At 45.3% G+C, this 57055-nt stretch carries 56 protein-coding genes, 6 tRNA genes and 1 other RNA gene (1 of these 63 cut by a window edge); 44 read left to right on the top strand and 19 right to left on the bottom strand.

What is annotated here, in order from left to right; translation table 11 throughout:
* Positions 1-94 precede the first annotated feature (94 nt).
* The 10 genes from dnaA to A7sIIA15_RS00050 all read left to right on the top strand — a co-directional run bounded on the left by dnaA (position 95) and on the right by A7sIIA15_RS00050 (position 10444).
* Complete coding sequence (gene dnaA, locus A7sIIA15_RS00005) at positions 95-1492, top strand: chromosomal replication initiator protein DnaA (RefSeq protein ID WP_095685241.1); 1398 nt, start codon at positions 95-97, stop codon at positions 1490-1492.
* Positions 1493-1809: 317 nt separating this feature from the next.
* The gene (gene dnaN, locus A7sIIA15_RS00010; protein ID WP_095685242.1) at positions 1810-2940 is read left to right on the top strand and encodes a DNA polymerase III subunit beta; all 1131 of its coding nucleotides are present in this window, start codon (positions 1810-1812) and stop codon (positions 2938-2940) included.
* A gap of 16 nt (positions 2941-2956) precedes the next feature.
* Positions 2957-4051 carry a DNA replication/repair protein RecF gene (gene recF / locus A7sIIA15_RS00015; protein ID WP_095685243.1) on the top strand — a complete coding sequence of 365 codons (1095 nt, stop codon included), beginning with the start codon at positions 2957-2959 and terminating at the stop codon, positions 4049-4051.
* Positions 4051-4509 (top strand): DciA family protein, encoded by a 459-nt coding sequence (locus tag A7sIIA15_RS00020; protein WP_095685244.1) that lies wholly within the window; start codon positions 4051-4053, stop codon positions 4507-4509. The genes recF and A7sIIA15_RS00020 overlap by 1 nt, the downstream gene beginning before the upstream one ends.
* Positions 4510-4689: 180 nt before the next feature.
* The gene (gene gyrB / locus A7sIIA15_RS00025; protein WP_095685245.1) at positions 4690-6645 is read left to right on the top strand and encodes a DNA topoisomerase (ATP-hydrolyzing) subunit B; all 1956 of its coding nucleotides are present in this window, start codon (positions 4690-4692) and stop codon (positions 6643-6645) included.
* A complete protein-coding gene (gene gyrA, locus A7sIIA15_RS00030) occupies positions 6645-9140 on the top strand; it encodes a DNA gyrase subunit A (protein WP_095685246.1) in 2496 nt (831 codons plus the stop codon). Before gyrB ends, gyrA begins: the two co-directional genes overlap by 1 nt.
* Positions 9141-9239: 99 nt before the next feature.
* A tRNA-Ile gene (locus A7sIIA15_RS00035) sits at positions 9240-9314 on the top strand.
* A 14-nt stretch (positions 9315-9328) separates the two neighbouring features.
* Positions 9329-9401 (top strand) — tRNA-Ala (locus A7sIIA15_RS00040).
* Positions 9402-9405: 4 nt separating this feature from the next.
* Positions 9406-9918, top strand: coding sequence for a peptidylprolyl isomerase (locus A7sIIA15_RS00045; protein WP_095685247.1), 513 nt, complete (start codon positions 9406-9408; stop codon positions 9916-9918).
* The gene (locus tag A7sIIA15_RS00050; protein ID WP_095685248.1) at positions 9911-10444 is read left to right on the top strand and encodes a rhomboid family intramembrane serine protease; all 534 of its coding nucleotides are present in this window, start codon (positions 9911-9913) and stop codon (positions 10442-10444) included. Before A7sIIA15_RS00045 ends, A7sIIA15_RS00050 begins: the two co-directional genes overlap by 8 nt.
* 63 nt (positions 10445-10507) lie before the next feature.
* Here A7sIIA15_RS00050 and A7sIIA15_RS00055 read toward each other — a convergent pair whose 3' ends face one another.
* Positions 10508-10792: a cell division protein CrgA gene (locus A7sIIA15_RS00055; protein ID WP_095685249.1), complete on the bottom strand. Its 285-nt coding sequence runs from the start codon at positions 10790-10792 to the stop codon at positions 10508-10510.
* Here A7sIIA15_RS00055 and A7sIIA15_RS00060 point away from each other — a divergent pair.
* Positions 10791-11441 (top strand): aminodeoxychorismate/anthranilate synthase component II, encoded by a 651-nt coding sequence (locus A7sIIA15_RS00060; RefSeq protein ID WP_190279141.1) that lies wholly within the window; start codon positions 10791-10793, stop codon positions 11439-11441. The two genes, A7sIIA15_RS00055 and A7sIIA15_RS00060, sit on opposite strands and share 2 nt — an antisense overlap.
* Here A7sIIA15_RS00060 and A7sIIA15_RS00065 read toward each other — a convergent pair.
* Both A7sIIA15_RS00065 and A7sIIA15_RS00070 read right to left on the bottom strand, forming a co-directional pair.
* The gene (locus A7sIIA15_RS00065) at positions 11438-12988 is read right to left on the bottom strand and encodes a protein kinase domain-containing protein (protein ID WP_095685250.1); all 1551 of its coding nucleotides are present in this window, start codon (positions 12986-12988) and stop codon (positions 11438-11440) included. The two genes, A7sIIA15_RS00060 and A7sIIA15_RS00065, sit on opposite strands and share 4 nt — an antisense overlap.
* On the bottom strand, positions 12985-13758 hold the full coding sequence (locus A7sIIA15_RS00070; protein WP_095685251.1) for a PP2C family protein-serine/threonine phosphatase: 774 nt from the start codon (positions 13756-13758) through the stop codon (positions 12985-12987). Before A7sIIA15_RS00070 ends, A7sIIA15_RS00065 begins: the two co-directional genes overlap by 4 nt.
* Before the next feature lie 33 nt (positions 13759-13791).
* Between A7sIIA15_RS00070 and A7sIIA15_RS00075 the strand changes: the two genes are divergently transcribed.
* The 11 genes from A7sIIA15_RS00075 to A7sIIA15_RS00125 all read left to right on the top strand — a co-directional run bounded on the left by A7sIIA15_RS00075 (position 13792) and on the right by A7sIIA15_RS00125 (position 22117).
* Positions 13792-14469, top strand: a complete 678-nt coding sequence (locus A7sIIA15_RS00075) for a glycerophosphodiester phosphodiesterase (RefSeq protein WP_095657806.1) — start codon at positions 13792-13794, stop codon at positions 14467-14469.
* A 3-nt stretch (positions 14470-14472) separates the two neighbouring features.
* Positions 14473-15303, top strand: coding sequence for a prephenate dehydratase (pheA, locus tag A7sIIA15_RS00080; RefSeq protein ID WP_095685252.1), 831 nt, complete (start codon positions 14473-14475; stop codon positions 15301-15303).
* Complete coding sequence (gene serS, locus A7sIIA15_RS00085) at positions 15300-16559, top strand: serine--tRNA ligase (RefSeq protein ID WP_095685253.1); 1260 nt, start codon at positions 15300-15302, stop codon at positions 16557-16559. Before pheA ends, serS begins: the two co-directional genes overlap by 4 nt.
* Complete coding sequence (locus tag A7sIIA15_RS00090; protein WP_095685254.1) at positions 16556-17368, top strand: HAD family hydrolase; 813 nt, start codon at positions 16556-16558, stop codon at positions 17366-17368. Before serS ends, A7sIIA15_RS00090 begins: the two co-directional genes overlap by 4 nt.
* A 48-nt stretch (positions 17369-17416) precedes the next feature.
* Positions 17417-17502: transfer RNA gene (locus tag A7sIIA15_RS00095), tRNA-Ser, on the top strand.
* A gap of 120 nt (positions 17503-17622) precedes the next feature.
* Complete coding sequence (locus A7sIIA15_RS00100) at positions 17623-18423, top strand: hypothetical protein (protein WP_095685255.1); 801 nt, start codon at positions 17623-17625, stop codon at positions 18421-18423.
* Between the two features lie 12 nt (positions 18424-18435).
* Positions 18436-20316, top strand: coding sequence for a fumarate reductase/succinate dehydrogenase flavoprotein subunit (locus tag A7sIIA15_RS00105; protein ID WP_095685256.1), 1881 nt, complete (start codon positions 18436-18438; stop codon positions 20314-20316).
* Positions 20316-21074: a succinate dehydrogenase/fumarate reductase iron-sulfur subunit gene (locus A7sIIA15_RS00110; protein WP_095685257.1), complete on the top strand. Its 759-nt coding sequence runs from the start codon at positions 20316-20318 to the stop codon at positions 21072-21074. The genes A7sIIA15_RS00105 and A7sIIA15_RS00110 overlap by 1 nt, the downstream gene beginning before the upstream one ends.
* Before the next feature lie 7 nt (positions 21075-21081).
* A complete protein-coding gene (locus A7sIIA15_RS00115; RefSeq protein ID WP_095657801.1) occupies positions 21082-21435 on the top strand; it encodes a phage holin family protein in 354 nt (117 codons plus the stop codon).
* Positions 21432-21785 (top strand): fluoride efflux transporter FluC, encoded by a 354-nt coding sequence (locus tag A7sIIA15_RS07195; RefSeq protein ID WP_095686411.1) that lies wholly within the window; start codon positions 21432-21434, stop codon positions 21783-21785. The genes A7sIIA15_RS00115 and A7sIIA15_RS07195 overlap by 4 nt, the downstream gene beginning before the upstream one ends.
* Positions 21782-22117 carry a fluoride efflux transporter FluC gene (locus A7sIIA15_RS00125; RefSeq protein WP_095685258.1) on the top strand — a complete coding sequence of 112 codons (336 nt, stop codon included), beginning with the start codon at positions 21782-21784 and terminating at the stop codon, positions 22115-22117. The genes A7sIIA15_RS07195 and A7sIIA15_RS00125 overlap by 4 nt, the downstream gene beginning before the upstream one ends.
* On the opposite strand, the gene A7sIIA15_RS00130 is transcribed toward A7sIIA15_RS00125, so the two are convergent.
* Positions 22109-23551 (bottom strand): aminopeptidase P family protein, encoded by a 1443-nt coding sequence (locus tag A7sIIA15_RS00130; RefSeq protein WP_095685259.1) that lies wholly within the window; start codon positions 23549-23551, stop codon positions 22109-22111. The genes A7sIIA15_RS00125 and A7sIIA15_RS00130 overlap by 9 nt on opposite strands.
* Before the next feature lie 66 nt (positions 23552-23617).
* Between A7sIIA15_RS00130 and A7sIIA15_RS00135 the strand changes: the two genes are divergently transcribed.
* The 5 genes from A7sIIA15_RS00135 (at position 23618) to pcp (ending at position 27961) form a co-directional block, all read left to right on the top strand.
* Positions 23618-23709: transfer RNA gene (locus A7sIIA15_RS00135), tRNA-Ser, on the top strand.
* Positions 23710-23733: 24 nt separating this feature from the next.
* Positions 23734-25002 (top strand): FAD-dependent oxidoreductase, encoded by a 1269-nt coding sequence (locus A7sIIA15_RS00140; protein ID WP_095685260.1) that lies wholly within the window; start codon positions 23734-23736, stop codon positions 25000-25002.
* A gap of 76 nt (positions 25003-25078) precedes the next feature.
* Positions 25079-27094: a 5'-nucleotidase C-terminal domain-containing protein gene (locus A7sIIA15_RS00145; protein ID WP_095685261.1), complete on the top strand. Its 2016-nt coding sequence runs from the start codon at positions 25079-25081 to the stop codon at positions 27092-27094.
* A gap of 129 nt (positions 27095-27223) precedes the next feature.
* Positions 27224-27296, top strand: a tRNA-Arg gene (locus tag A7sIIA15_RS00150).
* Positions 27297-27364: 68 nt separating this feature from the next.
* Positions 27365-27961 carry a pyroglutamyl-peptidase I gene (gene pcp, locus A7sIIA15_RS00155; protein ID WP_095685262.1) on the top strand — a complete coding sequence of 199 codons (597 nt, stop codon included), beginning with the start codon at positions 27365-27367 and terminating at the stop codon, positions 27959-27961.
* On the opposite strand, the gene A7sIIA15_RS00160 is transcribed toward pcp, so the two are convergent.
* The 5 genes from A7sIIA15_RS00160 to A7sIIA15_RS00180 form a co-directional block, all read right to left on the bottom strand.
* The gene (locus A7sIIA15_RS00160) at positions 27941-29179 is read right to left on the bottom strand and encodes a Glu/Leu/Phe/Val family dehydrogenase (RefSeq protein ID WP_095685263.1); all 1239 of its coding nucleotides are present in this window, start codon (positions 29177-29179) and stop codon (positions 27941-27943) included. The genes pcp and A7sIIA15_RS00160 overlap by 21 nt on opposite strands.
* A gap of 20 nt (positions 29180-29199) precedes the next feature.
* The gene (locus tag A7sIIA15_RS00165) at positions 29200-30594 is read right to left on the bottom strand and encodes an aspartate aminotransferase family protein (RefSeq protein WP_095685264.1); all 1395 of its coding nucleotides are present in this window, start codon (positions 30592-30594) and stop codon (positions 29200-29202) included.
* A 189-nt stretch (positions 30595-30783) separates the two neighbouring features.
* A complete protein-coding gene (locus A7sIIA15_RS00170; protein WP_095686412.1) occupies positions 30784-31551 on the bottom strand; it encodes an ABC transporter permease in 768 nt (255 codons plus the stop codon).
* A gap of 41 nt (positions 31552-31592) precedes the next feature.
* Positions 31593-32405 carry an ABC transporter permease gene (locus tag A7sIIA15_RS00175; protein ID WP_095685265.1) on the bottom strand — a complete coding sequence of 271 codons (813 nt, stop codon included), beginning with the start codon at positions 32403-32405 and terminating at the stop codon, positions 31593-31595.
* Positions 32402-33328, bottom strand: a complete 927-nt coding sequence (locus A7sIIA15_RS00180) for an ABC transporter ATP-binding protein (protein WP_095685266.1) — start codon at positions 33326-33328, stop codon at positions 32402-32404. The genes A7sIIA15_RS00175 and A7sIIA15_RS00180 overlap by 4 nt, the downstream gene beginning before the upstream one ends.
* A gap of 32 nt (positions 33329-33360) precedes the next feature.
* Between A7sIIA15_RS00180 and A7sIIA15_RS00185 the strand changes: the two genes are divergently transcribed.
* Genes A7sIIA15_RS00185 through A7sIIA15_RS00195 form a run of 3 tightly spaced genes read left to right on the top strand, consistent with a single transcriptional unit; the run spans position 33361 to position 36840 of the window.
* Positions 33361-34797, top strand: a complete 1437-nt coding sequence (locus A7sIIA15_RS00185) for a GuaB1 family IMP dehydrogenase-related protein (RefSeq protein WP_095686413.1) — start codon at positions 33361-33363, stop codon at positions 34795-34797.
* On the top strand, positions 34797-36209 hold the full coding sequence (locus tag A7sIIA15_RS00190) for a glycosyltransferase (protein ID WP_095685267.1): 1413 nt from the start codon (positions 34797-34799) through the stop codon (positions 36207-36209). The genes A7sIIA15_RS00185 and A7sIIA15_RS00190 overlap by 1 nt, the downstream gene beginning before the upstream one ends.
* 55 nt (positions 36210-36264) lie before the next feature.
* Positions 36265-36840: a nitroreductase family protein gene (locus A7sIIA15_RS00195; protein ID WP_095685268.1), complete on the top strand. Its 576-nt coding sequence runs from the start codon at positions 36265-36267 to the stop codon at positions 36838-36840.
* On the opposite strand, the gene A7sIIA15_RS00200 is transcribed toward A7sIIA15_RS00195, so the two are convergent.
* The gene (locus A7sIIA15_RS00200) at positions 36837-37631 is read right to left on the bottom strand and encodes a tryptophan 2,3-dioxygenase (RefSeq protein ID WP_095685269.1); all 795 of its coding nucleotides are present in this window, start codon (positions 37629-37631) and stop codon (positions 36837-36839) included. The two genes, A7sIIA15_RS00195 and A7sIIA15_RS00200, sit on opposite strands and share 4 nt — an antisense overlap.
* Positions 37628-38899 carry a kynureninase gene (locus tag A7sIIA15_RS00205; protein WP_095685270.1) on the bottom strand — a complete coding sequence of 424 codons (1272 nt, stop codon included), beginning with the start codon at positions 38897-38899 and terminating at the stop codon, positions 37628-37630. Before A7sIIA15_RS00205 ends, A7sIIA15_RS00200 begins: the two co-directional genes overlap by 4 nt.
* Positions 38900-38923: 24 nt before the next feature.
* Here A7sIIA15_RS00205 and A7sIIA15_RS00210 point away from each other — a divergent pair, with 24 nt between their 5' ends.
* The 3 genes from A7sIIA15_RS00210 to A7sIIA15_RS00220 are packed head-to-tail and all read left to right on the top strand — an operon-like array spanning position 38924 to position 42181.
* Positions 38924-40693 carry an ABC-F family ATP-binding cassette domain-containing protein gene (locus A7sIIA15_RS00210; protein ID WP_095685271.1) on the top strand — a complete coding sequence of 590 codons (1770 nt, stop codon included), beginning with the start codon at positions 38924-38926 and terminating at the stop codon, positions 40691-40693.
* A gap of 15 nt (positions 40694-40708) precedes the next feature.
* Positions 40709-41239, top strand: a complete 531-nt coding sequence (locus A7sIIA15_RS00215) for a TIGR00645 family protein (RefSeq protein WP_095685272.1) — start codon at positions 40709-40711, stop codon at positions 41237-41239.
* On the top strand, positions 41240-42181 hold the full coding sequence (locus tag A7sIIA15_RS00220; protein ID WP_095685273.1) for a DMT family transporter: 942 nt from the start codon (positions 41240-41242) through the stop codon (positions 42179-42181).
* On the opposite strand, the gene A7sIIA15_RS00225 is transcribed toward A7sIIA15_RS00220, so the two are convergent.
* Genes A7sIIA15_RS00225 through upp form a run of 3 tightly spaced genes read right to left on the bottom strand, consistent with a single transcriptional unit; the run spans position 42129 to position 44746 of the window.
* On the bottom strand, positions 42129-42734 hold the full coding sequence (locus tag A7sIIA15_RS00225; RefSeq protein ID WP_095685274.1) for a DedA family protein: 606 nt from the start codon (positions 42732-42734) through the stop codon (positions 42129-42131). The genes A7sIIA15_RS00220 and A7sIIA15_RS00225 overlap by 53 nt on opposite strands.
* On the bottom strand, positions 42731-44107 hold the full coding sequence (locus A7sIIA15_RS00230) for an NAD-dependent malic enzyme (protein ID WP_095685275.1): 1377 nt from the start codon (positions 44105-44107) through the stop codon (positions 42731-42733). The genes A7sIIA15_RS00225 and A7sIIA15_RS00230 overlap by 4 nt, the downstream gene beginning before the upstream one ends.
* Entirely contained in the window at positions 44108-44746 is a 639-nt protein-coding gene (upp, locus tag A7sIIA15_RS00235) for a uracil phosphoribosyltransferase (RefSeq protein ID WP_095685276.1), read from the bottom strand.
* A 54-nt stretch (positions 44747-44800) separates the two neighbouring features.
* On the opposite strand from upp, the gene A7sIIA15_RS00240 reads away from it, so the two are divergent.
* Both A7sIIA15_RS00240 and tadA read left to right on the top strand, forming a co-directional pair.
* Entirely contained in the window at positions 44801-45343 is a 543-nt protein-coding gene (locus A7sIIA15_RS00240) for a tRNA adenosine deaminase-associated protein (protein WP_095685277.1), read from the top strand.
* The gene (gene tadA / locus A7sIIA15_RS00245) at positions 45340-45798 is read left to right on the top strand and encodes a tRNA adenosine(34) deaminase TadA (RefSeq protein ID WP_095685278.1); all 459 of its coding nucleotides are present in this window, start codon (positions 45340-45342) and stop codon (positions 45796-45798) included. Before A7sIIA15_RS00240 ends, tadA begins: the two co-directional genes overlap by 4 nt.
* Here the strand turns inward: tadA and A7sIIA15_RS00250 are convergent.
* Entirely contained in the window at positions 45770-48106 is a 2337-nt protein-coding gene (locus tag A7sIIA15_RS00250; RefSeq protein WP_095685279.1) for an amino acid permease, read from the bottom strand. The two genes, tadA and A7sIIA15_RS00250, sit on opposite strands and share 29 nt — an antisense overlap.
* A gap of 104 nt (positions 48107-48210) precedes the next feature.
* Between A7sIIA15_RS00250 and A7sIIA15_RS00255 the strand changes: the two genes are divergently transcribed.
* Entirely contained in the window at positions 48211-49629 is a 1419-nt protein-coding gene (locus A7sIIA15_RS00255) for an NAD-dependent succinate-semialdehyde dehydrogenase (RefSeq protein ID WP_095685280.1), read from the top strand.
* A gap of 5 nt (positions 49630-49634) precedes the next feature.
* On the opposite strand, the gene A7sIIA15_RS00260 is transcribed toward A7sIIA15_RS00255, so the two are convergent.
* From A7sIIA15_RS00260 to A7sIIA15_RS00270, 3 genes are all read right to left on the bottom strand, one after another.
* Positions 49635-50135, bottom strand: coding sequence for a hypothetical protein (locus A7sIIA15_RS00260; RefSeq protein ID WP_150123715.1), 501 nt, complete (start codon positions 50133-50135; stop codon positions 49635-49637).
* A 4-nt stretch (positions 50136-50139) separates the two neighbouring features.
* Positions 50140-50637 (bottom strand): hypothetical protein, encoded by a 498-nt coding sequence (locus tag A7sIIA15_RS00265; RefSeq protein WP_095685282.1) that lies wholly within the window; start codon positions 50635-50637, stop codon positions 50140-50142.
* Positions 50638-50713: 76 nt separating this feature from the next.
* Positions 50714-50801, bottom strand: a tRNA-Ser gene (locus A7sIIA15_RS00270).
* Positions 50802-50841: 40 nt separating this feature from the next.
* Here A7sIIA15_RS00270 and ffs point away from each other — a divergent pair.
* From ffs to A7sIIA15_RS00310, 8 genes are all read left to right on the top strand, one after another.
* Positions 50842-50939, top strand: an RNA gene (gene ffs / locus A7sIIA15_RS00275) — signal recognition particle sRNA small type.
* 31 nt (positions 50940-50970) lie between these two features.
* Positions 50971-52653, top strand: coding sequence for a DNA polymerase III subunit gamma and tau (locus A7sIIA15_RS00280; RefSeq protein WP_095685283.1), 1683 nt, complete (start codon positions 50971-50973; stop codon positions 52651-52653).
* Positions 52654-52665: 12 nt separating this feature from the next.
* Positions 52666-53259, top strand: a complete 594-nt coding sequence (gene recR, locus A7sIIA15_RS00285) for a recombination mediator RecR (protein WP_095658871.1) — start codon at positions 52666-52668, stop codon at positions 53257-53259.
* Between the two features lie 90 nt (positions 53260-53349).
* Positions 53350-54621: an aspartate kinase gene (locus A7sIIA15_RS00290; protein WP_095685284.1), complete on the top strand. Its 1272-nt coding sequence runs from the start codon at positions 53350-53352 to the stop codon at positions 54619-54621.
* The gene (locus tag A7sIIA15_RS00295; protein WP_095685285.1) at positions 54618-55685 is read left to right on the top strand and encodes an aspartate-semialdehyde dehydrogenase; all 1068 of its coding nucleotides are present in this window, start codon (positions 54618-54620) and stop codon (positions 55683-55685) included. The genes A7sIIA15_RS00290 and A7sIIA15_RS00295 overlap by 4 nt, the downstream gene beginning before the upstream one ends.
* Entirely contained in the window at positions 55682-56134 is a 453-nt protein-coding gene (locus A7sIIA15_RS00300; protein WP_095685286.1) for a GatB/YqeY domain-containing protein, read from the top strand. Before A7sIIA15_RS00295 ends, A7sIIA15_RS00300 begins: the two co-directional genes overlap by 4 nt.
* Positions 56131-56289 carry a Sp36 family protein gene (locus A7sIIA15_RS00305; protein WP_017956297.1) on the top strand — a complete coding sequence of 53 codons (159 nt, stop codon included), beginning with the start codon at positions 56131-56133 and terminating at the stop codon, positions 56287-56289. Before A7sIIA15_RS00300 ends, A7sIIA15_RS00305 begins: the two co-directional genes overlap by 4 nt.
* Positions 56286-56753 (top strand): RidA family protein, encoded by a 468-nt coding sequence (locus tag A7sIIA15_RS00310; RefSeq protein ID WP_018226125.1) that lies wholly within the window; start codon positions 56286-56288, stop codon positions 56751-56753. Before A7sIIA15_RS00305 ends, A7sIIA15_RS00310 begins: the two co-directional genes overlap by 4 nt.
* Here the strand turns inward: A7sIIA15_RS00310 and A7sIIA15_RS00315 are convergent, their stop codons facing one another.
* On the bottom strand, positions 56754-57055 hold the final stretch of the coding sequence (locus A7sIIA15_RS00315) for a Crp/Fnr family transcriptional regulator (protein ID WP_029636255.1). 382 nt of this gene lie beyond the right edge of the window; the window shows 302 of its 684 coding nt (coding positions 383-684); the start codon falls outside the window, past its right edge; the stop codon is at positions 56754-56756.

Here is a 57055-nt window from a genome sequence, read left to right on the forward strand (position 1 = left end):
CAGGTTTATAGCTTTTGGGGGTTTTATAAGGGCTCAACCTGGGGTTTAGACCACAGGCTGTGGATAACCCTGTGGATATCAGAGAGGGGCCGAAATGGCCGTTAAAGAGATTGAGTTAACGACTCTCTGGGATCGCGTTATTGAAGAGGTTGCCGTTGATGCGCCTCAACATCGAGCATTTTTACAACTTACAAAGCCTTTAGGTCTACTCCACAACAACGATCAAACAACATTGCTGGTCGCAGCCCCTAATCTTTTTGCAAAAGATGTTTTAGAAAGCCGCCTGCGCACAGTTGTCTGTGATGTTTTAACTCGCGAACTCGGCGATAAGGCCAACATCGCTGTGACTGTTGATGAATCTTTGGAATCTGCCGAACCACAAACTCCTGAAGTTGATATTGAGTTCGTTGCACCCAAGGTTGGAACAGGTCGCGAAGAAGCTCCGTCGAAAATTGCAGAGGTTTCACAACTTAACTCTCGCTACATCTTCGAAACTTTCGTTATTGGTGCATCAAATCGTTTTGCTCATGCTGCAGCTGTGGCTGTTGCTGAAGCACCAGCTAAGGCATACAACCCGCTATTTATTTATGGTGAGTCAGGCCTTGGAAAAACCCACTTATTACACGCTATTGGGGCCTATGCGAAAGAGCTCTATGGCAGCGTTCGTGTTCGCTATGTTTCATCAGAAGAGTTCACTAATGACTTTATTAACTCCATCCGCGATGACAAGGCAACTGCTTTCCAGCGCCGCTACCGCGATCTAGATGTTCTACTTGTCGATGACATTCAGTTTTTAGAAAACAAAGAACGAACACAGGAAGAGTTCTTCCACACTTTCAATACTTTGTATAACGCTAACAAACAGATTGTTATCTCAAGTGATCGACCACCAAAGCAGTTAATAACTTTGGAAGATCGCCTACGTTCTCGTTTTGAGTGGGGTTTGATTACAGATATTCAACCTCCTGAATTAGAAACACGTATTGCAATTCTTCGCAAAAAAGCTGCGCAAGATAAGTTGAACGCACCTGATGATGTTTTGGAATACATAGCTAGCAAGATTTCAACAAACATCCGCGAACTTGAAGGCGCACTTATTCGCGTTACAGCTTTCGCATCTTTAAATCGCCAGAGTGTTGATCTTTCACTTGCTGAAATTGTTTTAAAGGATTTAATTCCTAATGAGAACAACCCAGAGATAACCGGCGCCACGATCATGGCTCAGACCGCTGCTTATTTCTCACTTACTATTGATGATCTTTGTGGAACATCTCGCTCTCGGGTATTAGTTAATGCCCGCCAGATTGCGATGTATCTCTGCCGCGAGTTAACCGAACTCTCGCTTCCAAAAATCGGCCAAACATTCGGCGGGCGCGACCACACCACGGTTATGCACGCCGACCGCAAAATCCGTCAACTGATGGCTGAGCGTCGTTCGATCTATAACCAGGTCAACGAACTCACCACCAGAATTAAGCAGCAAGCGAGGTAAAGGCACCAAAAGTGTGAAATGTCCGCTTTGACACTCTTTACCCCCAGTTGGGGATAAGTTGTGGACAACTGTGGAGATCTCTAGCTTTTATGTGGATAGGCCAAAGCTGTTGTTGTGAAGAGTAGGAAGGGGAAGGGTGTAACTATGTTTCTTGTGCACACCTTTTCCCGCCTTATTCACATGTTCTGGAAGTTGAAACACCGCACTGAACTGGGCTTTTCGTCTCTATCCACACGAAAGCTGCCTGGTTACTACGACTACCTTTATATATATAAATCTAGATGTGAAACGAACCTTTCACTGAATTGGGGCAGAGCATGAAGTTCATCGTCGAGCAGTCAGCGTTAGTTGATGGCGTTAATTGGGTTTCCCGCTCTCTTTCAACTAGACCGATCAAAACAGAGCTCCTTGGAATAGTTATTGATGCAACAGGCGATCAGGTTTATCTCTCAGCATCTGATTTAGAAACAGCAAGCAAGTCTCATTTTCAAGCAGAGATCAAAGATGCTGGAAAAGTTTTAGTTCCCGGAAAACTTCTAGCGGAAATTTCACGCTCTCTCCCAAATAAACCAATTACTTTTGCGTTAGATGGCACTCGTGTTTTAGTAACTAGCGGCAGCGCAAAATTTACTTTGCCCACTCTTGCAGTTGATGAGTATCCAAACCTTCCAGAGCTACCAGATACAACTGGAACGCTAGCTAGCGATGTATTTGCAACAGCGGTTTCACAAGTTGCTATTGCGGCAGGGCGTGATGATTCATTGCCGACTTTGACTGGTGTTCACGTTGAAATAAATGAGGAAACCGTCACTTTGGCAGCAACCGATAGATATCGCTTGGCTGTGCGAGAAATCCAATGGGATCCAACAACTCCTAATGTTTCAACTAGCGCGCTACTTCGCGCCCGCACTATTGCTGATGCTGCTAAGTCTTTAACTGGAACCAAAACAGTTTCAATCTCTTTTGCACCATCATCTAGCAATGACCGCTTAGCTGGATTTGCTGGTGATGGAAAGACAATGACATCACGTATGTTGGATGGAACTTTCCCACCATACCGCCACCTACTTCCACAAGAAGTAACTTCGACTGCACTCATTGAAGTCGCAACACTTCTAGATTCAGTGCGCCGCGTGGCACTCGTAACAGATAAGACGGTCCCACTGCGCCTTGATTTTAATAACAACACACTCTCCCTTGAAGCAGGAGCTGGCGAAGAAGCACAAGCGACAGAGGCAATTGAAATCTTGTTAACTGGCGAACCAATCTCAATCGCCTTCAACCCAGTTTTTCTTGCTGATGGTTTAACTGCAGTTGGAACCAAGTATGTGCAGATCTCATTTACAGGTCCTAACAAGCCAGCGATTTTGATGGGCAAGAGCGATAAAGATGGCGCACTTGTCGAGAACTATCGTTACCTGTTAATGCCAATGCGCTACGCCTCATAATTTATAGGTTTTATTAATGCGCATTAATAAGTTGGCGCTGACCAACTTTCGTTCCTATCCTTCATTGGAGTTGGAGCTTCAACCTGGAGTCACCACCTTTATTGGTGATAATGGTTCCGGCAAAACAAATATTGCAGAGTCTTTAATTTATTTAGCTTTTCTTTCATCCCACCGTGTTGCCAATAACGTCCCACTTATCTCACTGGGCGCCCAACAAGCAATCATTAGAACTGAGATTGAACGCGATGATCGAATTTTAAATATCGATCTTGAGATTAATGCCAATAAAGCTAACCGCGCGCGAATTAACGGCAACCCAACTAGAAGTCAGCGCGAGATTTTAGGCGCTTGCCAGATCGTTTACTTCTCCCCTGAAGATTTAGATCTAGTGCGCGGAGAACCCGGCGGGCGGCGCGATTTCCTTGATCGCCTGCTCATTACTCGCACCCCACGAATGGCTGGGGTTATCGCCGATTATGAGCGAGTAGTTAAACAGCGCAACGCGTTATTAAAGACTCGCTCTTCAGCCAGTGCACTGCTGCCGTGGAACGAACAGTTAATTAAGTTTGGAGCACAGCTCACTGCTGACCGAATTGCGTTAGTAGAGGCTTTAAACCCTTGGGTTGCAAAGAATTATGCAAACTTAAATGAAGTTAAACCAGCCTCTATTTCATATAAATGCAGCAGTGAGGGTGTCTCCAACAACTTTGAGAACAATGTGGAAGTTTTAACAAAAAGATTAGAAGAAGTCGCCTATCAAGAGATCGAACGCGGGGTTTCCTTAATTGGCCCACACCGCGATGATCTACATTTACAAATCGGAGATTTTCCAGCTAAAGGTTATGCCAGCCATGGTGAATCATGGTCAATGGCGATTTCACTTCGCATCGGGTCTTTTAATCTTTTAAAGAGTGAGGGCTCAGAACCAATCCTTATTTTAGATGATGTCTTTGCAGAACTTGATACATCACGTCGTAAACAATTAATGTCTGCAACCCAAATCGCTGAGCAAACAATTATTACCACGGCCGTTGAAAGTGATTTGCCTGCAGAACTGTTGACCCAAAAGTTTTATGTGACACCTGGAACTGTTAAGAAAGGAAAGAGTTAATGACAAAGCGCGACTTAGCTCTTGATCTTTTTAAGACGTTTAAAACAGGTGTGACAAGAAAACCAAACAAACCTGCACCAACAAAAACAGTTGGACAGGTGGGGGACCCAGAATTAATTGGTGAATTACTTAGTAACATGATTGAAGAACGCGAATGGAACAGTGGATTAGCAGAAGGAAACTTGTTTATTACGTGGGCAACTATTGTTGGCGCAGAAATTGCGCAGCACGCAACACCTATTTCAATTTTGGATTCAACGTTAACAATTCAAACGTCATCAACTGCGTGGGCAACACAATTAACTTTGGTTGCAGATAATTTGTTGGCAACAATTCAAAATGATCCATCAGGTGCCACGATCCAAAAGCTTCGATTTATCGGTCCCCAAGGCCCCAGCTGGAAAAAAGGGGTCCGGGTTATTCGTAACGCCCGAGGACCTCGAGATACCTACGGTTAAGCCCCAGACCCACTAGGAACCCTCACCCGCACGCTCAAAGTTCGGCTATACCCACACCTAAGGCTTATTTTGGCTATTTCAATTCCGATTTTCCCACTAGGATAAGAGCGTGCCGGAGGGATTTTCCCTCCCAGAAGCCCCCAGAGGGCAAAAGAACGATTCGACCTTGAAGGAGACCCAGTGGCTGAGAACTCCTATGACGCATCCAGCATCACGGTGCTGGAGGGTCTGGAGGCTGTTCGCAAGCGCCCAGGAATGTATATCGGTTCCACCGGTGAGCGCGGGCTGCACCACTTGGTTTATGAAGTTGTAGATAACTCTGTAGATGAAGCTCTAGCTGGCTATTGCACCGAGATCAATGTGACGTTGATGGCAGATGGCGGCGTTGAAGTAATCGATAACGGCCGCGGAATCCCGGTGGATATGCACCCGGTTGAAAAGAAACCAGCTTTGGAAGTTGTTCTCACCGTCCTGCACGCCGGTGGAAAGTTTGGCGATGGTGGGTATTCAGTTTCAGGTGGATTACACGGTGTTGGTATCTCAGTTGTTAACGCATTGAGTACAGATCTTTCTGTAACAGTGCAGCGCGATGGAAATTTTTGGTACCAAGATTACAAATTAGGTGTTCCAACTGCTCCAGTTAAAAAAGGTGAGGCTTCAACATCTTCTGGAACAACAGTGCGCTTCTGGCCATCAAAGGAAATCTTTGAAACCACAGATTTTTCTTTTGAGATTTTATCCACTCGCTTTCGAGAAATGGCGTTTTTAAATAAAGGCTTAATTCTGACCCTTACAGATGCTCGCACGGGCCACGTTGATGAAGTCGGTGAACAATTAACAGTTCGCTACCAATACCAAGGTGGTATCTCTGACTTTGTTAAGCATCTAAATTCAACCCGCGGTGAAACACATAAATCAGTTATCTCTTTTGCTTCAGAGGATAAGAAGAACAAAATCGCTCTAGAAGTATCAATGCAATGGAACGCTGGATTTAGTGAATCTGTTTACACATTTGCTAACACGATTCACACACATGAAGGTGGAGCTCACGAAGAAGGTTTCCGCACAGCGCTTACTTCAGTTGTGAACAAGTTTGGTGAAGAAGCAGGATTTATCCGCAAGAAGGAAGATCGCCTCACAGGTGATGATGTGCGCGAAGGTTTAACGGCAATTGTTTCTGTGAAATTAGCTGACCCACAATTTGAAGGCCAGACAAAAACCAAACTAGGTAACACCTCAGCAAAAACTTTCACACAAAAAGTTGTTAATGAAGAACTCACCACTTGGTTTGAACAAAACCCTGCAGAAGGCAAAGAGATTGTTCGAAAAAGCATTGATGCAGCTGCAGCACGCGTGGCAGCACGCAAAGCCCGCGACTTAAGTCGTAACCGTAAAGGCCTACTAGAAGGCCGTGGAATGCCAGGAAAGCTAGCTGATTGCCAGTGGACCGATCCTGCAAAGTGTGAGCTTTATATTGTTGAGGGAGATTCAGCCGGCGGTTCGACTAAAGGTGGCCGCGATTCACGTAATCAAGCTGTTCTTCCAATTCGCGGAAAGATTTTGAATGTTGAAAAAGCACGCATTGATCGTGTTTTGCAAAACAATGAAGTTCAAGCGTTAATCACTGCGCTGGGTACTGGCGTGCACGATGATTTCGATATTGAAAAACTTCGCTATCACAAGATTATTTTGATGGCAGATGCCGACGTTGATGGTCAACACATTCGCACATTGCTTTTAACTTTGTTGTTCCGCTTTATGCGCCCACTTATTGAAAACGGCTTTGTTTACTTTGCACAACCCCCTCTCTATAAATTGAAGTGGGGCGGAAAAGAGCCAGTTGAATATGCATTTAGTGATCGCGAACGCGACGGCATGATTGAACTTGGTTTAGCTGCAGGAAAGCGTTTGCCTAAAGATGATGGAATTCAGCGCTTTAAAGGTTTAGGTGAAATGCCAGCTAAGGAACTCTGGGACACAACAATGGATCCAGAGCACCGCGTTCTTGTGCGAGTCACATTAGATGATGCTGCAGCAGCCGATGATTTGTTCTCAGTTCTCATGGGTGAAGATGTTGAAAAACGCCGTGCATTTATTCAGCGCAACGCTAAAGACGTCAGGTTCTTGGATATCTAATGGATGAATTGAATCCAAATAATCTCGAGTCTTTCGACAAGATTGAAACCGTTGATCTTCAAGTTGAAATGGCGCGCTCATACCTTGACTACGCCATGTCAGTTATTGTCGGTCGAGCACTGCCAGATATTCGCGATGGATTAAAACCAGTTCACCGCCGTGTTCTTTATGCAATGTATGACGCGGGATATCGCCCAGATAAGGGTTACTACAAATCTTCTCGTATCGTCGGTGACGTTATGGGTAATTACCACCCACACGGTGACACTGCGATCTATGACTCTGTAGTTCGCCTTGCCCAGCACTGGTCTTTGCGTTATTTGCTCATTGATGGAAATGGAAACTTCGGTTCACCTGGAAACGATCCGGCTGCAGCGATGCGTTACACCGAAGCCCGTTTGTCATCCCTTGCAATGGAGATGATGCGCGATATCGATGAAGACACCGTTGATTTTGTTCCAAACTACGACGGACGCTCACAAGAGCCAACAGTTTTACCTTCTCGCCTGCCTAACCTTCTAGTTAATGGAAGCGCCGGTATTGCAGTTGGTATGGCTACAAATATTCCACCGCATAATCTTCGTGAAATCGGTGAAGCTGTAATTTTCGCGCTAGAAAATCCAGATATGAAGCAAGAAGAGCTTCTAGCTAAGTTCTTAACGATTGTTAAAGGTCCTGATTTTCCTACAAAAGGATTAATTGTTGGACGCGGTGGCATTGAAGATGCTTATCGAACAGGACGTGGATCAATCACTATGCGCGCAGTTGTGCAAGTAGAAGAGATTAATAAGCGCACCTGTTTGGTTATTAGCGAGCTTCCTTATCAAGTCAACCCAGATAACTTAGCTCTTAAAATCGCTGAACTTGTTAAAGATGGAAAAATTAAGGGAATTGCCGATGTGCGCGATGAAGGTAATGAGCGCTTAGGTCAGAGATTAGTAATTGTTTTACAAACAAGTGCTATTCCAAAGGTTGTTCTTAATAACCTTTATAAGCAGACACAACTACAAGACACATTTGGTGCGAACATGTTGGCCTTGGTTGATGGCGTTCCACGCACATTGCGCCTTGATGAATTCATCCGTTACTACATCGAACACCAGATTGAAGTAATTGTTCGCCGTACTAAGTTCCGCTTAGCTGAAAAAGAAAAGCGTGCACATATTTTGCAGGGCTACCTCAAAGCACTTGATGCACTTGACGCAGTGATTGCGTTGATCCGTGCATCAACAACGCCTGAAGAAGCTCGTACTGGTTTGATGAAACTTCTAGATGTTGATGAAATTCAAGCAAACGCTATTTTGGATATGCAACTACGCCGTATTGCAGCCCTTGAGCGCCAGAAGATTAATGATGAATATGATGCGCTAATGGCTGACATTGTCATCCTCAACGCTATTTTGATTAGCCCTGAAAAGCAGCGCGATATCGTTAAAACAGAGCTCACTGATTTAGTTGCAAAGTATGGCGATGATCGTCGCACACAGATTGTTGCAAGTGAAGGTGATTTCAGTGCAGAAGATTTAATCCCAGATCAAGATGTGGTTGTAACAATCACTCGTGGTGGGTATTCAAAGCGCACCATGGCAGATCTTTATCGATCACAACGCCGTGGTGGTCGTGGTGTTAAGGGTGCAGCACTCAAAGAGGATGACGTTGTTGATCATTTCTTTGTTGCATCAACACATGACTGGTTATTGTTCTTTACAAACCAAGGACGCGTCTATCGCGCCAAGGTGCACGAGCTTCCAGATGCTGGTCGTGATGCTCGCGGACAACACGTTGCCAACTTAATGGCATTTAAGCCCGAAGAGAAAATTGCAGAAGTGCTTTCCCTAAAGGATTACACAATCTCTCCATTCTTAGTTCTTGCAACTAAAAAGGGTTTGATTAAGAAAACTCCTCTCGTTGAATTTGATTCACCTCGTACTGGCGGTTTGATTGCAATCTCACTCAAGCCAGGAGATGAAGTAGTTGGCGCATCACTTGTTAATAACGGTGATGAACTCTTACTTGTTTCTACTAAGGGAATGTCACTGCGTTTCACAGCAGATGATGAATCACTGCGCCCAATGGGTCGATCAACTAGCGGTGTTATTGGAATGAAGTTCCGTGCACAGGATTCATTGCTGACAATGGCCAGAGTGAACTCAGAACTTGCAGCGAACTCATTTGTTTTCACCGCAACTGATGCTGGTTATGGCAAGAAGACTCCACTTGAGGAATATCGTTTACAAGGCCGCGGTGGAATTGGAATTAAAGCTGCCAAGATCGATGAGAGTTCTAGAGGCTCATTAGTGAGCGCACTTGTGCTGCGTGATGAGGATGAAGTCCTAGCAATTACTTCTGCTGGCACAGTTATGCGCACACCAGCAGCCGAGGTGCGCCAAACTGGGCGTGATTCAATGGGTGTGCGCCTAGTGAACCTGGATGAAGGCGTGGCATTGGTCTCGGTGACCAAGAACAGCGAAGATGAGATTTCTTCGAAAAGTTAGTATGGTTCGGCTCTGAGTTAAGCAGCTAATCCCCATTTTGGGAGTTAGGGAAGTTCAAGGTAACCTTGCGCTTCTGCAATCGAGATTCATCTTTGTTGCGGGCCTATAGCTCAGCCTGGTTAGAGCGCTTCCCTGATAAGGAAGAGGTCGATGGTTCGAGTCCATCTAGGCCCACCCCGCTCTCAAACGGGGACCTAGCTCAATTGGTAGAGCACCGCCTTTGCAAGGCGGGGGTTAGGGGTTCGATTCCCCTGGTCTCCACGTTATGACTACTACAGCGACCCTACACACATCACTCGGTGACATTGTCATCGAGCTATTTCCTAACCATGCACCAAAGACTGTTGCAAACTTTGTTGAGTTAGCAACTGGTGCAAAAGAGTGGACTGATCCAGGCACTGGAAATAAGACAACTGCCAATCTTTATGACGGAACTATTTTTCACCGTGTCATCGACGGTTTCATGATTCAAGGTGGAGATCCACTTGGTCAAGGAACTGGCGGACCGGGATATCGCTTCGCAGATGAATTCCACGGAGAGTTAGTTTTTGATCGTCCATACATTCTTGCAATGGCTAACTCAGGTCCAGGAACAAATGGTTCACAGTTCTTTATTACTGTTGCACCAACAACGTGGTTAAACCGCAAGCACTCAATCTTTGGTGAGGTAAAGGATTCTGCTAGCCAGGCTGTAGTTGATGCAATTGCAACTGCAAAGACAGGCGCGCAAGATAAGCCAGTAACACCAATAACAATCAACAGCGTTACCGTTGCTTAAGCGCTCTGCTACTTATTCTTTAATCGCAATTATTTGCGGTGCATACCTGCTGCAAATGGTTGTTCCAACAATTGAAATGCGTTTAGTTTTACCTAACATAGATTATTTACTGGCAACCAATGAGTGGTATCGATTATTTTCAGTCTCACTCGTTCATGCCGGTCTACTACACCTTGGTTTTAACATGTATGCATTAATGGTTTTAGGCAATCCAATTGAAGAAGCATTTGGTAAGAACAAGATGTTATTTATCTTTTTCTTCTCGTTGCTAATCGGCTCACTGACTTCTTCCTATTTTGCTTCCCCTACTTCTTATTCAGTGGGTGCATCAGGCGCGGTCTTTGGATTGTTCGGGGCGATTGCCTTAGTTGGAAAGCGCATCGGCACAGATACACGTTCGATCTATGTAATTATCGGAATTAACTTTGCGATTGGTTTTGTACTTGGGGGAGTTGATTGGAAAGCTCACCTAGGTGGATTAGTAGGCGGAGTTATTGCAGCCCAGTTGATCCTCAATAAACGCTAAAGAGTTATCCACAGCCTTTACCCACAATGTGGATTGAATTACAAGCGTGTAATTAAGAAGGTATTAACGCCAGCGAGTGGCTAGTGAGAAGCCCACACCGATAAAGCTAAAGCCAACAATCATGTTCCATGCACCGATGCCTGGGATTGGGTATTGGGTCTGAGTGACATAGAAGATCACAATCCAGAACAGGCCAATCAAGAAGGCAGCGACCATTGTTGGGGCTAACCACTTAGGGCTCTCTAGCGGGCCATGCGGAGTTTCAACGACAACTTCCTGGTTATGGGCGCGCGCTTCAGCGACTTTCTTACGGAGCTTTGATTTAGGCATACGCGAAAGATACACCATGAGCAAGAATGCTCCTATGGCCACCAAGATCCTCGTCGTCGATAACTACGACTCCTTTGTCTTTAACTTGGTGCAGTACCTACAGCAGCTAGGGGCAGAGTGCACCGTGGTTCGAAACGATGCCGTGCAGGCCCACGATGCGGCCAACTACGACGGCGTTCTCATCTCACCAGGACCAGGAGTTCCTGAAAAGGCTGGCGTGAGTGTTGAAATGATTAAGTTTTGCGCCGAGAAAAAGATTCCACTTTTTGGTGTGTGTTTAGGCCATCAAGCAATCGGTGTTGCATTTGGTGCAACTGTTTCGCGCGCACCAGAACTACTGCATGGGAAAACTTCTTTAGTACATCATCAACAACAAGGTGTTCTTGAAGATCTGCCATCACCATTTACGGCAACTCGTTATCACTCACTGTGTGTTGAGCGAGACACGGTTGGTGCAGATTTAGAGATAACAGGAGCAACTGAATCTGGAATTGTTATGTCCATGCGCCATCGCACATTACCAATTGAAGGTGTGCAGTTTCATCCAGAGTCAGTATTAACTGAACACGGTCATCAGATGTTAGCTAACTGGTTAACTGCATGTGGTGATAAGAATGCAAAAGCTAAAGCAGTTGGTCTTTCACCAGTAGTTGGTAGCCGTTCTTAAGGTGCTTTATTAACCGTAATGGTTACTGATTTACCAATGGTTTGTGTAGTTCCAGCATCAGGTGCTTGTCTAATAACAACACCAATAGGTTGGTTTGCATCGTATGCATCAATGGCATTGACTAAGAATCCGGCTTGAACAAGCAGAGTTCTAGCTTGAATTGCATCAACTCCGATCAACGCTGGAACAACAACCTGACCACTAGCAATTTGTAATACAACTCCACTACCTGCAGTAATAGTTGAACCAGGCTCAGGAGTAACTTTTAAAACTGTTCCAAGTGCTTCATCAGATGGAACTGCTTCTGTGCGAGAGACAAGTAAACCAACAGCACTGAGTGCTCCGCGTGCATCAATGAGAGACATACCTACTAAATCTGCAGGAACAATCGCATCTCCCGGCCCATCTGAGATTGTTAAAACAACCCCAGAGCCCTTTTGTGCACGTGTTGTTGCCAGAGGTATTTGGCTAGCAACTCGATCAATAGGAATGCGTCCATCGTGCGCACGCTGGATTGTTACAACATAATCTTTCAAAAGAGCCTGGGCATCAACTTGAGTCAACCCCACAACGTTAGGGATTTGAGGCAGATTATTAGTATCCGCAGCTGGGCGAGTTACAAATAACCCAGCGGCAATAACTGTAATTGCAAGGATTGAACTTAAAGCCCCCACTAATACTTTACGGCGTGAGATTTTAACTTTAGGAATAGTTGTAGTTAAGGCTTGCCCAGTTCCCACCTTGAATAAATCATCGAGCATCAATCCTGCTGATTGATAACGATCTTCAGGTTTCTTAGCAAGTGCCACAGAGAGAATGACATCAACACCTTCAGGTAGTTCCGGTTGGATCTTGCTAGGTGCAACAAGAACTCCCGAAACATGTTGGTAGGCGATTGAAACAGGAGTGTCACCAGTAAATGGTGGCTTGCCAGTTAATACTTCATAGAGCAAACATCCAGTTGAATAAATATCACTGCGCAAATCTGCAACCTCACCCAGAGCTTGCTCAGGGGAAAGGTATTGAGCGGTACCAACAATGTTCCACGTGCTTGTTAGTGTTGCACCAAGATCTGCAAGTGCACGAGCAATACCAAAATCCATCACCTTCACATCGCCATGATCGGTAATCATGATGTTGGCAGGCTTTATATCTCGGTGAACAATTCCGCGCTCATGAGAATATTCAAGAGCAGCCAAAATTCCTTCACCGATTTCGAGTGCGCGCTTAAGTGGAACACGCTCACCGTTATGAATCAGGTCGCGCAAAGTGTGGCCAGAGACTAACTCCATCACTATGTATGGGGCAGGTTCTTCACCTGAGTCATAGACCGCAACAATTCCAGGGTGATTTAAACCAGCAGCAGCCAGCGCTTCTTTTCTAAAGCGGGCAACAAAAGAAGGATCGCGCGCTAAATCACTTCGCAAAACTTTAATTGCAACTTGGCGAGCAAGTCGAGTGTCTTCGGCAACATAGACATCAGCCATACCGCCAGTGCCAATCATTTCGCCAAGCTTGTAGCGATCACCAAAGAGCGAGTTAATCATTGCGCCGCTCCTAAAACTTCATTGGTTGTTACTTCTTCACCGGTTATATCGGCAACAATAACAGTGACGTTATCTGGTGCACCATTTATATAAGTAGCATCAATGAGGGCTTTGAGAGCATCAGATCTATCAGATTTCTTTAATAAGGATTTAATCTCTTTCTCAGTTAAAACACTGGATAAACCATCACTACACAAGAGATATCGATCTTTCTCTTTCACTTCATAGATCTGTAAAACGGGAGTTACTGTGCCCTGACCCATGAGCGCTTGTGTTAAAACAGAGCGCTGTGGGTGATCGGCAACATCAGATTGTGAAATAGCACCTTGATCCAGAAGCTCTTGAATCACTGTGTGGTCATTGCTCAATTGTTCCAATGTATTACCGCGCAAGCGATAGCAACGAGAATCTCCCACGTGTAACAGCGCGATGTTTGAATCAACAACTAATAGCGCAGTCAAGGTTGTTCCCATCCCGCGCACTTCAATTGCCTCTTCTGCGTATTCACCAATCTGGGAATCAATTGTGAAAAGTGAGTTAAGAAGTAGATCTTCTACAGAATCAGAATCAATCTCTGAACTTGTAAGTACGGGGCTAAGTTTTTGCAGAGCTTTAATTGCAATCTTTGATGCAACTTCACCACCAGCATGTCCGCCCATTCCATCAGCAACTGCAATCAGGCGACCAGAAACAAAAGCAGAATCTTCATTTCCACTGCGCTGTAAACCGTCAGCCGAGCGCGCACTGCTCTGGAAGTAAATAGCGCTCATGGGCATAAGCCTAACCCCTGTTAATCTTTAATCATGAAAATATATGCCCACCGCGGAGCTTCTATAGATTTCCCAGAGATGACCATGGATGCATATAAAGCTGCCGTTGATCAAGGCGCTGATGGCATGGAGTGCGACGTCCGCCTGACAAAAGATAACCAGATGTTGTTATGGCATGACGCTGATATGAAGCGCACCGCTGGATATGCAGGTCGCATTGCCGAGATGACGTACCCTCAAATTAAGCAGCATTACCCACAAGCAATGTTGCTCGAAGAATTACTAGAACTTGCTCGAGATAACGATATGGAACTTGCGATTGAAACCAAACATCCAGTTCCGCAAGGAAGTTTGGTTGAAAAGAAAGTTTTAGAACTACTAGAACAAGAAGAGTTAGAAACAGATATTGTCTTAATGTCATTTTCTTGGCTAGCAATTGAAAATATTCGAAAGATCAACCCACAACAAAAGACCGTGGCCCTTTTGGAAGATAAATTCAATTTTTTGATGCAACGATTTACATCTGCACCGATTCTTGGTCCAAGCGTGGAGTATCTACGCTCAAATCCAGAGATGACCCATGCAATCAAGCCTTTATATGTCTGGACCGTTGATGATGCTGACGATATGCGCTTCTGCTTAGAAAATGGTGTTGAGGTCCTCATTACAAATAACCCGTCATATGCACGCAAGGTGCTCGGGTATCATTAGTCAGTGAGCACATACGCGTATTTAGGTCCAAAAGGAACATTCACCGAAGCTGCTCTTAAAAAGATCACTTCTTCAAATGATTCCCTCATCCCGTATGCAAATGTGACGGCAGCACTAGATGCGGTGCGAGTTGGTAAAGCGCACTTTGCGCTAGTGCCCATTGAGAACTCTGTTGAAGGTGTTGTTGCAAGAACCCTGGATGAATTAGCAACAGGAACACCACTTTCTATCGTTGGTGAAGTTACTTTGCCGGTTTCTTTTGCATTAATGTCTAAGCGCGACACAGTTGATATCCGCCGCATTGCTACACACCCACATGCAGAAGCCCAATGCCGTGCATATATTGCTAAGAATTATCCAGATGCAGAATTAATCTCAACTGCATCCACTGCAGCAGCAGCTGAAGCTATTGGCCGCGGAGAATTTGATGCAGCTATTGCAGCTCCAGTTGCAGCAGCACATTACGGACTCACGGTTATTGCAGACAACATCGGAGACATCGTTGGCGCAATCACACGATTTGTTTTGGTCTCAAAGCCAGCAACACCACCGAAGGCAACTGGCTTTGATCGCACATCGCTAGCCGTCTTTATTGGTATTGATCACGCTGGCGCCTTGCTCGATATCTTGACTGAGTTCGCTAAGCGCGACGTTAACTTAACTTTTATTCAGTCACGTCCAACAGGTCTAGAACTTGGCCATTACCATTTCATTATTGATGCCGAGGGCCACGTTAACGATGCTCCAGTAAAGGAGACAGTAGAAGCGTTGCGAGCAATCTGTGAAGATATTCGCTTCCTAGGTTCATATCCACGAGAAAAGGCCGGTAAATGATCGACGTTAAATTCATTCGCGAGAACCCAGATGCAGTTCGTGCATCACAAACGGGTCGCGGTGAAGATGCATCAATTGTTGATCAAATAATTGCATCAGATGAACTACGCCGTGTTGCAATCGAAAAGTTTGAAAAACTACGCGCAGAACAAAACGTTTTATCTAAATCAGTAGGCGCGGCTAAAGGTGATGAAAAGGCTGCTCTGCTTGAAAACGCTAAAGAGTTGGCTACTGCTGTAAAAGAGGCTGATAGCAAGCGCGCAGAGGCAGAAGAGCACACGAAGGCGTTAGTAATGCAATTATCTAACGTTCTTGATCCTGGCGCACCTATTGGCGGAGAAGCAGATTTTAAAGTTCTAGAACATGTTGGCACACCACGTAAGTTTGATTTTGAACCAAAAGATCACGTTGAGCTAGGAAAACTTCTAGGTGCAATTGACACAGAGCGTGGTGCAAAGGTTGCGGGCTCTCGTTCCTATTACTTAACTGGTTCTGGTGCACTTCTAGAGTTTGCACTCGTTAACTACGCAATCTCTATGGCAGTTAAAGCCGGATTCGTTCCTGTTATTCCACCAGTACTTGTTAATCCAGCTGCAATGGAAGGCACAGGATTTCTAGGACAAGCTGCTGAGAATGTTTACAGAATTGAAAAAGATGATGTGTATTTAGTGGGAACTTCTGAAGTTCCACTTGCTGCAATGCATATGGATGAAGTTCTTAACGGAGACAAACTTCCAATGCGCTATGCCGGCTACTCTTCCTGTTTTCGCCGTGAAGCTGGAACGTATGGAAAAGATACTCGCGGAATTATTCGCGTTCACCAGTTTGATAAAGTCGAAATGTTCTCTTTCTGCCATCCAGATCAAGCTAAGGAAGAGCATGCACGTATTTTGCAGTGGGAGAAAGACTTCCTTAATGCAATGGAGATTCCTTACCGCGTTATTGATGTGGCATCAGGAGATCTTGGTTCAAGTGCCAACCGTAAATTCGACTGCGAAGCATGGATTCCTACCCAAGATGCCTACCGCGAAGTCACCAGTACTTCTAACTGCACAGAGTTCCAGGCTCGTCGCCTGAATATCCGTTACAAAGATGCTGATGGCACAAAGGCTGTTGCAACATTGAATGGAACATTAGTTGCCATTCCACGCATGATTGTTGCGATTCTAGAGAACCATCAAAACGCAGATGGAACTGTCAATATTCCAAAGGCGCTACAACCATTTCTTGGTAAAGAACGATTTGAGTTGGTGTGAGTAAGCGCCCCAAACTTATTGCGACAGATTTAGACGGCACAATCGTTCACCACAATGGAACAATCACACAACGCACCATTGATGCTTTCACACGAGCGCGTGATCTCGGCGTTCATATTTATTTTGTAACCGGTCGCCCGCCGCGCTGGATGAATGAAATTAGAGAAACATTTAGTTTCGGCGAAGCAATTTGTGGCAATGGGGCAATGCTCTATGACTTACAAAAGCGTGAAGTGACTGAAGAGTGGATGATCTCAAAAGAAGATCAAATGGAAATTGCACGAAGAATGCGTAAGGCAATTCCGCAAATTTCTTTTGCAATTGAAACCCATGATTACTACCACCGCGAAAAAGCATATGTTCCTAGGTGGGATGTTGGTTTAGATAACGTTGGCGTGGATAAAATTGAAGATGCAACAAAAGGGCCAGTTTTTAAAATGTTAGCCCGTTGCAGTGGTGGCGAACTTACTTCGGATGAAATGCTCGAAATAGCACTTCGCGAACTAGATGGTTTAGTCACCGTGACACATTCAAATGCACGAGAGTCATTACTTGAGATTTCAGCGCTCGGAATATCAAAAGGAACAACACTTGCAAAAGTTGCTGGACGCCTTGGTATCGATGCCGCTGATTGTGTTTCATTTGGAGATAACCCAAATGACTTTCCAATGCTGGCCTGGTGTGGTCGCTCATATGCAATGGCCGATGGACACCCAGATGGAATCAAATATGCAAAAGATGTAGCTCCATCACATGACATCGATGGCGTGGCAATAGTTATTGAGAAGTTGTTAGATCTGCCCGCTTAATTTCTAGCCGATTTTCGACTCCGGCCATCTTCGGGTAATCTCTCCCACGGAGGGCTCGCATAGCGGCCGAGTGCACCGGTCTTGAAAACCGGCAAACGAAAGTTTCGTGGGTTCAAATCCCACGCCCTCCGCCATTTTTTCTTTACTTCTGTGGCTGAGTTCATAGCCATTAGGCGTGACTATTCCTAGCCGAATTTTCACTCTAAGAGGAGACTTACCCCTAGTTATTGCCAATGGTGCCGGGGGAGTTATTCATGTCAGGTGTTTTTTCACCAACGCGCGCAAAGATTAAAGAGCGCACGCTTCGCACAGACAAGTGGTGGTTACAGCCACTCGCAACCTTTGGCGTGCTTATGTCTTTTGTTGTTTATGCAACCTTCCGAGCATTTGAAGGTGCGAATTACTACAAGGATCATTTAATCTCACCATTTTATTCACCATGTTTGTCAGAGGCCTGTCTTCCTGAAGCAACAATTCTTGGCTTTACTCCAGTAAGTGCAGAAATTTTTAACTTCGCACTTTCTCCAGCTTTAATTATTTTAATCTTCCCACTTGGTTTCAGAATGACTTGTTACTACTACCGCAAGTCTTATTACCGTTCATTCTGGATGTCACCACCAGCGTGTGCAGTTGCAGAGCCTCATAAGAAGTACACAGGTGAGACTCGCTTTCCTTTAATTATTCAAAACTCGCATCGCTACTTCTTTTACGCTGGTTTGGTATTAAATGTAATTCTTACTTATGACGCAGTGATTTCATTTAAAAACCCAGAAGGAGAATGGGGCCACATGAGTGTCGGTTCACTTGTTCTTCTTGTGAGCTCAACGATGTTGTGGTTGTACTCAATGTCTTGCCACTCATGTCGTCACACCATCGGTGGACGTTTGAAGAATTTCTCAAAGCACCCAGTGCGCTACAAATTATGGAGTTGGGTTTCGGTCCTCAACCATTCACATCAACGTTTTGCATGGTTCTCACTCGCCGCCGTTGCATTTGCTGACATTTATGTCCGCCAAGTTGCAACTGGCGCCTGGACAAACTTTTACTTCTTCTAAGGGGGATCGACTATGACACTAGAGCGCCATAAGTACGATGTCCTTGTTATTGGAGCAGGTGGTGCTGGTTTGCGCGCTGCCGTTGAAGCAAGAGAGGCAGGATTGCGCGTTGCAATCATCTGTAAATCACTATTTGGTAAGGCCCACACGGTTATGGCCGAAGGTGGCGCGGCTGCATCAATGGGAAACGTCAACGATAAAGATAGTTGGATGGTCCACTTTCGCGACACCATGCGCGGTGGAAAATTCCTAAGCCATTTCCGTATGGCAGAGCTGCATGCAAAGGAAGCGCCAGATCGTATTTGGGAGCTTGAAACATGGGGCGCTCTCTTTGATCGCACTAAAGAAGGAAAGATTTCACAACGTAACTTTGGTGGACATGAATACCCACGCCTTGCTCACGTTGGTGATCGAACAGGTCTAGAACTTATTCGCACCATGCAGCAAAAGATTGTTCAACTGCAGCAAAAAGATGGTCGCGAAACTGGCGATATGGAAAGTGGAATTAAGGTTTTCGCTGAACTCACTATCACTGACATTCTAAAAGAAAACGGAAAGATCTCCGGTGCTTACGGGTACTGGCGTGAATCTGGTGAAGAAGTTTTATTTGAAGCACCTGCAGTTGTCATTGCAACAGGTGGTGTTGGAAAAACTTTCAAGATTACTTCTAATTCATGGGAAGGTACTGGCGATGGACATGCACTTGCATTAAAAGCTGGTGCAAACCTTGTTGACATGGAGTTCTTACAGTTCCACCCAACTGGAATGGTGTGGCCACCATCTGTTCGCGGAATCTTGGTTACCGAATCTGTTCGCGGTGAAGGTGGAGTTCTTACAAATAATCTTGGTGAGCGATTTATGTTCAAATACATTCCAGATGTGTTTAAAGATAAATATGCTGACAATGAAGCAGAAGCAGATCGTTGGTATGAAGATCAGGACAACAACCGCCGTCCACCAGAGCTTTTACCTCGTGATGAAGTGGCTCGCGCAATTAACACCGAAGTTAAATCAGGTCGCGGCACAGAACACGGCGGAGTTTTCCTAGATGTTTCAAAGCGCATCCCTGCAGAGACAATTAAGAAGCGTCTGCCATCAATGTGGCACCAGTTCTATGAACTAGCTGGCGTGGACATTACAAAAGAGGCGATGGAAGTTGGCCCAACATGTCACTATGTCATGGGTGGCGTTGAAGTAGAACCAGATACTGCAGCAGCAGTTGGCGTTCCAGGGCTATTTGCAGCTGGCGAAGTAGCTGGTGGAATGCACGGTTCAAATCGTTTGGGTGGAAACTCATTAACAGATCTATTGGTATTTGGTCGTCGTGCTGGAATGGGCGCTGTTGCCTATGTTAAGAGCAATGGCGCAAATCCAGTCAGTGAAGGCGCAATTACGGCCGCTGCTAAGAAAATCCAAGCACCATTTGATCGCGAAGGTGGAGAAAACTCCTACTCTTTGCACGCAGAACTACAGGAAATCACTCACAACCTTGTTGGAATTATTCGCACCAGGTCTGAGTTAGCTGAAGCAATTGAAAAGATTGCAGCGATTAGAGCACGCAGTGCAAATGTTTCTGTAAGTGGTGGACGTAAGTTCAACCCGGGATTCCACTTAGCTTTTGACTTAGACAACATGTTGTTAGTTGCTGAATCAACTGCAAAATCTGCGATTAATCGAGAAGAATCTCGCGGTGGTCACACACGTGATGACTTCCCAACTATGAATGAAAAGTGGCGTCAAAAAAATAATATTTCCTCTTTTGATGGAACAAAAGTAAATGTTCGCGAGCAGGCTCTGCCAGCGATTCCAAAGGAACTCTTTGACCTCTTCGACATTCACGAGTTGGAGAAATACATGACACCGGAAGAAATTGCGAAAGGCGGTTCCAACTAATGGCGCGCAATATCAAACTTCGCATCTGGCGTGGAGATTCAACTGACGGTGGCCTTAAAGATGTTGTCGTAGAGGCTAACGAGGGCGAAGTTGTTCTCGACGTCATTCACCGTGTTCAAGCAACACAGATGGGCGATTTGGCTGTTCGCTGGAACTGCAAAGCCGGTAAATGTGGATCTTGTTCCATGGAGATCAACGGAAAGCCCCGTCTTGCATGCATGACACAGGTTGCATCATTTGGTGAAGAAGAGACAATCACAGTCACACCACTTCGAGCATTTCCAATCATTAAAGACTTAGTAACAGATGTTTCCTTTAACTACAAAAAAGCAATGGAAGTTCCTGCTTATGAGCATCCAAAAGATTTAGCACCAGGGCAAGCTCGTATGGAACAGATCGATGTTGAGCGAAGCCAGGAGTTCCGTAAGTGCATCGAATGCTTCCTTTGCCAAGATGTATGTCATGTTGTGCGCGATCACGAAGAGAATAAGAAGTCTTTTGCCGGGCCTCGTTTCTTCATTCGCATCGCAGAACTAGATATGCACCCACTTGATATGTTGAAGAACCGTAAAAAGAGCGCTCAAGAAGAGCATGGTCTTGGAATGTGTAACATCACTAAGTGCTGTACTGAGGTATGTCCTGAACACATCAAGATCACCGATAACGCAATTATCCCGATGAAGGAGCGCGTTGTGGACATTAAATATGATCCTGCACGCTGGCTAGGTTCCAAGATTCGCAGGCGCGAGGGTCTTTAATAGAGACATGAAACTTCTTCGCAGTTGGGCCGCGCTAGCTTTATCGTTCTGGGTTGCAACAGCATTGATTCCTGGAATTGATGTTCTAGGAGGATTTACGACATATCTCTGGGTCGCACTTCTCTTTGGTTTGCTCAATGCAACACTTGGAAGTCTGCTTAAGCTTTTAACGCTACCTGCAGTGATCCTGACTCTTGGACTCTTCCTTGTCGTTGTTAATGCAGCGATATTGATGTTACTTGCTGACTGGAGTGAGAGTTTAGATGTCACAAACTTCTGGTCTGCAGTACTTGCAGCCTTAGTTATTAGCGTAGTTACACGCCTTGTTTCAGGTGTTGCTAAGAAAGCTCTGCCACACTGAAATCGCTAGCCCTAGTCTCACTAGGCGGTGTTTTAGGATCTCTAGTTCGCTACTGGCTGGGTATTGAACTAAGTGATGGGCGCAGCGCAACGCTGACTGCCAATTTAATTGGTGTTGGCCTTGCTACTTTCTTACTTGTTTACACACAACGACGCGGAAGTGAAAACTTACGACATTTCTTACTTCCAGGCTTTTGCGGTGGGCTCACAACTTTTTCAGCAGTAGCGGCCTTAACACTTGAGCCAAGCGAAGGCGGACAGCTTTTTCTCTTTCACAATGTGATTTTTTCAATGTTCATCATTCTTCTAGTTCTACCTATTGCTAGAAAAGTGATTGCGGTGCGCCCATGAGAACTCTTCTTGTCATTCTCGGCGCAGCAATCGGTGCACCTGCACGCTTTGCTATAGATCAATACTTTCGAAAGTTCACTAATAAGCCTTACGGAATCTTTGTTGTTAACGTTGTGGGCTCTTTTGTATTTGGTCTAACAATTAATAGCGCCCAAAACACTTACGCCCTCTTTGCAATTGGTTTTGCAGGTGCCTTCACAACGTGGTCAACATTTATGCTGGACTTCTTTTTAGCCTATGAACAAAAAAAATATAAGGACGCAGCGATTAACTTAGGCGCATCCATTGTCTTTGGTCTACTTGCTGCATCCCTAGGTATGTCTTTAACGTAGAGAAGCCATCCAACTTTCAATCTCATCTGGATGATGAGGAATGTTTTCAGACAAGTTAATGAAACCATCCTCTGTCACCAAAACATCATCTTCAATACGAATACCAATACCGCGGTATTCAGCTGGGAATAGCTCGTCATCGAGTTGGATATAAAGACCTGGTTCAACAGTTAAGACCATTCCTGCTTCAAGAACTCCATCGCGATATTGATCTGCGCGTGCTTGGGCGCAGTCGTGAACATCCATGCCGAGCATGTGGCTCACACCGTGAAGAGTCCAGCGCTTATGTAATCCAACAGCTGGATCCATCGCTTCTTCAAGGCTCATCTTGATAATTCCCATATCAATTAGACCTTGGGCTAAAACGCTGTGACTGGCACGGTTAATTTCAAGGAATGGAACGCCAGCTTTAATCGCTTCAATTCCAGCTTTTTGCGACTCATAGACCAACATATAAAGGGCGCGTTGAGCTGGTGAGAACTTTCCATTAATGGGCAATGTGCGAGTGATATCGGCGGTGTAGTAAGAATCAACTTCAACTCCAGCATCAAGGAGTAATAGATCACCAGGTATAACTTCACCGTCGTTGCGATTCCAGTGCAACACACAAGCATGTGAACCAGAGGCAGCAATAGTGTTATATCCCAAATCATTTCCTTCAACACGAGCGCGGCCATAGAAAGCGGCATCAATAACACGCTCACCGCGTGGTGTGGCAACTGCTGCAGGAAGAACACGGATCACATCACTAAAGCCACGATGCGTAGCATCAACAGCCTTTTGCATCTCACGAATTTCATACTCATCTTTAATAAGGCGAGCTACAGAGACAAAATTAATTAACTCTTCATCGCGTGCATGCTTTTTTACCTTTGCATCCACAATCTCGTCATAGCCATGAAGTGCAACAGCAGTTTTACCTTTTAGGAAAGCTTCGAGTTCACTTACTTCGCGCACTTCAATGCCATAACGCTGAGCAGCTTCATCAGTAGTAAAACGGCGACCAACCCAGAGCTCACCATTTTTAGCATCGCGATAGAAAGCATCGGTATCGCGGGTAGATCGTGGGTTAATAAAAAGAATAGGGGTATGACCTTCTTTCGTTGGCTCCATAACTAATACAGAACCAGGCTGTGCTTCAACACCTTGCACGCCGGTGTAGTAAGCAAAAGCGCTATGAGGGCGGAACTGGTAATCAGTGTCATTACTACGTTGTTTTAACTCACCACCTGGCAATACAACTCTTGAGCCAGAGAAAGCAGCTGAAAGATCTGCTCTGCGTGCAACACAGTAAGGAATTACTTCATCTTGAATGATTCCAGTCAAAGGCGTTGGCGCCCAACCTGTTTTCATGAACTCGCCAAACATCTCTGATGGCGCAACGTCATAAACGCGCTTGCTGCCGGTATCCAACGCTTTGTCTGAATTTTCCATATGGTGAGCGTAATGGTGAAGAGAATTGGTAGCCAACCACCCACACGCTAAACTTCCCTTGTACTCGGAGACGTCGCATAGCCCGGTCGAGTGCGCCTCACTGCTAACGAGGTAAGGGGTTAAACCCTTCAGGAGTTCAAATCTCCTCGTCTCCGCCATAAAGATAATTAAAGGAGTTGGCCGTGCCATTGTTTAAAGTAGCAATCGTTGGCGCAGGACCAGCGGGCTATTTTGCAGCGCAAGCTTTACACAATCAACAAAATGAAGATCGCACTTTTGCAATAGACATGATTGAACGCCTTCCCACACCATGGGGATTAGTTCGAAGCGGTGTTGCACCCGATCACCCAAAGATTAAGACAGTCTCTAAAGTCTTTGAAAAGATTGCAGCTGATCCCAACTTTCGCCTCTTTGCCAACATTGAAATTGGCAGCGAGATAAGCGTTGCCCAACTCAAAGAGAAATATGACGCAGTTGTTATCGCAACCGGATCACACCTAGGTAAGAGCCTTGGGATACCAGGAGAAGAATTGCCTGGTTCGCTATCGGCGGCAGATTTTGTCCCTTGGTATAACTCACATCCAGATTATGTTGACGTAAAGGTGCCACTTGATTGCGATACGGCAGTAGTAATTGGCGCGGGTAATGTTGCAATGGATGTTGCACGTATGTTGGCACTTGAACCAAGTGAGCTAGATCCAACAGATACAGCAGATCATGCAATTGATGCCTTTAAAGCCAGTGCTGTGCGCGATGTTTATATCAGCGCACGCCGTGGACCAGAGCATGCAGCTTTTACTTCCCCAGAACTTCGAGAACTGCCAAAGCTTGAACACACCAATGTTGTCATCAACAAAGCAGATATTGATGCAGCGATAGTTCGTGCAGGAGCAGAGCCTGAAAAAGAAGTGAAAAGTAACTTGGATGCAATGTTATTGATCGCAGAGTCACAAAAAAGTGAACATGAGCGCACGATGCGCTTTCTTTTCCAGCACACCCCCAAGCAGATCCTTGGCACAGATCGCGTTGAAGGCGTTGTGTATTCAACCCCGAGTGGTGATGTGACTATTAAGTGCGGATTAGTTATTACTGCTATTGGCTATCAAGCTGCCGGTATTGATGGTGTGCCATTTGAAAATGGCAAGGTTGTTAACATCGATGGTCGGGTAAATGAGAATTTGTATGTTGTTGGTTGGGCAAAACGTGGTCCATCAGGAGTCATTGGCACTAATAAATCAGATGCTGCTGCAGTTGTTGAACTGATGATCAGTGATTTGAAAACACCTAAAGCCGCTGGTGATATTTCGCAGTTATTGACTCACCAAGTAGTTGTGGATCAAAGCGCGTGGCAAAAGATTAATGAAGCCGAGGTGGCTGCAGGTGAGCCAAAGGGTAAACCTCGGGTTAAGAGTGTTAAGCGCGATGAACTTTTAAAGTTGGGCTTGTCGTAACCTTTTTCACTCTGCAGTAATCATGTCGTTACCTAAAAAACACTCAAGCTAAATTGAGTACTGCTTAGATAAGGCCATGAAACAAACCCTTATCTCAAGAAAATTCACTGGCTTTGGCGCACTCGCCACGGCCATCGCATTATTAGTCTCGTTGCTAATTCCAACTGCGCAAGCAAACACATACTCTCTTCCAAACGCACCTACCAACGTGACCTCTTATATAGGTGCACGTGGAGTTGTTGTTAAATGGACACCAGGCGCAAATGTTGCACCAGGAGTTACTGGTTACGTTGTCTCTGCAGGTGCGGGCTCATGCCCAATCTTTGTACCTGCAAGAAATAGCAGCGTTGTAACCATGCCTGTTGTCGATGGACAACCAGGAGGAACACCTGTTGTTCAGGCTGTGAACGCATATGGCTTTTCAAAGCCAGCGGCATCAAATAAGAGCTACACAGCAGCTCAACTAGCAACTGTTGCATCATCACTCAACAAAGCTGTTCAAGTTCTCCAGCTCAGCGACCTACACGGTGCAATTGAAGTGGGTGGATCATTTGGTGCAGCCCTTCTAACAAGTAACTGGAACGCAGATCGCGCTGCTAATAAGGCAACGATTGCGGTCTCATCTGGAGACAACATCGGTGCAGCACCTCCAATCTCAACTGAGTTTGAAGAGCTACCAACGATTGAATCATTAAATGCTGCAAAGCTAGATGTTTCAGTATTTGGTAACCATGAGCATGATCGCAATATCGATCACCTCAACAAGATGATTGGTGCATCAGATTTCCAGTGGGTAGTTTCTAACTACAGCGCGGGAGCATTAGATGTTCTTAAGTCAGGAGCAAAGCAGGCTAAGACCTACACAATCATTGAGCGCGGTGGCGTGAAGATTGGTGTGGTTGGCTCAAATACACCAGAGACAATTGAACAAGTCTTTCCTGGAAACCTTGATTACAAGGATGCATCAGGTGCAAAGAAGACCATTGTTATCGCTCCAGGCGTAGCAGGCATTAACTCTGCAATTGCAGAGGCAAAGGCAGCTGGCGCAGATGTTGTCATCGCAGTAATCCACCAGGGATGGTTGGAAAATGCAGATGGTGTTTCAAAGGGTCTCTTTAATGAACTTGCAGCACAAATCAAGGGTGCAGCAGCAATCTATGGTGGTCACAGCCACCAGACATACGCTTCTGTCATTCCTGGTAGCTCACGCGTTGCACCAACTGTTCTAGGACAGGTTCGCAACGCTGGTGTTGAGTACACACGTACACAGATTTGTATGAAGTCTGGAAAAGTTGTTGGTCAATCAATCCAGCACGTTCTCAAGGCTGCAGCTGCAACAATCAACACAGGTGTTGTTTCAACAGTCACCACACAAGATGCGGCAGCAGCTGCAATGGTTAAGAAGTACAAGGATCAACTATCTGCAAAGCTTGATGTAAAAATCGGTAAAGTTTCAGGAGTATTCCCTCGTGGAGGATCACCAGCTGTTGAGCGTTCAGGTGAAACTCCAATGGGTAACTACATTGCAGATTTGATGCGTGCTAAGTACAAGACAGACTTTGCAATCCAGAATGGTGGCGGTATCCGCGACACATTCCCGGCAAAGACATATGTACCGGCAGCAACAGGACTTGTTCGCACAGGTGCTGGCCCACTAGATGTAACACTCGGTGATGCGTTCACTGTGTTCCCATTTGGTAACCAGATTGCAACAACAGTTGTCACAGGTGCAAACCTTTGGAAGGCTCTAGAAAACGGTGTTGGCGGTAACTATCCAGGTGATGGTCGCTTCCCACAGATTTCTGGATTCAAGTTCTCATTTGATGCATCTAAGCCAATTGGTTCACGTATCGTCGAAGTTACAAAACTAGACGGAACTGCAATTGCTAAGGATTCAAAGGAGTACACACTTACAACTCTTGACTTCGTAATCTATGGTGGCGATGGATATGTAAATGTCTTCTCACCAGCACAGGCCAAGGTTCAAGGTGCACTGCTAGATGTATTCGTAGATGCACTTAAGGCAGATATGGCCGCAGGAAAGGTAACTCAAGTTCCTGCAGCAGATGGCCGCATCAAGAAAGTTGGCTAATAGCTAAGTAATCAGACAAAGGGCGTCGGAGCAATCTGGCGCCCTTTGTGCTTTATTTACGCACAGTTCACGCATTTTGGCACTGAATGAAAAGCAGGTAAGATGCGCAGGCTGTACAAAACTAAATAAGCGCGCGTAGCTCAACGGATAGAGCATCTGACTACGGATCAGAAGGTTAGGGGTTCGAATCCCTTCGCGCGCACAAGTTAAGCTCTCGGTGCCTTTCACACCGGGGGCTTTTCTTCTTTTTGTTTAGGTAATACTTATGCCATGTCCAAGATCCTTGTAACAGGCTTTGAGCCTTTTGCTACTTCATCACTCAACCCTTCAGGCGAAATAGTTAAAGCACTTATCGGTGATGATCTTGTAACAGCGATACTGCCAGTAGTTTTTGGGCAAGCAAGTGCACAGTTGCGTGAACTTATCGATCTTCACAAACCTAGTGCTGTGCTGTGTCTAGGCCAAGCTGAGGGCAGAAGCGCGATGACACCTGAGCGCATTGCAATTAACTTAGATAACGCTCGGATTGCAGATAATGCAGGTAATCAACCTCTAGAGCAGAAAATTAATGCTGATGGCCCTGATGGCCATTTCTCAACGCTTCCCATTGAGAAGATGGTTGCATCAATGAAAGCAGCAGGAATCCCTGCTTCAATTTCACTGAGTGCGGGAACATTTGTCTGTAATCACATTTTTTATGTGTTGCAGGATTACTTAAAGGATTCTCCAATTAAAAGCGGGTTTATGCATGTGCCGTTAATGGATGAACAACGCAAAGAGTTTCCAAACCTGCCAACCATGCCGGTTAGACAGATGGTTGCAGGGGTGCAGATATCTTTGGATTTATTACGGGTAGAGACCACGTAATCTGTGGGCTTCGGCAACACGTGCAACACCGATCATGTGAGCTGCTTCTCGCCAAGAAACCTTTTTATCTTTAGCCATATGCTCGACTTCTCTAAATGACTTCATCATGATGTCATTAAGGTTTTGCTTAACCTCATCAGCGCTCCAGAAGTAGTTTTGCTTATCCTGGACCCATTCAAAGTAAGAAACGATTACACCGCCTGAGTTAGCCAAGATATCTGGCACAACCAACACTTTGTTGTCATTAAGAATCTGATCTCCGCCAGGAGTTGTTGGGGCGTTAGCGCCTTCAACAATGATCTTGGCTTTAATTCCGCTGGCAGTTTTCTCAGTAACAGAGTCAGCTAAGGCTGCAGGGATAAGAACATCAACATCTAAGTGAAGTAGTTCTTCCTGTGTGATTTTGTCTGTGCCAGGCATATTCAGGTTGCCGTTTGCTTGGAAGTATTTCCACAGATCTGCAACAGATGAGAATCCTGTAACACCACCGCTAACATCACTAACTGCAACAACTTTAAGACCTAGGTTTTCAAGGGCGATAGCAGCCCAGTAACCCACTTTTCCAAAGCCTTGAATAGCAACAGTTGCACCTTTTTGATCAATTCCTTTAACTCTAAGTGCTTCTATGGTTGAGATTGCAACACCATCACCAGTTGCAGATGTGCGACCAAGTGAGCCACCTAAAACAATTGGTTTGCCAGTAACAACTCCTGGAACAGAAAAGCCTGCATTAACTGAATATGTGTCCATCATCCAGGCCATGTTGCGCTCATCAGTTCCAACATCAGGTGCTGGAATATCGCGCTCTGGTCCAATGATGGGCAAGATCTCTGATGTGTAGCGACGGGTGAGGCGCTCGTTCTCTCCTAAAGAAAGTGTGTGCGCATCAACTGCAATGCCACCTTTAGCGCCGCCGTAAGGCAAGTTAGTAAGTGCGCATTTCCATGTCATCAACATGGCAAGAGCAACGGTTTCATCCATATCTATATCTGGGTGAAAGCGAACACCGCCCTTTGAAGGACCACGTGTTGTTGAGTATTGAACGCGAAAACCTTTATACATCTCCACATTTCCGTTATCGCGCCTAAGTGGAACTGCTACTTCAAGGATGCGACGAGGTGTGGAAAGGGTTTGCCAATCATTTTCGGTAAGTTGTAGTAATTCAACAGCTCGACGCAACTGCGTCCGAGCGGTTTGAAGAGCTGACTCCGTTGTCATTTTCTTCTTTCCGTTAGTTTTTATGAACGCAAAGCTTTAGCAAAGGATTCGAAATCCTCCACCAAAATATCAACTTCCTTTTGACCGTGAGCCAACGAGATTAACCACTGCTCATCTAATCCCGGAGGCGTAATGATTCCGCGGTTAAGTGACCACAGCCATGAAAGCTCAGCAACAGCAAAGTCTGTGGCTTTGTAATCACGGTAGTTACGAACAGGCTCTGTGGACCAAGTAATACAGCCCTTCACACCAAAACCAACAGTGTGTGCTGGTAGTTGGTACTGCTCAATGATTGCATTGATGCGATCTAGTGCTTGTTGGTTAAAACCTTCAGCCTTTGCAAGTGATTCTTCGGTAAAGATCACATCAGCTGCGCGAACACCAGCCATTGCAAGGGGATTACCGTTAAATGTTCCAAAGTGGGCCATTTTTCCATTAGTAACAAAGTCCATGTACTTCTTCTTGCCACCAAAGGCAGCCAAAGTAAGTCCGCCACCAATTGATTTTGCAAGGGTAATTAAGTCTGGAGTAACACCTAAGCGCTGGGCAGCGCCTTGATGTCCTGCAGTTAAACCTGTTTTAACTTCATCAAAGATCAAAACAACGTTGTATTCATCGCAAAGTTCGCGAACTCGCTCTAAGTAACCTTCATCAGGCAAAACGATGCCTAGGTTTTCTAGAACTGGTTCAAGGATGAAACAAGCAATAGAAGATCCATGCTTTTTGAATGTGCGCTCTAGAGCATCTGCGTTGTTATAAGGAACAACGTAGATCTCACCAGGCACGATTCCTTCTGGAACGTGTGCGATTGGATCATTCTCATCACCGATCTTGTCGATAGGTGGTTTACTAGAGACTACAAATGGGTCATAGCTACCGTGATAACCGCCCTCAATTTTAACTATTGCATTCTTATCTGTTGCAGCGCGTGCTGTGCGAACGGCATACATTGTTGATTCAGTTCCTGAGTTAGTGAAACGAACTAGATCAATACCAAAGCGGCGACAGATGCGCTCTGCAGCATCAGTTGAAATAGGAGAAGGGGTGACAAAGAGAGTTCCACTCTCGAGTGCCTTCTTTACCTCTTCAACGATTACTGGGTTCAGGTGACCTGCCAGCATGGCACCAAAGCCCATGGAGAGATCGAGGAGCTGGCGACCATCAACATCTGTCATCCAGGCGCCCTTAGCGCTCACGATGGAGATTGGATATGGGTCCCAGTGCTGGAAGCTTGAAGTTACGCCCATAGGCAATGACTTGAGAGCACGACGACTTTCTTCAGCGCTCTTGCCAGTTTGCTTGGTGAATAACTCCCATTCAGCTTTCAGGAGTTCGGCTACTCGCTCAGGTGAGACAGGAGTAGATGTTGAAGGAACGAATCTAAATGTTTCTCTGTGATTAGTTTGGGTAATCATTGGTAAAACTTGTACGGCAAAGGTTTCAGCTTTTGAAACTCGTTTGAGAAGTACTCTCCCGGTTCATTTTTTAGTCCGTTTGGACTAAGGCTTAAGTATCTCATGCCGTTTTTTAAATGCAACCCCCAAAAAAACCGGGTGTGTCATGCGGGAAAAAAGGGAAAAAAGGGAAAAAAAGTTAAAAAAGCGTTAGCGCAAGAAAAGTGCACGCAATCGGCGGGATGTTACAAAAAGTCCTATTCCGATCATTACAACAAAATAAGTAACATGCACGAAAACTCCAGAGTTTATTTCCCCAAACCAAAAAGCGCGTACTAGCTCAATTCCATGCCATAGAGGCAAAGCCATGATGACTTTTTCTAGCCAATCTGGATAAACAGAGATTGGATAGAGAGATCCGGAGAACAAAGTCATTGGAAGTAAGACAAAGTTAATGAAGCCCATTTGTTGGTAAGTCTTAAAGTAAGAAGTGATTGCCATTCCAAATGAGGCAAAACCAAATGCAACAAGAGAAGCTGCAGGGATTGCCAAGATTGCCCAGACGCTTGGCGTTAATCCAAGAGCTGTAACAACAGTTAGGAAGCCAATGGAGTACACAAGGCCTCTAATCAAAGCCCAAGTGATTTCACCCAGTGCGATATCAAGAGGCCCAAGTGGAGTTGAAAGCATTGTCTTATACAACTTTGATTCATTAAGTTTCCAGAAAACATTCCAGGTTGAATCATAAATCGCACCGTTCATTGCACTATTTGCAAGTAACCCTGGTGCGATGAACAAGGTGTAATCAATAGTTTTGCTTCCTGTGGTCACATCTCCAACAAGGCTTCCCATTCCATAGCCAAAAGCCAACAAGAAAAGAACCGGCTCAACAAAACCTGTAACAACGGGAATCCAATTAGTAGATCTAAAGGCAATCCAACCGCGCTCTAGCAACACGTAAGGCCGACCCGCATACATAGCTGTTGATTTACGGTTCATTGCGATATCTACAGCGTTACTCACTTTGATAACCGCCGTTCAAATTGGCGAGTAGCAAGGACTAGACCAATGACAAGCAAGGTAAGAAGGAACACAAGGTGCACAACAACCATTGTGCTGCTAATTCCATAATCAAAAGCAGACTCACGGCCTAGCTCGGTTGCATGCCACAGTGGTGAAATCCATCCAATAGGCTGCAAATACACCGGCATTGATGTCAAAGGAAAGAAAGTTCCAGAAAACAAGAACATCGGCATAATGACCAAGCGACCTAGTATGTTGAAGAATTGATCTTCTTTTTCAATTTTTGCTGCTGCAAACAACATCAGTGCACCAAAAGCACCGCCACCTAAAACGGCAATAGGCACTAGCAAGATACTGATTCCAAAGTCAACAACATTAAAGGCAAGCAAGAGAATGTAGTAAGCGATTACCGCAAAGAGCGCACGGCAAAGGGCGGCAAGATAAACACCGATTGCGATCTGTCGACCAGTTATTGGAGTTGAGTTTTGCGCGAAGAAAAGCTTGCGCCATTTAAAGCCCTCAATAGTAGGAAAGACCGTTTCATCCATGATTCCCGTGATGGCAGTGTTAGCCAATAGGGCAGGTGCGATGAAAGCTATGTATTTAATGCCATTTGTTCCACTTGTGCCCGATCCTTGTTCAACCATAACGCCAATACCAATACCCACTGCGATTAAGTAAAACAGTGGATTTCCGATATCCACGGCTGCGATGATGGTTCGCCACTTAGACATGGATTTCAAACGTGCCGCAGCTATATACAAAGCTCCAAAACGTTCAATAGTAGGAACATCAATACCCGCGTTCATTCAATCAAAGTTCTTCCAGTTAGGCGCAAGAAGACATCTTCAAGTGAGCTTCTGCGAACAAGTGAAGTAGTTGCATGCATTCCAGCGTGAGTGATTTTTTCAAGGAGTTTTTCGCCATCTTCTGTGTACATCAAGATGCGATCTGGCAGGGTCTCCATGCGCTCACACATCGTTGCAAGTTGCGGAGCAACCTCTTTATTGCGATCACTTCCAAATCGAACTTCTAGTACCTCTTTACTTGAATACTGCTTAATCAAAGATGCGGGTGATCCTTCGGCCATGATTGAACCTTTGTCCATCACAACTAGGCGATCACATAATTGTTCTGCTTCATCCATAAAGTGTGTAGTTAGAACAAGTGTTACACCTTGTTCCTTCAGACGGAACAAGCGATCCCAGAGAATATGGCGCGCTTGAGGATCTAAACCAGTAGTTGGTTCATCCAATAACAAAATATCTGGTTCACTCACAAGGCCGCGGGCAATTGTTAAACGGCGCTTCATTCCACCACTGAGCGCTTCGACCTTCACATCACGCTTTTCTTCTAATTGTGCAAACTCAAGAAGTTCTTCGATCTTGTTTTTAATAAACTTCTTTGACAAACCAAAGTAACGCCCATAAATATAAAGGTTTTCACTCACAGTGAGTTCGCCATCGAGATTATCTTGCTGGGGTACAACTCCAAGGTGGGCACGTACAAGAGGCCCAAATAATTCAGGATCTTTACCGAGGATTTCTACGGTTCCACTTGTGCGCTGTGATGTTGCGGCAAGAACACGCATAGTCGTTGATTTACCCGCACCGTTGGGGCCAAGGAGTCCAAAGGACTCACCCTTAGCCACATCGAAGTCGATGCCGTTTACAGCGGTGAAATCCCCAAAAACCTTGGTTAAACCACGTACAGATATGAGTGGATTAGACATCTTTCTATTCTACCTGAGTATTGTTAACCCACGTGCGCTTCATAAATAATCCCACCCATGATCTCACCTATGACGATGTCTTCATGGTGCCAAGTGCCTCTGAACTCTCTAGCCGTATGGATGTGGATTTAGCTTCCACTGATGGCTCAGGAACAACAATTCCTTTAGTTGTAGCAAACATGACCGCTATCTCTGGTCGTCGAATGGCAGAAACAATTGCTAGACGCGGTGGCATTGCAGTTATCCCACAAGATATTCCACACGCAGTAGTTGATAGTGTCATTAAATGGGTTAAGGCCCGTCACGTATTCTTTGATACACCAATTACTTTAAACCCACATCAGACTGTTGCAGATGCAGTTTCTCTATTACACAAGCGTGCCCACGGTGCAATTGTCATTGTTGATGGTGGAAAGCCTGTAGGAATTGTTACAGAAGAAGATTGCAAGAGCGTTGATCGCTTTACACAGCTCCATCAAGTAATGAGTAAAGAACTCATCACGATGGCAGATAACCTTGATGCCCGCGCTGCATTTGAGTTCTTAAACCAACACCGACATAAGTTAGCCCCAGTAGTTTCTAGTAACGGCGATCTAGTGGGCATCATGACTCGCATCGGTGCACTACGCGGAACTCTTTATTCCCCGGCCGTAGATGCAAGTAATCACTTACGCATTGCTGCAGCTGTTGGTATTAATGGAGATGTTGCCGCAAAGGCTGCAGCCCTCGTTGAATCAGGGGCAGATGTTCTAGTTGTTGATACTGCCCATGGACACCAAAAGAAGATGATTGAAGCCCTCAAGGCAATTAAATCTCTAGGGCTTTCTGTTCCAATCGTTGCGGGCAACGTTGTTACTGCTGATGGTGTGCGAGATCTAGTTGCAGCTGGAGCTTCAATTATTAAGGTGGGCGTTGGGCCAGGGGCTATGTGCACAACCCGTATGCAGACAGGTGTTGGTCGGCCGCAGTTCTCAGCAGTCTTGGAATGTGCCACAGAGGCGAAGAAGTTAGGTGCACATGTGTGGGCAGATGGAGGAGTACGCCATCCACGAGATGTTGCACTGGCCTTAGCTGCAGGTGCATCCCAAGTAATGATTGGTTCTTGGTTTGCAGGCACATATGAATCACCTGGAGATTTACAGAGTGATGTCAATGGACGTTTATTCAAAGAATCATTTGGAATGGCATCAGCACGCGCCGTTGCTGCTCGCACTTCGGGAGAAGATGCATTTGAGCGTGCTCGCAAAGCACTCTTTGAAGAAGGAATTTCAACTTCGCGCATGTATTTAAATCCTGCACGACCAGGTGTTGAAGATCTACTGGATGAAATTATTGCTGGGCTGCGCTCTTCTTGCACCTATGCAGGTGCACGAAACCTTGATGAGTTTGCAGAAAGAGCAGTTATTGGAATTCAATCATCTGCAGGTTATGCAGAAGGTCGTCCATTGCACTCTTCGTGGGGCAACTAATGTCTAAACCCACAATCATCCTTGCAACCAGCAATGGTGTTGGAATGGGCCATTTGGCACGAGCTAGCGCCGTTGCACTGGCATTAAAGCCAGTTGCTAATCCAATTATTGTTTCAATGGCTGGCGGCATTGCAGAGATTCCTTCCTTTATGGGTATTCGCTGCGAATACATCCCAGGACGAGATCGCTTATGGATGTCTCGCGAAAAGTGGGATGCATACCTACGCGATCGTCTTTTAGCGTTAGTTGATGAAACCGATGCAAAAGTTTTATCGTTTGATGGTGTTGTTCCTTATCCAGGTGTAATAGCTGCACGTAATGTAAACCCGAAGTTAAAACTTGTCTGGGTTCGTCGTGGACTATGGCAAAAGAAGCCACAGCGCTTCATTTTAGGTTTACAAGCAAAGATGATGGATGCAATTGTTGAACCAGGAGATATTGCCCGCGCTTATGATTTTGGTCCAACATCAAAGCGCAAAGACTCTGTTTTAACATCTCCTGTTTCACTTTTTAGAAAAGAAGATGCGCTATCTCGCGAAGATGCTCGCAAAGCCTTAGGTCTTGATCAAAACCGTCCAGTTGCTTTAGTTCAACTTGGCACAGGCGATAGCGATGTGAACCACAAAATGACAGCAGCTCTTGAAGGCCTACTTGGCTGGAAAGATTTACAAGTGATTTTAACTAAGGCTCCGATTGATAAAGATGGAAACTCTTTAGCTCCAGAGGGCCTAGACATTAAAGTGGCGCGCTATTTCCCACTAGCAAAGGTGTTGCATGCATTTGATGCAGGTATTTGTGCAACGGGATATAACGGTGTGCACGAATTGTTGCCCGCACAAGTACCAACAGTCTTTGTTTCAAATATCCGTGGAACCGATGATCAAGAGGCTCGTGCCCGTTGGTGTCATGATTTTGGTTATGCACTACGTGCAGATCAAGCAGATTTAGCTGACATTACAAAGACCGTTAAGAAATTGCAGGATCCACAAGTACGTGCAGCCTTATCGGCAAAGTGCGCAGAACTTCCTCAAACAACTGGTGGACAAGAGATTGCAGATATTTTGTATGCACTTGCTACTGAGCAAGTAGCAGCAAAAGCCAAGACTTTTACTTTCATCCGCTTAATGGCACAAGATCACATCAATCGTGGATTACGCCATGTTGCTAACTTAGGGTTACGAAGAGTTGCGCTGGTATATCGATTCCTTAACCCACATATTGTTGTTCAAGTTACTAAGCAAGATCCTCCTACATTTGGAGATTCAACCGATTCTGCCGAACTACATAAGCTGATTAAATCTGCCAGCAGATTTGAACATTTGATTACTGGTGCATCACCTGCTTATGTGGCGAAGCGTAAAGAGATCGCAAAAACTGCTTATGGCGATTTAGTGGAGATCATTAAGAAGTAATTGCTAGCTGTTAGTAAAACATGCGAGATCTCTTGCCTGCACATAGAATATGTAAATGATGAAAGCACAGACAGCAGTAGAAATTAATGAAGTATTAGCCAATAGACGTAGCCCACGCTCCTTAGATGCAACGGCAGTTCTATCAAAAGATGATCTATTGGCAGTTTTAGAAGCTGCACGCTGGGCGCCTTCTGCATCTAATGGGCAACCATGGAGATTTTATGTCGGCCAACGCGGGGATGAAGTATTTGCACAGATACTTGATTCGCTTGCTCCTTTTAATCAGGGATGGGCCCACCGATCATCTGTGTTAATAGTTGTTGCTGGCGTTCACACGCGCGAAGACGGAACACCTAATAAGGGCTATCTCTATGACTGCGGTCTTGCTGTTGCTCAAATGGTTGTTGAAACACACGACCGCGGACTTGTTGCTCATCAAATGACTGGCTTTGATCCAGAAAAAGCTGCGCAAAATCTAGGAATAGATGCATCACTTCTTCCTGTTGCAGTTATAGCAATTGGTAAACAAGCATCAGCCGAGCAATTAGAGGGACCTTTGCTGGAGCGTGAAAATGCACCGCGTGAGCGCAAAGCGCTAGAAGAGATTGTGGTTAAAGGTTTACCGAATTAAAAGCGTGAACGGATCTCCCACAGATCTTTAAAGACTGGTGCAAACAAAGTACTCGCTAGATATTCCACACCGCTAGAACCACCAGTACCAATTTTGTGTCCAATGGTTCGCTCCACCATCTTCACGTGGCGATAGCGCCACTCTTGCATACCCTCGTCAATATCAACTAAGCGCTCACAAATCATTGCACTCTCTGGGTCTTTAGTATGAACTTCCAGTAATACATCCTGAACACGCAAATTAGCCTCATAAGGCAATGAACGATCGCGTTCTAATACATCGGTTGGAATTGCATGTCCGCGCTTTGCTAAATAAGCCAAAGCTGAATCCCAGACTGAATTACCTGCAGTGATTAGCGCAATCTCAGCTTGAATTGCCGGTGGCAGGTGTCCAGCCATTTTTGTATCGCGCCGACCAAGCAAAGCTTCTACTTTTCTAAATTGCGCGGACTGGAAACCACTTGAGGATGAAAGATATGAACGGAAAGCATTGAACTGCAAAGGCGTCATAGTTTCCAAGATATCGATCTGTGTCACACAGACTTTAAGAATTGTGCGGATACGTCCCAAAATCGCTAGAGAATAATGAGTGTCCCCAGATTCCATTGCACGCTGTGCTTCTGCGAATTCATGAATGATTTGTTTGAACCACAGTTCATAAGTTTGGTGAATGATGATAAAAAGCATTTCATCATGTTCAGGTCCTTGTGAGAGAGGGCGTTGTAGGCTTAAGAGTTCATCTACGGCTAAATAAGATGTGTATGTCAGTGCTGAATCGAAGTTTTCGCTCATGTGACTCGTGAACCGCCCTCTTTGATTGTTTTGTATTGGCCAGATGCCACTAGGTCACGCGTACGAGCAAATCCATCCCACACTTCAACAAAGGAAGTTGGAAGTGGTGAGATAGCCAAACGGATTGAATTAGGTGTGCGGTAGTCAGGAATTACATTAGAAATCTCGCGCATAGCAACACATATCTGAGCTGCATCAGGGTGCACTAATGAAATATGTCCACCGCGCTCTTTAGGATCTCTTGAAGTATTGAGCACAAATCCAAGTGGAGCTAACCAGGCGTCATAGAGATCAATCATCATCTGTGTGCCAACTGCGGCCTTTTGTGCAATTGCATCTATGCCAGCCTCATTAATCATTGAAAAAGCTGTCTGAACACAGCGAATACCGATCAGTGATGGACTAGCAATCTGGAAGCCACGAATGTTTTGTGCTCGCTCAAATACTGGCCCCATTTCAAACTGAGCATCTTGTGCAAACCAACCCTGGATGGGAACTTGTAATTCTTTTTGGATCTTCTTGCTTACATACAACCAAGCAGGTGAACCTGGACCGGAGTTTCCATATTTATATGTGCAACCAACACAGAGATCAACTCCATTTGCATCAAGGTTTAACTCAATCGCACCAACTGCATGGCTGGCATCCCAAACCACTAAAGCACCAATTGCACGTACTTGATCGGTAATTGATTTGATATCGGTTCTAGCACCAGAGCGATATTGAATAACTTGTAAGGTAACAAGTGCAACATCATCGTTGAGATACGGCGCAAGAACTTGGGTGGTGATGCGCTCATGTGTTGCTACCCCAGGGTCTTCGTTTTGAATAAGGACAAGTTTTAAGCCGAACTGCTTAGCAATTCCATCAAGGATGTATCGATCTGTTGGAAAGTTTGCTGCATCTGTAATGATTGTTTTGCGGCCAGGACGTGCATGCACCGCTGCAAGGCAGAGTTGATAAAAGTTAACTGATGTTGTGTCACAGACAAGAATTTGTCCAGGGCCTGCGCCTAAGGCTGCTTGGCCTAACAAATCACCTGTTGGTTGAGCTTCATCAACCCAATGGCCCCAGCCAGTTACAACTTCTGCGCCCCATTCAGTCATCAGATTGTTTACGGCAGAAATTGTCTCTTTTGGAAGACGACCTAATGAATTTCCATCCAAATAACACATCTCGGGGTCTGTAACGACGAATTGTGATTTGAAATGAGCGAGAGGATCGTTTTTATCTAGCTCTAAGGCGTACGCGCGGTCAGTAACGTTCATGAAGGAAAGGTACGCTCTCCCATCATGGCGCGCAATGTTGTAAATATCGAAGAGGTCTCAAAGGCCTTTGATATTAAAGAGCTTTTAATAGGCGTCTCTTTAGGTGTTTCTGAGGGCGATCGCATCGGCATTGTTGGTCGAAATGGCTCAGGAAAATCCACGCTCATGAAGATTATTGCAGGCGTTGAAACACCAGATTCTGGCCGTGTTACTAAATCAAACTCAGCACGCATAGGTTTGCTATCTCAAGTGGATTCAGCAAATCCTGAGAGCACTGTGGGAGAAGTTGTATTAGGGGACACCGCAAAACATGAGTGGGCAAGTGAGCCAAATATCCGTGAAGTTTTCACTGGGCTCTTTGGTTCCTTTGATGATCATATTTTTGATCGCAAGTTCGGACAGCTATCGGGTGGAGAGCGCAGACGCGTTGGATTAGCAAAGCTACTGATTAATGAACTAGATCTCATTCTGCTGGATGAACCAACAAACCATTTAGATGTTGAAGGTGTTGCCTGGCTTGCACAGTATTTAAAAAATCGAAAAGGATTAGCGGTAACTGTTGTAACGCACGATCGATGGTTTCTTGATGCAGTCACTGATCGCACTTGGGAAGTAGTTGGCGGAAAAGTTGAAGAATATGATGGCGGATACAGTGCTTTTGTTTTAGCTAAAGCTGAACGAGCCCGCCAAACATCAGTCATGGATCAGCGCCGGAATATGTTGATTAAGAAAGAACTTGCCTGGCTTCGCCGAGGAGCACCAGCTCGCACGACTAAACCAAAATTTCGAGTCGATGCAGCTAATGTATTAATCGCAGGAGAACCCGAACCGCGCGATCAAGGAGCATTACTTAAGTTTGCCCTCAACAGACTAGGTAAGACTGTGTATGAGGCCCACCATGTTCAGGTAAAACTTGGAGATAATGAATTAATCAATGATTTGTATTGGAATGTTGGTCCAGGAGATCGCATTGGCATTGTGGGCATTAATGGCGCAGGTAAAACAACTCTAATGAAGACTCTGGTTGGTGAAATCCAACCAACGGCGGGAAAGCTTGTAACTGGAATTACCGTTAAAGCAGCATTCCTTACGCAGCATTTAGATGAGTTAGATCCAACTTGGCGAGTATTAGAAGCCGTTGAAAAAGTTGCTAACCGTGTTGAAATCGGTGGGGGACGTGAACTATCAGCTTCACAACTCTGTGAGCGTTTAGGTTTTGACCGTGAATCACAATGGACTCCTGTTGGCGACTTATCTGGTGGTGAAAAACGTCGCTTACAACTCACGCGTCTACTCATGGATAGTCCGAATGTTTTGTTACTTGATGAGCCAACAAATGACTTTGATATTGAAACTCTGACGGAACTTGAAGATTTACTCGATGGCTACGGCGGAACCTTGATTGTTATTTCGCACGATAGGTATTTCTTAGAACGTGTGTGTGATCGCTTTGTTGGTTTGTTGGGGGATAAGAATGTGAGAGATCTTCCACGAGGAGTCGATGAGTACTTAGAGCTTCGCCATGAAGCCCTACAACCCGACATCAGCGCTCCCAAAGAGAAGAAAACTTCGAGTGCGGCAGAAGAACGCCAACTTAAGAAAGACAAAGTTCGCCTTGAGCGACAAATGGAGAAGGCGGATTCGCGGATAGCAGAACTTGAGGGCGAACAAGAAACCGCCTCATTTGATGCAGAACGTTTGCTTGAAATCACCAATGAGTTAGCGCAATTACGGGGTGAGAAAAACAGACTCGAAGAAGAATGGCTTCAGGTCACAGTTTTACTTGAGGGGTAAGTTAAAATCCTCTCTATGAGTCAACTATCGCACGCTATAGAAGTAATCCTTTTTCGCTCTCGCTTTTTACTTGCTCCTCTCTATTTGGGATTGGTTGGCGCACTAGTTCTGCTTGGTTACCGCTTCATCATCGAATTCATCCATTTGGCAGAAAAAATCGGCAAAGCAACACCACAGAGCTTTACTCTTGATCTGCTCGCTTTATTGGATTTAACTTTGCTCGCCAACCTTATTTTGATGGTTATTTTTGCAGGATATGAGAACTTCGTTTCCCGCATTGACGTTGCAACTGAGTCAAAAGATCGTCCACACTGGATGGGAACAATTGACTTTAGCGGTTTGAAAATTAAGTTAATTGGTTCATTAGTAGCGATTTCAGTAATTGAACTTCTTAAAGACTTTATTGAACTATCTGGTCAGGATGAAGTTGGTGGCGGAACTAAATGGCGAATCGTCATTCACCTTACTTTCGTCGCCTCTGGTGTTTTGTTTGCTCTCATGGATTGGATCGCTGACAAGCGAGAATTCTCCGGCACGCATCAGTAAATGCGTTTAGATTTATTAGCCGCGCTTTCAGGCTTAATGATTGCCTTGCAGGCGCGTGCAAATGGTGAACTCTCGCATCGACTCAATAATGGTCTAGAAGCAGCACTTGTTTCTTTTGGTTCAGGATTAATCATTATTGCGGTGATTACCGCCTTCAATCCAGCAATAAAAGAAGGCATTAGGAATCTACGTGCTGCTGTTGCCAACAAAGAGATTGCACAATGGAAACTACTTGCTGGAGCGTTAGGTGGAAGTTTTGTTGCGATTCAAACACATATCGTTCCGCTGATTGGTGTTGCAATCTATTCAGTAGCATCAATTGCAGGTCAAACTGCAATGTCACTTATCGTGGATCGAATTGGTCTTACTGGTGGCGGTAAGAAGCTAATCTCTAAACGCCGGGTGGCAGCCGCGGTTCTAACTGTTCTAGCAGTCTTTGTTTCAGTATTTGATCGCATTGATGCCAAGAACCTTTCACTTTTTGCTGTGGTCCTTGGCTGTATTGCTGGGGCTGTGGTGGGTGTGCAGCGGGCACTTAATGGTCAGATAAATGAGCACTCACACCAAAGCTTCACCACTTCACTTCTTAACTTCATTACAGGAACATCACTGCTTGTAATTCTCATTTTAGGTGGAGTTCTAATTGGAAAGATTGAACTTGTTCCACTTCCTGCTGGTCCCTGGTGGATATACACCGGCGGTGTAATTGGAGTTATCTATATCGCTTTTACATCAACAATTGTTCAACACCTAGGCGTTTTAACTTTCACGCTCTTTAGTGTTGGCGGACAACTGGTTGGATCGTTGGTAATTGACTTGATTTCGCCAACCAATGGCGTGAACGTGAGCGCTTATCTAGTAACTGGAATTGTAATGACGTACTTGGGTGTTATCGCCGGTGGCGTAAGTAGTTCACGAGTGCAGAAACCAAAGAGGCTGTAATAAAGAAAGCTGCAATTGCATAAGACCAGGTTTTAACCCAAGGCAATGAAGCTGCGTAATATCCTGCAAGAGTTATTCCTACGCCCCATAACAATGCCCCAAGAATATTTGCTGAAAGAAATCTGTAGTAGTTCATCTTTGATGCACCGGCAATAGGTGGGACAAAGGTGCGAATCCACGGGAAGAATCGTGCAGCAACTACTGCCCACCATCCAGTTTGTTCGTAGAAGCGCTCAGACCGGGCAATCATCTTTTGCATGCGCGCAGAGTCATGCTTATCTAAATAAGGTCGTCCAACTAAGCGACCAATTACAAAACCGACTTGATCACCCAAGAACGCTGCGATGAAGATGACGGTTACAAGGATCACGATATTTACTTCACCGTGAGCTGCTGCAACCAAACCCGCACTAAAGAGGATTGAATCACCCGGTAGGAAAAAGGCAAATAAAACACCGGTTTCAAAGAAAACAATCGCCCCAACAACTAAGTAGATCAAATATGGTGCAAGGCTAGATAGTTGAGCATCAAATGATGCAGCTAGTTCAATCACACTGACTTCTTAACCGCCGCAGCTACAGCTTTAGTCACATTTGGATCAAAGACGCTGGGCACAATAAAGGATGCGTTCAGTTGCTCTGGAGAGACACAGTCAGCGATAGCTTCTGCTGCTGCAACTAATAGTTGATCAGTGATTTTGTGGGCATTGGCATCGAGTAAACCGCGAAAGATTCCAGGAAATGCCAAAACATTATTAATTTGATTTGGTTGATCACTGCGACCTGTGGCAACGACAGTTGCATATTTACGTGCCACGACTGGATCAATCTCAGGATCTGGATTGGCCAGAGCAAAAATAATTGATCCTTTAGCCATAGTTGCAATGTCAGCTTCTTTAAGAATGTTTGGTGCGCTCACGCCGATGAATACATCAGCACCAACAAGTGCCTCTGGCATTGCGCCAATAAAGTTATTTGGATTGCTGTTATCAATAAACCATTGCTGCATTGAATCTTCAGACTTCAAGTCATTGTGGATTACACCGTGATGATTAAAGCCAATAATGTTCTTTGCCCCGCTAAGTGTGAGCAGTCGAGCAATTGCATTACCTGCAGCGCCAACGCCACTTAAAACAATTTTGACTGAACCAAGATCCTTTTTAACAAACTTAAGAGCATTTCGAAGAGCAGCTAGAACAACAATGGCGGTTCCATGTTGATCATCATGGAAAACTGGAATATCAAGTAGCTCACGTAGGCGACGCTCGACTTCAAAGCATCGAGGAGCCGAGATATCTTCTAAGTTAATTCCGCCGTAAACTGGTGCGATCAACTGAACTGTGCGAACAATTTCATCGACATCTTGTGTATCCAGACAAACAGGCCAGGCGTCAACATCTGCAAAGCGCTTAAATAGCGCAGCTTTTCCTTCCATTACAGGCAGAGCTGCTGCTGGGCCGATATTTCCAAGGCCTAGTACTGCAGATCCATCGGTAACAACTGCCACGGTATTGCGCTTAATAGTTAGGCGGCGAGCATCTGCTGGGTCAGCAACAATTGCTTGGCAAATGCGGGCAACGCCAGGTGTGTAAGCGCGCGAGAGATCATCACGGGTCTTTAATGGAACTTTAGATTGAATTTCAATCTTTCCACCAAGGTGGAGAAGGAATGTTCGATCACTGACTTTGCGAACTGTCAGTTCAGGATTCTTTGCAAGAGCGATAGTAATTTGATCAGCGTGGGCTGAATCAATGGTGTCACACGTAATATCTAAAACAACTTTTTCTAAAAGAGACTCAACAACATCGAGCGCGGTAATGGTTGCACCAGCTGCAGTAATAACAGTTGTTGCAAGTGCTACAGGTTGAGCAGAAGGTGGACCCTCAACACGGATAGTAATTCCATATCCTGGGGAAGTGGCTGCCATTTATACGACTCCATATAAACGATCGCCGGCATCGCCAAGTCCTGGAACGATGTAACCATGTTCATTTAATTTCTCATCAAGTGCGCCAGTAACAATATTGATTGGAACTTTACTTGCAGAGAACTCGTCCTCAACAGCTTTCACACCTTCGGGTGCTGACAAGATACAAATTGCGGTGATCTCAGTTGCTCCAAGGTCAAGCAGATAATGAAAAGCTGCAATTAATGTTCCACCAGTTGCAAGCATTGGATCTAAAACAAATACATGACGACCAGATAAATCTTCAGGTAAACGATTTGCGTATGTGCTTGCCTTCAAAGTTTTTTCATCACGGACCATGCCAAGGAAACCAACTTCAGCATTTGGCATTAACTTGCTCATGCCTTCGAGCATTCCAAGGCCGGCACGCAAAATTGGAACTACTACTGGGCGAGGCTCGGCCATTTTTAGGCCCTTAGTCTTAGTAACTGGAGTTGTTATCTCAACAGTGTGTGTGCGAATTTCACGGGTAGCTTCATAAGCCAGAAGTGTTACGAGCTCTTCTACCAAACGACGAAATGTTGGGGAATCAGTACGTTCATCGCGCAAAACCGTCAATTTGTGGGCAATAAGCGGGTGATTGGCAACGTGAACTTTCATAGGCATTACCTTACAGGGCTTTCAATCCTTTCCAATGAGTGGAATCATCTGAGCATGGCTGATTTCGATGATGACCTCGTAGAAGACATCGAAGAGTTTGACGTTTTAGCCGAAGATGCGCCAAAAGTAATCAGTGTCACAAATGAGTTAGATATAGCCGTAGCTGCATGGCATGAAGACGGACGTTGGACTTTAGGGATACTTCCAGATCCAAATGACATTGGCCAAATAATTTCACGGCTTAAAGCACAACAAACAAATGGTGGATCCATTGCACTTATTTCAATTGATGAAGAATTCTTTATTTTAATTCGCGTTCTAGGCGCCCACATTTCTCTTTTCCTTAGTGATGCAACAGCCGCACTAGATTATGAAGTTGCAGAAGAGTTGTTAGAGATTGCAGACATTCCACTCCCAGAAGATGATGACGAATCATCTCCAATTGGGCAATTAGAAATTTTGGCAGATCTTGGTATGAATGGCATGGAGATTTCAGCACTCTGTGATGACGCAGAGTTATTTCCTGATGAACAACTTGAAGCGATTGCTAATCGATTAGGATTTGGCGATCAGTTTGCAGAGTTATTAGAACTGTGAACGATAAAGATTTAATGCGCGCAGCTTTAGCTGTTGCGCAACAAGCTAGTGCCAGCGGAGATGTTCCAGTCGGTGCTGTGATTGTTAATAGCTCGGGTGAAATAGTTGCAACTGGGCATAACGAGCGCGAATTAAATATTGACCCAACTGCACATGCAGAAATTGTTGCTATTCGAAAAGCTGCACAAGCTTTGGGGCAATGGCGCTTAGAAGATCACACAATTGTTGTGACTCTTGAACCTTGTCCTATGTGTGCTGGTGCTATTGCACAATCTCGGATCTCCACATTAGTTTTTGGTGCCTGGGATGAAAAGGGCGGTGCTGTTGGCTCCGTTTGGGACGTTATTCGCGATCCTCGCGCTCTTAACAAGCTAGAAGTGCGTGGTGGAGTGCTTGAAGAAGAGTGCTCAGCGATGTTAAAAGAATTTATACAAGGAGTTCGTAAGAAGGATTAAGAATCACCATAGATCCTTCATCTTCACCGACCATACCTTCAGCACGCATCTGTGAACCTACTTCAAGACCTGCAATGTCTCGACGTCCAAGGAACTGCAAGGAGACTCCACCTGTTTCATCCCAAATCTCAACTTGAAGGGCTGGGGCAGCACCGCGGGGAGCAGTCTTAATTGATGTGACTCGACCTTGAACTTGAGCGCGCTTTCTCCACTGAATCTCACCAATTTTGGTGACATTTTCTGCGTAATGGCTGATTGGTTCGATGTTAACTGGCGCATCTGTCTTAGGAGTTGGCGTAGTTGATTTAACTACTTTTCTAACTTCACGTGGATGGTTTAGTTCAATCGTTGCACCGGAAGTAATACGAGCAACATCGAAAGGAACGATCGTTGCAACAACGCGTGGGAGCTGTGAAATTGGTGCAGCAATTTCTTCTGCAGTTTGATCATGCAGTAAACGACCTAAGAATCCTGAATAAGCACGACGTGGAAGTAAGAGAGTTAACTCAACATCTGGTTTTTCAGTCATACGAATTGCATAATCCAATGCTGCATTTGCAAGTCGACGATCAGGGCAATCAATTAACTCAAGTGTTACATCATCTAATGCATCTGATTTAGCCCAAGCTTTTTGAATTTGCTCAGCTCGGCGATCATCAATAACAAAGTGAACTGCAGTTAAATTGCGTGGCTTAAGGCTGCGTGCATAACGAATGGCGCCAACAGTTGCAATATCAACGCTATCTACCAAGATTGTTACGTCATGGCGAGCGATTGAAGTGGCACGTTCTTGATGGCGTTTTACTGAAAGCGCTTCCTGCTCGCGTGTGTACTGACGACGTAAACGTAGGAAAGCCATAACCAAAATTGGGGCTGTTATAAGAACGAGCCAAGCACCTTGTGTGAACTTAACTACAGAGAAAATAATTACAACAAGTAGAGAGATTGTTCCTGCAAGACCATTGATAAAGACCTTTGCTCGCCACTGACCTGTTTTATGGCGAAGTGCGTGGCGAGTCATTCCAAAGCCAGCCAAGGTAAATCCTGTAAATACGCCGAGTGCATAAAAAGCTACAAGGTGTTCAACTGAGCCAGCAGTGATAAGAACTAAGAAAATTCCACCACCAGCCAGAAGCAAGATTCCATTAGAGAATGCAAGGCGGTGACCACGCTTAGTTAATTGACGTGGCAGATAACCATCAGTTGCAACAAAATTAACCAAGAGTGGGAAAGCACTATAAGTCGTATTAGCTCCAGCAAAGAGAATAAGCATCGTTGCCAACTGAACCATCACGAACATAATCTGGCCAATAGTTCCATCGCCCATGATTGCTTTGGCGATCTGAGAGATAACTGTTGGAGTTCCAGATTCATATGGAACAGCGTGGATTTTGTGAGCAAACCAAGAAACTCCAAGAACCAAAGTTCCAAGCAATGTGCTCATGATGTAGAGAGTTCTCCGAGCATTTACATGTTCAGGAGTCTTAAACAGGGCAACTCCATCAGAGATGGCTTCAAGGCCAGTCAGAGATGAGCCACCATTAGCAAAGGCACGGAGCAGGATAAAGATGGCTGCAAATGTGAGAAGACCTTGCTCTTGGCCAATTTCAATTGCACCAGGTTGTTCAACGCTCAACTTAATCAAAGTGCCATTGAACTGCTTATAGAGCCCAACAGAGAAAACAATAAACATGCAACCAACGAAGAAATAAGTTGGAAGTGCAAAGGCCTTGCCGGCTTCTTTAACGCCGCGCAAATTTCCATACGTTAACAAGACAATGACAACCAAAATCATTGGAATCTTGTATGGGCTCAGCGATGGGAAAGTTGAAATAATTGCTGCGACTCCAGCTGCAGATTGAATTGCGATTGTCACGATGTAATCAAGCATTAGTGCGACAGCTGCAATTTGTGCAACGACAGGACCAAAGTTATCTCGCGAAACTATGTATGCCCCACCAACTTTTGTATAAACATTGATGACATCTCGATAAGACAAAGTAATGATTAAAAGAATGACTAAAACAATTGCAGTCATCGGCATTAATATTGCAAATGCTGCTAAACCAAATGCAGGTAACAATGCAATTAAAATCTGCTCTGAACCATATGCTGAAGATGAAATACAGTCGCTAGATAAAATTCCTAATCCATAGCGCTTACTAAGGCGCTGATGGTTAAGTGAGTGACGGTTAAGAGGATTACCTAACAGTCGACGTTTGATTGTGTAGAAAAAGGAGTCTTTGAGATGAGCATGGTCTTTAAGAACTTCTGGGGCCTGCGCATCATCGGTCCACGACTTAGGCACTTATAACTCCTCTTTCAATTGCAATTAATGCAACTTAATGAGCATCACTCTACCTCAGCCCGCACAATCTTCACTGTTTTAAGCCTAAAGCGTATGCTTCACCTATGCATACACAGTTATATATCGATGGCCAGTGGGTTGAGGGCGCTAGCAAGGTAGCCGTTCATGATCCAAGTGATAACTCAGTAATTGCCGAAGTTTCTTTGGCCTCTGATGCACAGTGCGAAGCAGCTATCGCCGCCGCCGATGCAGCAGCAGAATCCTGGGCAAAGACTGCTCCACGATATCGCTCTGAGATTTTGCGCAAAGCATTTGAAATTATGACTGGTGAAATTGAAGCGATTGCTACTTTGATTTCTCGCGAAAATGGAAAAGCGATGCCGGATGCTCGCGGTGAAGCGGCATATGCAGCTGAGTTTTTCCGTTGGTTTGCTGAAGAGACAGTTCGCACACCAGGGGATTTCCGTAAATCACCATCAGGGGACAAGCGAATCCTTGTTACACATCAACCAATTGGTCTTTCTATTCTTATTACGCCTTGGAATTTCCCAGCAGGTATGGCAACTCGAAAGATTGGACCGGCAGTTGCTGCTGGTTGCACAATGATTTTAAAGCCAGCAACTGAAACTCCTTTAACTGCGATGTATATCGTGGATTTAATGGAGCGCGCTGGTTTGCCTAAGGGAGTCCTGAATTTAGTTCTGCCTGAAAAAACTGGCCCAGCAATTTCAAAGATGTTGCATGATCCACGTGTTAAGAATCTTTCATTTACGGGTTCAACTGAAGTTGGTCGTGTACTCCTAAAAGAGGCTGCAGATAAGGTAATTCGCTGCTCTATGGAGCTAGGTGGAAATGCACAAGTAGTTGTTCATGATGATGCAGACCTTGCAGTGACAATTCCGCAGTTGCTTCTTGCCAAGATGCGCAACGGTGGTGCTGCCTGCACATCAGCCAATCGCATCTATGTGCAGCGTGGCATTTCAGAGGCATTCATTAATGAAATGACTAAGTCCATGAGCTCATTTGTGATGGGTCGCGGAACTGATGCCACAACAACCCTTGGAGCATCAGTCTCAATGAAGGAGCGCAACAAGATTGCGCAAATCGTTGATGAATCAGTAGCAGCAGGTGCAAAGGTAAAAGTTGGTGGCGTTAAGCCTGAAGGCGATGGTGCGTTCTATCCAGCCACAGTTTTAATCGTTGATAAAGACAACCCAATCCTTCTCCATGAAATCTTTGGGCCAGTTGCACCGATCATTATTTTTGACACTGATGAAGAAGGCATCAAACTTGCTAATGACACCGAGTTTGGTCTTATTAGTTATGTCTTTTCTTCAAATCTCACACGTGCCCTGCGCACAGCAGAGGCGATGGAATCAGGAATGGTTGCCATTAATAAAGGTGTTATCTCAGATCCAGCAGCTCCCTTTGGTGGCGTGAAGCAATCAGGTTTGGGCCGTGAAGGTGGCTTTGATGGCATCCATGAGTTCTTGCAGACGAAGTACATCGGGGTCGAGATCTAAATTGCTTACAAAGTTCGAAGCTTTGTAAGAATGTCTTTGTCGTTCGTCCTAAGTTTTTTGATTATTCCTTTTATTGGGTTTCCACCGTTGGCGTAATAGGCAAGGGTGTAATACGGATAGGTATCTACACAAATCCCTCCTTCACTTTCTTGATTTTCACCAGGTAATGGGAAGTTCTGAATAACATCAACATCACTTTGTGCAAAGAATTTTCTCAGTCTTTGTGTATCAATCAATTGGATACCCATCAACTGCATTTTGCGCATCTCTGAGGAAAATTCAACAGATCCAATTTTTCTTGCCTTGTATGTGACCTGATTACTTTGAAGAGTGTAAATGACCTCGCCATTTGCAATCCTTTTGTTTAAGGAAGAGTTTTCGAGCAACAGATTGGCTTGTGCCTTGTAATTTTCCTTGTTGCTTTCAAGCAAATATCTATAGAGGGCTCGTCGGTCAGCTTCACTTAGCCACTCACCAAGCCTCAGACATTCCTCGAAGTAACTCACAGTCTTATTGTGCACCTATTACACAATTCTCAGCTTCATATTTTCCAGAGTTTCCTTCTACTCTGATCTCTTTTCCGCCTTTTATTCTGACATAGCCCTTGGCAGAACCCCTATATGAAGACTCGTCTCCAAATTCGCATTTAGTAAAGAGATTCTTAAAAACCGCCTTGCCCGATGATTTTGAAATCGCTGCAGCCTTACGGGATATAAAATTACTCACAGTTATCTCCCGATTATTTTCGAGCATCTGAATCTGAGCGGTAATAACTGTGTATTCCTGTGGAGCCGTACATTCAGAAGTTATGTTTAGTTTTATGGCGTCAATACCCTGTCGCTCCTTGATACTCGTAGAGTGGTGGGGTCTTTCAACTTTAAGCGTGCAGGTTGGTTCAGGGTTGTTAACAATATTGAATATAACAAATTGAGCAAGCATTAAACCGACCACTGCGATGGTGGGGACCTTGGGAGTTAAGAGAATTGATTTAGGAATAGTTATTGGCATTCCTAAAAACTAGGCAAAGGTCCTGACGACCTTAATCAGGTTATCCCCAGCCCATCGGTGGCGGCTGAAATACATCTGGCGGAGGATGAGGGATTTGAACCCTCGATAGGTTGCCCTATACACGCTTTCCAAGCGTGCGCACTCGGCCGCTATGCGAATCCTCCCGAGGGGAGCACTCTATCGGTGGCTATAACTATGATTACGCCAGATCCCTCGTACGGCGTTATCCGTACTGAACTCCCCCAGGGCAGGAATGCAGCAAGGGTAGGTCCGCTCTGGCGGGTGTGCGAGGGGTCCTATTAAATTGCGTCGAAGAGTAGAGGAGAGCACACGATGTCTTTAGCGTTGTATCGCAAGTATCGTCCCTCTGTTTTTGCAGATGTCATCGGACAGGAACATGTAACAGTTCCACTTTCAAATGCGTTGGAATCTGGGCGCACACATCACGCATATTTATTTAGTGGTCCACGTGGTTGCGGAAAAACTTCCAGCGCTCGCATTATGGCGCGCTCACTTAACTGCGTTAAAGGACCAACACCTAATCCATGTGGTGAGTGCCAATCATGTAATGATCTAGTTGCAAACGGTCCAGGTTCACTTGATGTTATTGAACTAGATGCGGCAACTCATGGTTTAGTAGATGATGCACGCGATCTTCGCGATAAAGCTTTCTTTGCACCAGTACAAAGCCGTTACAAGATCTACATCATCGATGAGGCGCACCAACTCGGACCGGGTGCTGCAAATGCACTTTTGAAAGTTGTTGAAGAACCGCCTCCCCACGTTATTTTCATCTTTGCTACAACAGAGCCAGAAAAGCTGATTGCAACTATTCGCTCTCGTACACACCACTATCCATTCCGTTTAGTTCCACCTGGAATCTTGGCTGCGCACTTAGAAAAGATTTGTAATCATGAAGGCGTCAGTGTTGCTAAAGGCGTTATTCCACTTGTAGTACGGGCCTCTGGTGGCTCAGTGCGTGATGCACTCTCTGTGTTGGGTCAGCTATTAGCCGGTGCTGGCAAAGATGGCGTGAGCTATGAAATTGCAATTCAATTATTAGGTTTCACCGATGGCGCATTGCTCGATGATGCCATCGATGCAATTGCTGCCCATGATGGGGCAACGCTGTTTAAAACTATTGATCGAGTTATTGAATCTGGCCATGATCCACGTCGCTTTACAAGTGACATGTTGGAGCGTATTCGAGACCTAATGATTGTTGATGCTCTTAAAGATTCAGGAAGCAATGCAATCCTGCGCGATATTCCAGATGATCAAATGGAGAGAATGCGCAATCAAGCTAACCGAATTGGAACAGCTAATCTTTCACGGGCTGCAGATATTGCTGCCGAAGGTTTAACGCAGATGCGCGGTGCCACAGCACCACGTTTAATGCTGGAACTGATCTGCGGACGCATACTTTTGCCTATTGGTGACAATGGTGAATCAGGAATGCTTTCACGTATTGAGCGATTAGAGCGCGCGGAAAACATTGCACCGATGACAACACCAGCTCCAGCAAAATCTGTTGAGAAAAAAGAAGCACCTGCTGCGCCAGTAAAGGCTGAAGCTGCGCCAGCAGAAGTGAAGGTAGAAGCACCAGCAGCTAAGGTAACGAGCGCCCCTGGGGCCTTTGATATTGCAGCCCTACGTCGTGCTTGGCCAGATGTAATTGAAGATGTGAAGAAGCGCCGCAGACTGACATGGTCACTACTTTCTGCTTCCGCACAAGTACTTGCCGTGGATGACAAAGCAATCACAATCGGAATTGTTAACGCAGGAGCCAGAGATTCATTTGTTCGATCAGAATCAGATGAGATTTTGCGCAAGGCATTTGTGGATGTAGTTGGCATTGATCGAAAGATTGAATGTGTTGTGGATCCATCCATTGATACCAATACACCCGCAGCACGTGAGACTCGCACATCAGAGGCTCCTTCAGATAAGAACCTACTTTCAGGGGCGGCACTTCTTGCCCAAGAACTTGGCGCAAAAGTAATTGAGAGTAAATAATTAATGTCAGGTATGTATGAAGGTGCAATTCAAGATCTCATCGATGCGCTAGGTCGTCTGCCAGGAATTGGTCCAAAGTCGGCTCAACGTATTGCTTTTCATATTTTGCAAGCAGATGCTGAGATAGCAACTGCGCTCGTGGACTCCATTCGCACAGTAAAAGAGCGCGTGAAGTTTTGTGTGGAATGTGGAAACGTTTCTGAAGAAGATCAATGCCGCATCTGTCGTGATCCACGCCGTGATAACACGTTGATCTGTGTTGTTGAAGAGAGTAAAGATGTGATTGCAATTGAGCGCACACGAGAATTTCGCGGTAAGTATCACGTTCTGGGTGGTGCAATAAGTCCTATCGATGGAATTGGTCCAGAGCAGCTGCGTATCCGCGAACTCATGGCACGCCTTGCAGATCCTGGAATCGTTGAAGTTATTTTGGCTACCGATCCAAACTTGGAAGGTGAAGCCACAGCTACCTATCTATCGCGCATGATTAAGCCGTTAGAAATAAAGGTCTCTCGGTTAGCGAGTGGTCTGCCAGTAGGTGGGGATCTGGAATATGCCGATGAAGTCACGCTGGGCCGTGCATTTGAAGGCCGCCGCGACGTTTAATCTCGTTATTTGATACGTACTCCATCTCAGTATCTAAGATTTCCCGAAAAACGGTTAGCGCGATTTAAATCTATGCGCCACCATTAACCCATGGGACTCATCGTTCAGAAGTATGGCGGCTCCTCTGTGGCCGATGCCGAGGGCATGAAGCGCGTTGCCAATCGCATTGTGGCAGCCAAGCGTGATGGCAATCAGGTCGTTGTCGTTGTTTCTGCGATGGGCGATACAACCGATGAACTTATTGATTTAGCTAAACAGATCACTCCAATTCCATCAGGGCGAGAACTAGATATGTTGCTTACAGCCGGTGAGCGAATTTCGATGGCTCTTCTTGCAATGGCGATTACAAATTTAGGACATGAAGCCCGTTCATTTACTGGTTCTCAAGCTGGTGTGATTACAACATCTGCACATGGTCGCGCTCGCATTATCGATGTGACACCAGGACGCATTCAAGAAGCGTTGGCAGAAGGTGCGATTGCAATCGTTGCTGGCTTTCAAGGAATTTCACAAGATACAAAAGATGTAACAACACTTGGCCGCGGCGGCAGTGACACAACTGCAGTTGCATTAGCTGCGGCCCTAGAGGCCGATGTTTGCGAGATCTATACAGATGTTGATGGAATCTTTAGTGCTGATCCACGTGTTGTTCCAACAGCGCGAAAGTTAAAGACAGTTACTTATGAAGAAATGTTGGAACTAGCAGCAAGTGGTGCAAAGGTTCTGCACTTGCGCTGCGTTGAGTATGCCCGCCGTTATGACTTACCTATTCACGTACGTTCATCTTTTACAACAAATGAAGGAACATGGGTGGTCAAAGATCATCCACAAGGAGGAGAAATGGAACAAGCAATCATCTCAGGCATCGCCCACGATAAGAGCGAAGCAAAGATCACGATTGTCGGCGTACCGGACCGAACTGGTGTTGCTGCACGTATCTTCCAAGCCATTGCCGATGCTGACATCAACATCGACATGATTGTTCAAAACGTCTCTGCTGCCGCTACAGGCCTCACTGATATTTCATTTACTTTGCCAAAAGATGAAGGCGCAGATGCAACAGCTATTTTGCAAAAGCTTCAAGGTGAAGTTGGTTTTGCATCTATTCAATACGATGATCAAATCGGTAAATTGTCATTAATTGGCGCTGGAATGCGCTCACACCCAGGTATTACAGCAACCTTCTTTGGTGCAATGTCAGAGGCTGGAATCAATATTGAAATGATTTCAACTTCAGAGATTCGTATTTCTATTATCTGCCGCCAAGCAGATCTAGAGCGTGGTGCTAAAGCTGCACACGCAGCCTTTGGTCTTGATGCTGATAGCAATGAAGCCGTTGTATATGGAGGAACTGGCCGATGAGTAAAAAGAAAAGCTCAAAGAAACCATCACTGGCAGTCGTTGGAGCAACTGGCGCTGTTGGCACAGTCATGCTCAGTATCTTGTCGGAGCGCAAAGATGTTTGGGGCGAGATTCGCTTAATTGCATCTGCACGCAGTGCGGGTAAGAAGTTGATGTGTCGCGGTGAAGAGCTAACCGTTGTTGCGCTATCGCCTGAAGCATTCGATGGAATTGATGTTGCGATGTTTGATGTGCCAGATGAAGTTTCAGCACAGTGGGCTCCCATTGCAGTTGAACGCGGAGCAGTTGTAGTAGACAACTCTGCAGCATTTCGCATGGATCCAAAGGTTCCATTGGTTGTTCCAGAAATAAATCCAAAGGATGCCAAGAAGCGTCCTAAGGGAATCATCTCCAATCCAAACTGCACGACTCTTTCAATGATTGTTGCGATGGGTGCACTCAATAAGAAATTTGAATTAAAAGAACTCGTTGTTGCTTCCTACCAGGCAGCTTCAGGTGCTGGTCAACCAGGTATTGATTCATTGCGCGAGCAAATCTCACTCGTGGCAGGAACAAATGCTGGCGAAGTAGCTGGCGATGTTCGTAAATTTGTTAAAGATTTAGGTGCATTCCCAGCTCCACTTGCACTTAACGTAATTCCTTGGGCCGGATCTCTTAAAGAAGATGGTTACACATCTGAAGAGTTAAAGGTGCGCAATGAATCCCGCAAGATTCTTGGAATGCCTAAGTTAAAGGTTTCAACTACTTGTGTGAGAGTCCCAGTTCTAACAACTCACTCATTAGCTGTTCACGCCACATTTAAGAAGGAAGTCACACGCAAAGCCGCGCAAAAGGTTCTTGAAAAAGCTGCTGGAGTGACATTGCTAGATGATCCAGAGAATAAGAAGTTTCCAACACCTAATGATGCAGTCGGAACAGATGCAACATGGGTTGGGCGCGTGCGTCAATCACTCGATGATAAGAAATCTATTGATTTGTTCCTTTGTGGCGACAACCTGCGCAAGGGTGCTGCTCTAAACACCGCGCAGATCGCTGAATTACTAGCAGTAGAGTTCACCGCATGAGTATTAAAGAAACGCTGCAAAAGGATTTAACAGAGGCTATCCGTGGTCGCAATGAAATCACTTCAGGCACTATCCGCATGGTTCTAACGGCAATCACTAATGAAGAAGTGGCCGGCAAAGAAGCACGCGTTCTTAGTGATGAAGAAGTAATCACTGTTCTATCTCGCGAAGCTAAGAAGCGCCGCGAAGCAGCCGAAGCTTTTGAAACTGCTGGTCGTACTGACAAAGCAGCGCTTGAAAAGAGTGAGGGTGAAGTTATTGCAAAGTATCTTCCAGCCCAGCTCAGTGAAGCAGATATTGCAGCAATCATTGCTGAGGCAATTGCATCAACTGGTGCACAGGGCCCAGGCGATATGGGCAAAGTAATGGGAGCAGTAAAGCCAAAAATCGCAGGAAAAGCCGATGGCGGCGTGGTTTCTGCACTAGTGAAAGCAGCGTTAAATAAATGACAAAGTATGAATATGCAACTGTGCCACTACTTTCACATGCAACTAAGCAGATTCTTGATACATGGGGTTCTGATGGTTGGGAACTCGTCCAAGTTGTTCCAGCACCAGGAACTGGCGAGCAGCTAGTTGCTTACATGAAGAGAGTGATCGCATGAATCCAGTAGATGTCCGTGCAAAGCTAAAAGAACTTGGTTTAGAGCTGCCAGTTGCTGCAAAGCCAGTTGCTGCTTATGTTCCAGCGATTCGCACAGGAAATATTGTTTTCACTGCCGGACAACTTCCACTTGTGAACGGTGAAATGGCTGGAGTCGGAAAAGTTGATGGAGAAATAACTCCAGAGCGCGCAAAGGAATTAGCACAGGTGTGTGCACTCAATGCATTAGCTGCAGTTGAAACTGTTGCAGATGTAAACAAGATTACAAAGATTGTTCGAGTTGTTGGCTACGTCAATGGTGTTCCTGGCTATATCAACGCACCAGTGGTTGTTAATGGGGCAAGTGAGCTGTTCTTGGCAATCTGGGGCGATGGTGCAAAGCATGCACGTAGCGCGGTTGGAATTGCAGAATTGCCATTGAATTCACCTGTTGAAATTGAACTCACAGTAGAAATTACAGACTAACTACTTACCGCGCTTAGCTAGGCGTTCAAAATCTGTAATCAAAACTGCACGTCCATCAAGCTTTAACCAGTTACGTCCTGCGAAGTCTGCAAGGGCTTTATTAACTGTTTCGCGAGATGCGCCAACAAGTTGCGCAAGCTCTTCCTGTGTTAAATCATGGTGAACGTATAAACCTTCATCAGTTTTCTTACCAAAGCGCTCACCTAGATCAATTAACGCTTTTGCAACACGTCCTGGAACATCAGAGAAAACAAGATCGCCCACAGCTTCATTTGTGCGACGAAGGCGTTGTGCCAAGCGAG

This window comes from Candidatus Planktophila vernalis (assembly GCF_002288185.1).
In the GTDB taxonomy this organism is placed as follows: domain Bacteria; phylum Actinomycetota; class Actinomycetes; order Nanopelagicales; family Nanopelagicaceae; genus Planktophila; species Planktophila vernalis.

Bases quoted from the DNA above. Each gene is read 5' to 3' on its own strand.
- A7sIIA15_RS00290 (WP_095685284.1), top strand. From the start codon at position 53,350: ATGGGACTCATCGTTCAGAAGTATGGCGGCTCCTCTGTGGCCGATGCC.
- A7sIIA15_RS00295 (WP_095685285.1), top strand. From the start codon at position 54,618: ATGAGTAAAAAGAAAAGCTCAAAGAAACCATCACTGGCAGTCGTTGGA.
- A7sIIA15_RS00280 (WP_095685283.1), top strand. From the start codon at position 50,971: ATGTCTTTAGCGTTGTATCGCAAGTATCGTCCCTCTGTTTTTGCAGAT.
- A7sIIA15_RS00070 (WP_095685251.1), bottom strand. From the start codon at position 13,758: ATGAGCGCTATTTACTTCCAGAGCAGTGCGCGCTCGGCTGACGGTTTA.
- recF (WP_095685243.1), top strand. From the start codon at position 2,957: ATGCGCATTAATAAGTTGGCGCTGACCAACTTTCGTTCCTATCCTTCA.
- A7sIIA15_RS00110 (WP_095685257.1), top strand. From the start codon at position 20,316: ATGGCGCGCAATATCAAACTTCGCATCTGGCGTGGAGATTCAACTGAC.
- A7sIIA15_RS00305 (WP_017956297.1), top strand. From the start codon at position 56,131: ATGACAAAGTATGAATATGCAACTGTGCCACTACTTTCACATGCAACT.
- A7sIIA15_RS00200 (WP_095685269.1), bottom strand. From the start codon at position 37,631: ATGAGCGAAAACTTCGATTCAGCACTGACATACACATCTTATTTAGCC.
- dnaN (WP_095685242.1), top strand. From the start codon at position 1,810: ATGAAGTTCATCGTCGAGCAGTCAGCGTTAGTTGATGGCGTTAATTGG.
- A7sIIA15_RS00045 (WP_095685247.1), top strand. From the start codon at position 9,406: ATGACTACTACAGCGACCCTACACACATCACTCGGTGACATTGTCATC.
- dnaA (WP_095685241.1), top strand. From the start codon at position 95: ATGGCCGTTAAAGAGATTGAGTTAACGACTCTCTGGGATCGCGTTATT.
- serS (WP_095685253.1), top strand. From the start codon at position 15,300: ATGATCGACGTTAAATTCATTCGCGAGAACCCAGATGCAGTTCGTGCA.
- A7sIIA15_RS00190 (WP_095685267.1), top strand. From the start codon at position 34,797: ATGTCTAAACCCACAATCATCCTTGCAACCAGCAATGGTGTTGGAATG.
- A7sIIA15_RS00125 (WP_095685258.1), top strand. From the start codon at position 21,782: ATGAGAACTCTTCTTGTCATTCTCGGCGCAGCAATCGGTGCACCTGCA.
- A7sIIA15_RS00100 (WP_095685255.1), top strand. From the start codon at position 17,623: ATGTCAGGTGTTTTTTCACCAACGCGCGCAAAGATTAAAGAGCGCACG.
- A7sIIA15_RS00265 (WP_095685282.1), bottom strand. From the start codon at position 50,637: ATGCCAATAACTATTCCTAAATCAATTCTCTTAACTCCCAAGGTCCCC.
- A7sIIA15_RS00310 (WP_018226125.1), top strand. From the start codon at position 56,286: ATGAATCCAGTAGATGTCCGTGCAAAGCTAAAAGAACTTGGTTTAGAG.
- A7sIIA15_RS00255 (WP_095685280.1), top strand. From the start codon at position 48,211: ATGCATACACAGTTATATATCGATGGCCAGTGGGTTGAGGGCGCTAGC.
- A7sIIA15_RS00020 (WP_095685244.1), top strand. From the start codon at position 4,051: ATGACAAAGCGCGACTTAGCTCTTGATCTTTTTAAGACGTTTAAAACA.
- recR (WP_095658871.1), top strand. From the start codon at position 52,666: ATGTATGAAGGTGCAATTCAAGATCTCATCGATGCGCTAGGTCGTCTG.
- A7sIIA15_RS00170 (WP_095686412.1), bottom strand. From the start codon at position 31,551: ATGTATGCGGGTCGGCCTTACGTGTTGCTAGAGCGCGGTTGGATTGCC.
- A7sIIA15_RS00180 (WP_095685266.1), bottom strand. From the start codon at position 33,328: ATGTCTAATCCACTCATATCTGTACGTGGTTTAACCAAGGTTTTTGGG.
- A7sIIA15_RS00175 (WP_095685265.1), bottom strand. From the start codon at position 32,405: ATGAACGCGGGTATTGATGTTCCTACTATTGAACGTTTTGGAGCTTTG.
- upp (WP_095685276.1), bottom strand. From the start codon at position 44,746: ATGAAAGTTCACGTTGCCAATCACCCGCTTATTGCCCACAAATTGACG.
- A7sIIA15_RS00105 (WP_095685256.1), top strand. From the start codon at position 18,436: ATGACACTAGAGCGCCATAAGTACGATGTCCTTGTTATTGGAGCAGGT.
- A7sIIA15_RS00195 (WP_095685268.1), top strand. From the start codon at position 36,265: ATGATGAAAGCACAGACAGCAGTAGAAATTAATGAAGTATTAGCCAAT.
- A7sIIA15_RS00065 (WP_095685250.1), bottom strand. From the start codon at position 12,988: ATGATTAACTCGCTCTTTGGTGATCGCTACAAGCTTGGCGAAATGATT.
- pcp (WP_095685262.1), top strand. From the start codon at position 27,365: ATGTCCAAGATCCTTGTAACAGGCTTTGAGCCTTTTGCTACTTCATCA.
- A7sIIA15_RS00205 (WP_095685270.1), bottom strand. From the start codon at position 38,899: ATGAACGTTACTGACCGCGCGTACGCCTTAGAGCTAGATAAAAACGAT.
- A7sIIA15_RS00075 (WP_095657806.1), top strand. From the start codon at position 13,792: ATGAAAATATATGCCCACCGCGGAGCTTCTATAGATTTCCCAGAGATG.
- A7sIIA15_RS00060 (WP_190279141.1), top strand. From the start codon at position 10,791: ATGAGCAAGAATGCTCCTATGGCCACCAAGATCCTCGTCGTCGATAAC.
- A7sIIA15_RS00220 (WP_095685273.1), top strand. From the start codon at position 41,240: ATGCGTTTAGATTTATTAGCCGCGCTTTCAGGCTTAATGATTGCCTTG.
- A7sIIA15_RS00055 (WP_095685249.1), bottom strand. From the start codon at position 10,792: ATGGTGTATCTTTCGCGTATGCCTAAATCAAAGCTCCGTAAGAAAGTC.
- A7sIIA15_RS00145 (WP_095685261.1), top strand. From the start codon at position 25,079: ATGAAACAAACCCTTATCTCAAGAAAATTCACTGGCTTTGGCGCACTC.
- A7sIIA15_RS00215 (WP_095685272.1), top strand. From the start codon at position 40,709: ATGAGTCAACTATCGCACGCTATAGAAGTAATCCTTTTTCGCTCTCGC.
- A7sIIA15_RS00165 (WP_095685264.1), bottom strand. From the start codon at position 30,594: ATGATTACCCAAACTAATCACAGAGAAACATTTAGATTCGTTCCTTCA.
- A7sIIA15_RS00130 (WP_095685259.1), bottom strand. From the start codon at position 23,551: ATGGAAAATTCAGACAAAGCGTTGGATACCGGCAGCAAGCGCGTTTAT.
- A7sIIA15_RS00230 (WP_095685275.1), bottom strand. From the start codon at position 44,107: ATGGCAGCCACTTCCCCAGGATATGGAATTACTATCCGTGTTGAGGGT.
- A7sIIA15_RS00160 (WP_095685263.1), bottom strand. From the start codon at position 29,179: ATGACAACGGAGTCAGCTCTTCAAACCGCTCGGACGCAGTTGCGTCGA.
- A7sIIA15_RS00300 (WP_095685286.1), top strand. From the start codon at position 55,682: ATGAGTATTAAAGAAACGCTGCAAAAGGATTTAACAGAGGCTATCCGT.
- A7sIIA15_RS00210 (WP_095685271.1), top strand. From the start codon at position 38,924: ATGGCGCGCAATGTTGTAAATATCGAAGAGGTCTCAAAGGCCTTTGAT.
- A7sIIA15_RS00240 (WP_095685277.1), top strand. From the start codon at position 44,801: ATGGCTGATTTCGATGATGACCTCGTAGAAGACATCGAAGAGTTTGAC.
- A7sIIA15_RS00115 (WP_095657801.1), top strand. From the start codon at position 21,082: ATGAAACTTCTTCGCAGTTGGGCCGCGCTAGCTTTATCGTTCTGGGTT.
- gyrA (WP_095685246.1), top strand. From the start codon at position 6,645: ATGGATGAATTGAATCCAAATAATCTCGAGTCTTTCGACAAGATTGAA.